The sequence below is a fragment of the Streptomyces olivaceoviridis genome (genome assembly GCF_014650115.1).
Lineage (GTDB): Bacteria > Actinomycetota > Actinomycetes > Streptomycetales > Streptomycetaceae > Streptomyces > Streptomyces olivaceoviridis.
Window position 1 is genome coordinate 1 of sequence record NZ_BMUI01000017.1, and the last position, 57,225, is coordinate 57,225.

The following is a 57,225-nucleotide window of genomic DNA, read 5'->3' on the forward strand; positions in this document are numbered from 1 at the left end:
GGGGGGGCGGGGTGCCGGACGGGGCCGGGTGCGGGTGGTGGACGGGCTCCGCGCCGGGCGGCTGCTGAGTGTCGCCGGGTGCCGAAAGCGTGCTGGGCGTCGGTCTCTGGTGGCTCGGGCCCCGCACCGGAGGGCTGCTGAGAGTCTCCGGGTGTCGGCGTGCTGAGCGTCGGCTTTGGTGGCCTGGGCTACGTACCGGGCGGTGGCTGAGTGCCCCCCGGGTGTCGGCGTGTTGAGCGGTGCCGGGCCGGGCTCGCGTCCCTCAGTGGAGCGCTCCGGACAGCAGGTGCAGCAGATCGCCGGTCGCGTCCGCGGCGAGCAGGGCCGGGAGGGTGCCGAGCGCGAGGACGGCAAGGGCGGCGGACCACAGACGCGGCGGCGGGTTCGTCTGGAGGGCCGCGATCCGGCGGGTGACGGCCCGGTCGGTGAACTGGAGGGCGCAGCCCACGCGTGCCCGGCCCGCGCTGAGCGCGGCCCGGGCCAGCGCCCGCGCGGTCACCCGCCGGTCCCCGACGACGGCCGCCGCCCGCTCGTCGGCCCACCGCTCCACGAGGAAGGCGACCGCCGCGCGCACCGGTTCCAGCAGCGGATCGGCCGCCGCCGCGAGCGTGACCGCCGACACCAACAGCCCGTGCCGGTGCGTGAGATGGGCCCGTTCGTGGGCGAGCAGCACCCTTCGCTCCGCGGGCCCCAGCGCGTTCAACATCGCGGAGGTGACCAGGATCCGGCCCGGCCGCCCCGGGATGGCGAACGCCCGCGGCACCTCCGAGGCGGCGACGATCAGCTCGGTGTCCGCCGGCTGTCCCGCGCCGAGCCGCCGTAGCGCGCGCCGCGTGCACCGCTCGGCGCGCACGGCCCGGTGGACGCGCACGGCGACGGCCGCCAGTGCCAGACAGGCGGCGAGCCCGATCACCGTGGGCACCGGGTCGGTCAGCGGGTGCCCGTCCTCGCGGGCCTCGCGGATCACCGGCGGCGCGTCCCCGAGCAGCGCGGTGGTCAGCAGGAGGAGCGACCAGGTGGTGGCCGCCGCCGTCAGCACCGCGGCCGAGGCCAGCACGCGCGCGGCGAGCGCCGGCGCGGCCCGTCGGGCGAGCACGGGAGCGACGGCCGACAGCAACAGGGACAGCGCCAGCGGGGCGTACACGTCGAACGTCATGCGCGGCACCTCATGAGTCCGGCCTCACGCGCCGTCTCCGGCGAGCAGCTCGCGCAGCGCCCGCTCTTCCTCGGCGCTGAGCCCGGTCACGAACTGCTGGAGCGCGGCGATCGGGTCCGGCCCCCGGTCCAGGGCCTCGTGCATCGCCTCGGCGGTCAGTTCGGCCGCGTTCTTGGCCGGCCGGTACGCGCCGCGCCGCCCGTCGGCGTCCCGGAGCACCAGCCCTTTGTCGTGCAGCCGTTTGAGGATCGTATGGACCGTGTTGTACGCGAGCCCGCCATCGATCTCGTGCTGGATCTCCGCCGGGGTCAGCGGTCGCTCGGTGGCCCAGAGGGCGGCCAGCACCTCGCTCTCCAGCTCCCCGGCGCTGCGCCGCTCCGCTCTGCCGCGGGACCTTGTGCCAGCCATGCCTCAACCTTACAGCGCGTAGGGCCGTCGGCCGGATGGCCCTGCCTGCGGGCACGGTCAGGCCATTCACGTTAGTTTGTCCGTGTTTTCCCCTACTCCCGTCTCCGGCCCTACGGGCCGTAGGGTGACCGTGGGCCCTACGGGCTGTAGGGGGCGGGGACGGAGGGGTGGTCATGGCCGGCAGTGCGCACGCGACAGTCGACGCGGCGAACCGCGAGCACGCGCGCCGCGCGTCCGCCGGCTCCGGGCACGCCGTCTGGCCGACGGCGGCCGTCGCCGCGGCCTTCAGCCTGGCCCAACTGGTCCTCGTGCGCCCCGGTCTGGGGCTCGGCTGGGACGAGACGGTGTACGTCAGCCAGGTCAGCGGACACGCCCCCGCCTCCTTCTTCAGCGCACCCCGCGCCCGGGGCGTCTCTCTGCTGGTCGCCCCCGTGGCGGCGTGGTCGTCGTCCACGGCCCTGCTGCGGATCTACCTCGCCCTCCTCTCCGGCCTCGCCCTGTTCCTGGCCCTGCGCGCCTGGCGGGGACTGTTCCCCGTCCGGGTCCTCGCCTTCGGCGGCGCCCTGTTCGCCTCCCTCTGGGTGACCCTGTTCTACGGCCCGCAGGCCATGCCCAACTACTGGGTCGCCGTCGCCGCCCTGGCCGCCGTCGCCTGTTTCCTGCGCGCCCCCACCGACCGGGGCGCCCTGTGGGGCCTGGCGGGGAGCGCGGCGGTCATGGCGTGGATGCGGCCGGTGGACGCGGTCTGGGCGACGGTGCCGCTGCTCGCCCTCGGCCTGACGCGCCGCCACCGGCGGGCCCTGCTCGTCCTGCTCGCCGGGCTCGCCGCCGGCGCCGCCGAGTGGGTGGTCGAGGCGTATGCGAGCTACGGCGGTCTGGCACGCCGGCTGTCCGACGGCTCGGCGATCCAGGGCGGCCTGGGCTGGCACTTCGCCGTCGTGGACCAACTGCGCGGTCTGGGCGGGCGCACGCTGTGCCGGCCGTGCACCGGCGCCCTGCCGCATCCGCTGGTCACGCTCTGGTGGTTCGCGCTGCCCGTGCTGGCCGCCCTCGCGCTGGTCGTCGCCTGGCGCGGACGGCGCCGGGCGGCCACGGTGCTGCCGCTCGCCTGCGCGGCGACCGCCGCGTTCCCCTACCTGTTCCTGATCGGCTACGCGGCACCCCGCTTCCTGCTCCCCGCCTACGCCCTCCTCGCGATCCCGGTCGCCGACGCACTGGCACACCTGATCGCGAGGTCGTACCGCCCGGCCCAGCACTCGCCTTCACACCTGCCGCCGCCTCCGGCCCGGCGCTTGCCGGGGCGCCCCGGCGGGCGTTCTGCCTCATGCCCGAGCACACACCCGGCCCACCGCTCGACCCCGCCCTCGGTCCCTGCCCCGGCCGACCGTCCGACCCTGGGCTCGCCTCCGGCCCCGGCCGACGGTCCGGCCCCGGCCGACGGTCCGGCCCCGGCCGACGGTCCGGCCCCGGGCTCGCCTCCGGCCCCGGCCGACGGTCCGACCGTGGACCCGGCCAGTGCCCCGGCCGACCTCCCGACCCTGCGCCCAGCCCCTCATCCGGCCCCCCGCCCGACCCCCGACCCCCGCTCGCGTCCGGCCCCGCACCGGTCCCCGTGTCCGAGCCCGCCCCCCGGCCGGCTCCCCCCATCCCACCCGACCCGGCGCCCGCTGGCCCTCGTGCTGGTCTGTGCCTGTCTCGCCGTCCATCTCGCCGTGCAACTCGTCGTCCTCCTGCACGTGGTCGGCTCGGCCACCGCCGCGCATGACGCCTGGGGGCGCACCGCGGCCGAGATGCGACGCCGCGGGGTACGGCCGCCCTGTCTGGTCACCGGGCACGAGGCCATCCCCGTCGGCTTCGCCGCCGGCTGCGCCTCCGCCGCGACCGCCGGGCCCAACGCCAACACCACCGAGGACGGCATCACCCGGACCGCGCGGCGGACGCCGGTCGCCACGCTCGTGCCGGCCGGGTCCGCGCCGCCCCGATACGCCCGCGACTGGCCGTCCGTACCCGTCGGCGCGGTCCGGCTCTACTACGTCGTACCGGGCGCCGCCTCATGACCTCCCCGGCCGGGCTCACCGCCTCCCTCGGCCGCCGGCGCGCCCGCTGGCAGGCCGGCGCCTGTCTCGCCGTACTGCTCGGCGCGCTGTACCTGGCCCACCGCCACTGGCCCGCGGTCGAGAGCGGCGCCGGGCGGCTGGCGGGCGCCGACCAGGGCTGGCTGCTGGTCGGGGCCGCCGCGGCCACGGGCACCTGGGCGGCCTCCGCGCTCGCCCAGCAGGGCGCCGTCGTAGCGCGGCTGCCCGGACCCCGCCTGGTCGCCGCACAGTTCGCCGCTTCCGCCGCCAACCACCTGCTGCCCGCGGGGCTCGGCGCGGGCGCGGTGAACCTGCGGTTCCTGACGCGCTGCGGGCTCCCGGCCGGCCGCTCGGCCGGCGCGCTCGCCGTCAAGGCCGGCGCGAGCGCCGCCGTCCGCCTGGCACTGATCGCGCTGCTCGCCCCGGCCTGCCCCGGGCTGCTGCGCCTCCCGCCCGTCTCTCCGACGGCGGTCGCCGTCGTCCTGGGTGTCGTCGCCCTCGCGGCGGCCCCGCTCGCCACCCCCTGGTGGCCGCGCTGCCGGCGGGCGCTCGCCGGCGTGGTGGCCGACATCCGCGCGCTGCACGCCTGCCCGGCCCGCGCCGCGGCCCTGTGGGGCGGCTCCCTGGCCTTCGCCGGGCTGCACGCGTTGGTCCTGATCGCCGTCACCCGGGCCGTCGGTCTGCCGCTCGCGCCGCTCCAGGTGGCCCTGCTGTACCTCGCGGCGAGCAGCGCCGCCGCCCTGCTGCCCTCCCCGGGCGGCCTCGGCTCGCTGGACGCCGCCCTCGCCCTCGCCCTCACCGCCGCCGGCACCCCGGGCGCCGCCGCCGCGTCCGCCGTCCTCGGCTACCGGCTGCTGACCGTGTGGCTGCCGCTGCTCCCCGGCCTGCTGGTGCTCGGGGTGCTGGTGCGCCGCAAGGCCCTGTGAGAACGGGGGAGTTTCCCGCGGGCCCGCTTCAGGTAGGAGTCGGGTACTGCCGTGTGACACAGGAGGGGGAGTCATGCCGGGCAACGACAGCGCGGGCCTGCCGAGCGAGGCCTTCTTCACACCGGGGACGTCGTCCTTCACCGAGTTCCTGACCGCGCACCGCCCCGGGCTGCTGCCCACCGCGCCCCCGTTCCCGCCCGGCGTCCGCGTGCCGGCGGACAGCTTCCCGCACGGCACCACCGTGCTCGCGCTCACCTACCGCGACGGCGTGCTGATAGCGGGGGACCGCCGGGCCACGATGGGCAACCTCATCGCCCAGCGCGACCTGGAGAAGGTGCACCCCGCCGACGACCACACGGCCGTCGCCTTCGCCGGCACCGTCGGCCTCGCCCTCGACCTGGTGCGGCTCTACCAGGTCGAGCTGACCCACTTCGAGAAGATCGAGGGCGTCCCGATGACGCTCGGCGCCAAGGCGACCCGCCTCGCGGCCATGATCCGGCAGAACCTCACCCAGGCCATGCAGGGACTCGTCGTCGTCCCGCTGCTCGTCGGCTACGACCTCACCGCGCCCGGGGGCGGACGCGGCCGGATCTTCAGCTTCGACGCGGCCGGCGGGCTCTACGAGAAGCGGCACTTCCACGCCGAGGGCAGCGGCTCCCCGTACGCCCGGGGCGCCCTGAAGAAGCTGTACCGGCCGGACCTGTCCCGCCGGGAGGCGGCCCTCGCCGCGCTCCAGGCGCTGTACGACGCGGCGGACGACGACTCGGCCACCGGCGGCCCGGACCTGCACCGCCGGATCTTCCCCGTCGTCTCGGTCATCACCGAGGACGGCTTCGAGCGGCTCCCGCAGGCGGAGACGGAGGACCTGAGCCGCGAGACGGTCCGGCAGCGCGCCGGCCGCCCGGACGGCCCGCACGCCTCACCCTGACGGGCACCGCCGGGCCCCCCGGCGCGGCGAGCCGCCTTTCCCTCCGCATGGGGAAGGGCTGCCGAGGGCTTTACTGCACGTTGCTTGCAGGTGCGGAGCGATGGCACAAGGCTGTAGGGCGTGCCGCACCCCGCGCCACCGGAGGGACACCACCTCCTGCGGCGGCTGCCCCTGATCCCGCTCCGCCCCTCCCCGCCCGGGCCGGGAGATCGCCCTCGGCCCGGCACCGCGTCCACGGCTCCATGACGCGGCGGGAGCGGATCAGGGGCGGCGGGACGGCCGGCCTCGTCCTCGCCCCGCACCTGTTCGGTCGGGGCGCGCCCGCCGGCGTCGCGGCACCCCGCCACCTCGGCCTCGGCGGCGAGTCCCGCGGCGTCGGATGTCCGCCGACCGATCTGTCCGGGCGCCGGCGGGGTTAATGATCCGGTCACGGGAAACGCGGACCAGGACCGCCCGCGAACCCGAAGGAGGCGACCATGAGCGACCAGCAGTCCGAGCAGACCCCCATGGCGGACGACGCCTACCAGCCCACGGGCAGCAACGAGGAACAGGAGGACGCCGGGCCCCTGGATCTGCAGGACGCGGTCGGCGAGCGCTCCTACGACGACATGCTCGACGAGGGCTACTCCCCGCCCGAGCGCCCCCTCGGCGTCACCAAGCACGGCACCACCGCCGCCGAGCAGCACGAGGGGGAGAGCCTGGACGAACGGCTCGGCCAGGAGGTCCCCGACGTGACCCCGCCGGCCGGCGACGAGATCGGCGACCTGCCCGGCGGCGAGGGCGAGCCGGTCGACCCCGAGGCCGGCGCGGCCCGCGCGGGCCGGCTGGTCGCGCCGGACGAGGGTGCCCACGCCGACACCACCAAGGAGGAGATCGCCGAGGACGTCGGCATCGACGCCGGGGCGGCCGGGGCGGAGGAGGCGGCGGTGCACGTCGTACCGGACGAGACCCGACTGCCCGAGTGAGCGGCAACCGGCGACACTCCGCGGTGGACCGGTCGCCCTCCGTGTGACACCCCGCGCACAGGGCACCGGCCGGACCCGACGTCCGGCCGGTCTCCCCGTTCGGGTCCCTACGCTCCCCGGATCGCCCTAGGGCAGCAGCTTCTCGACGGCCGCCATGCCCTCCGACTCCAGCTTGCGACGCGCCCAGTCAAGCGTCTTCGGTGTGACGTCCCGGCCCGCCGCCATCACCAGGTCCTCCGGGGTGACGTCCTGGGCGGGCGCGGAGTGGAGCAGGGCGTCCGGGGTGCAGACGTCGTCCGACGAACGGGACTCTTCGGGTGTGGATGTCGACATGATGCCTCCTCCTCGGTCCGGATGACCGCATCCGTGCCGGTGCCTCTCGAACGGGGCACACTCTCACCATTGCCCTCCCCGGCGCACCCTGCATCCGGAAGCGCCACGGGAGCGGGTGAGGACCGCCTGCCCACACCACGGCGAACCACTCGCCTAAGCTGGAAAACACTCGCATCAGGCACATACCGCCCGCACCGCCCCGCTCCCCGGGAGGCCTCCGATGGCCGATTCGCCGTTCCACGGGAACGGACCCCGTGACCACCGCTACCTGCCCATCGCCGAGCACGGACTCATCGGCGATCTGCGCACGGTGGCCCTGGTCGGCAGCAACGGCACCATCGACTGGTACTGCTGCCCGGCCTTCGACTCCCCGAGCGTCTTCGCGGCGATCCTCGACGCCGAGCGCGGCGGCCGGTTCGAGCTGGCCGCCGCCGTGCCGGCCCGCACCAAGCAGTTCTACTTCCCCGACACCAACGTGCTGATCACCCGGTTCTTCACCGAGGACGGGGTCGGCGAGGTGCAGGACTTCATGCCGATCGCCGGCGAGGGGCCCGGGGACGGGGGCCGGCACCGGCTGATCCGGCGCGTGGTGTGCGTCCGCGGCACCGTCCCCTTCCGGACGCTGGTCGCCCCCCGCTTCGACTACGGCGCCGCCGCGCACACCGTGCGCCCCCTGGACGGCATGGTGGTGTTCGAGTCGCCCGCCCAGTCGCTGTCGCTCACCTCGACCGTCGCCCTGGAGTGCGACGAGCGCGACGTGCGCGCCGACTTCAAGCTCGGCGAGGGCGAGTCCGCCGTGTTCGCCCTCGACCAGGTCGACGGCGAGGTGTCCCCGCGCGGCTGCGCCCACGCCGAGGCGGAGTACCAGTTCAACGCCACGGTCGCCTACTGGCGGCGCTGGCTGCACCAGTCCCGCTACCGGGGCCGCTGGCGCGAGATGGTGCACCGCTCCGCGCTCACCCTGAAGCTGCTCACCTACGCCCCCACCGGCGCCATCGTCGCCGCCCCCACCACCAGCCTGCCCGAGCAGCTCGGCGGCGAGCGCAACTGGGACTACCGGTACGTGTGGGTGCGCGACGCCGCCTTCGCCGTCTACGCGCTGCTGCGGCTCGGCTTCGCCGGCGAGGCCGAGGCGTTCATGCGGTTCCTGACCACGCACATCAGCCCCGGCTGCGGCGACGGCTCCGACCCGTTGCAGATCATGTACGGCATCGACGGCCGCACCGAACTGCCCGAACGCGAACTGCCGCACCTGGAGGGCCACCTCGGCTCCGCCCCGGTCCGGGTCGGCAACGCCGCCGTCGGCCAGCTCCAGCTCGACATCTACGGCGCCCTGATCGACTCCATCTACCTCTACGACAAGTGGGCCCAGCCCATCTCCAGCGGCCAGTGGGACGACGTGTGCCGCCTGGTCGACTGGGTGTGCGACCACTGGGACCAGCCCGACGAGGGCGTGTGGGAGACCCGCGGCGGGCGCAAGGACTTCACGTACTCGCGGCTGATGTGCTGGGTCGCCATCGAGCGGGCCATCCGCCTGGCCACCCACCGCGGGCTGCCCGCCGACCACCGCCGCTGGCGCCAGGCCCGGGACGACATCTACCGGTGGATCATGGGATGCGGCTGGTCGCGGCGCCGGAGCGCCTTCGTGCAGTACGAGGGCGGCGACGTCCTGGACGCGTCCCTGCTGATGATGCCGCTCGCCAAGTTCATCGCCCCCACCGACCCCAAGTGGCTGTCCACCCTGGATGCCCTCACCGAGGACCTCGTCTCCGACTCGCTCGTCTACCGCTACGACCCGCAGGCCAGCCCCGACGGACTCCGCGGCGACGAAGGCACCTTCTCCATCTGCTCGTTCTGGTACGTCGAGGCGCTGGTCCGGGCCGGCCGGCTCGACGAGGCCCGGCTGGCCTTCGAGAAGATGCTCACCTACGCCAACCACCTCGGCCTGTACGCCGAGGAGATCGGCCGCACCGGCGAGCAACAGGGCAACTTCCCGCAGGCGTTCACCCACCTGTCCCTCATCAGTGCCGCGTTCAACCTGGACCGCGCCCTCGGCTGAGGCCGCCCGCACGTCCCGGTCGGGCCACCTCTGTCACCGCCGTGTCACAGCGCGTCCGCGCACCACAACCACCCCCGCCCCCGCCGGGTCGAACCAAGCGCCGGCCCCGACCAGCCGGCCGACGGATCACCGATCACCCTCGGGGGTAAGGGACATGACCAGCAACACCCGACGCACCGCAGGCTCCGCCGCCGTCGCCGCGGCCTCCTTCCTGCTGCTGGCCTCGGCCGGCATCCTCGCCGCCCCGGCCGCGTTCGCGGGCGTGCCCGGCGGCACCACGGCCGCCGACCGCAACAGCGACTTCGACGGCGACGGCTACACCGACCTGCTCACCGGCGTCCCCGAAGGCACCGTCGACGGCAAGGAGGGCGCCGGCTACGTCACCGTGCAGTACGGCGCGCCGAACGGCATCGGCACCGACGCCACCGTCCCCAAGGGCCGGGTCCAGGTCATCAGCCAGTCCACCCGGGGCGTGCCCGGCACCTCCGAGGCCTGGGACGACTTCGGGCAGGCCGTCGCCACCGGCGACCTGAACGGCGACGGCTACGACGACGCGGTGATCGGCGCGCCCGGCGAGGACGAGGGCACCGTCGCCGACGCGGGCCGGGTGACCGTCCTGTACGGCTCCGCGAAGGGGCTCGGAGCGGAGCGGAACGCCTCCGTCACCGCCGCGAAGCCCGCCGCCGGCGCCCGCTTCGGACTGTCGGTGGCCGCCGCCCGGTTCACCGGCGACATCGACTCCGACCAGCTCGTGGTGGTCGACCAGAACGTCGGCCTCACCGTGTTCACCTGGCACGCCGGAGTCCTGCGCCAGGTCGGCGCCCCGCACTCCACCGGCCACCGGCTCCAGCCCGGCCACGTCACCACCGGCGACTACGACCGCAACGGCTTCGCCGACCTCGTCGTCTCCGGCTACAGCCCCGACGACGACTACACCAAGGGCTGGTCGGCGTACTACGCGGGCGGCCCCGACGGCCTCGCCTACCGGCGGGACCTGCACGGCGGCCTCGGCACGGCCTCCGGCGACATCAACCGCGACGGCTACGACGACCTCGTGGTCGGCCAGCTCAGCGCCGCCGACGAGGCCACCGGCGACGCCGACGCACCCGGCGGCCTGGTCGGGGTCTACTACGGCGGCGACGGCGGCCCGGCCGGCACCCAGGGCCCCGGCACCGCCCCGCAGTGGTGGTCCCAGAACTCCCCGGGCGTCCCCGGCACCGCAGAGGACGGCGACGCGTGGGGCGCCGACCTGTCCGTGGCCGACGTGAACGGCGACGGCTACGCCGATGCGGCGGTCGGCGCGCCCGGCGAGGACATCGGCACCGTCGCCGACGCCGGCGCGGTCTGGCTGCTGCCCGGCTCCCGCACCGGTCTCAGCGGCAGCCACACCCAGTCCTTCGACCAGAACACCCCGGGCGTCCCCGGCACCGCCGAGGCCGACGACGCCTGGGGCGCCCAGGTCCGGCTCGCCGACACCGACGGCGACGGCCGCGCCGAACTGGTGGCCGCCGCGCCCGGCGAGAACGCGGGCGACGGCGCGGTGTGGCTGCTGCCCGCGAGCGGCGGCGGGCTGCTCGCCGACGGCTCCTGGTCCTACGGTGCCGCCGCGCTCGGCGGCACCGCCCACGGAGCCCGCTTCGGCGCCGTGATCGACGAGTAGCAACGGCCCGATCGGCCGGTGTGCCCGCAGGTCGCACGGGTACCCGGGGCGACGTCCAGCGGAATCGGCACAGGGTCGACAGAAGGAGGAGACCCCGGATGACCAGCACCAGCGAGACCGGCGACGTCACCGGTACCCGCGACAAGGACTACAACCTGATCTGGTACGTCGAGGCGTGCCTGAGCAACGCCCTGCGTCTGGAGCAGTACATCCAGGACGCCGAGCGCGACAAGGACAACGAGGTCGTGGAGCTCTTCCGCAAGGCACAGTCCGACAGCCGCAAGGGCGCCGAGCTGGGCAAGCAGCTGCTGCGCTCGCGGCTCAACGGCGGCTGACCGCCGCTCGCTCAGGCGAACCGGGAACTCGGGACCGGCCCGGCGGACCGCACACGCGCCCGTTCACCGCGCAGCCACGTGCCCCTCACGGCCGTGGCGAACGCGGCGAACTCCGTGTCGCCGTCCGCCGGGCCGTCGCCGTCCCCGGACTCGGGCGACGGGTCCGCCGCGGTGATCCCGGCGGCGATCTCCGCCTCCGGCCGGTCGTCCGCCGGCCCCCGCTCGACCCCGCCGTCCGCTGACCCGCGCAGCTGCGGACCCCACGGCGCCACCACCGACTGGTGCAGCAGGGCGGCGCTGTCCGGGGTGACGGCGGGCGGGTCCGTCCAGCAGCACGCGTGCGCGTGCAGCACCTGCCCCGGGGCGCGTTCGACCAGCTCCCCGACCAGCTCCGGCCCGCCGTCGTGCACCGCGAGCCCGTCGAGGTCGTACGCCACGACCACCGTGTCCGCCCGGCCCGGCGCGAACGGCTCCGCCGGCAGGCCCAGCACCTCGGCCGCCGCCAGCCCGAGGACGCGCGAGTCCCGGTCCGGCAGCAGCGACACCGACCGGGGCCGCACCCCGGTGGCCGCCAGCAGGTCCCGCAGCCGCAGCAGGCCGCGCAGACACTGGTCCGGGGTGTCCTGCAACCAGGCGTAGCGGCCGTTCATGCCCGCGCCGTAGCCGTACGGGGACAGCGTGCCGAGGACCGTGCCGCCGAGCACGTACTGCCAGCCCCGCAGATCGGCCGCGTCGAGCCGGCCCGCCCGCCCGGCGTCGGCGGCCCGCGCCAGCATCCGGTCCTGCCGGTCCCGCGCCGGCCGCCACCGCTCGTCCTCCGGGTCGGGCAGCAGCGCGCGCTGACGCCGGGCCAGCTCCAGATCGCCCCCCAGCACGGCGTTGAACACCAGCAGATAGCGGTCCGGCCAGTTGGCCAGACGGTCCTCGTGGCGGGCGAGTTCGGCCACCGCCTCCCGGTGCCGGCCCTCGTCCTCGTACGCCGACACCAGCTCCCGCAGCACCGGCAGCGCCCCGCCGCTGAGGCGAAGTGCCGCACGCAGCGCGGGAATCGCCAGATCCGGCACCCCGCGTTCGACACACGCGTACCCGAAGTCGTAGAGCGCCCGGGGGTCCTCGGGGGCGGCGGCCAGCGCGGCCGACGCGTCGGCGAGATCGTCGAACCCGGCCGAGCCCGCCGCCCGCGCCACCACCAGGGCCACCTCATCGAGCGGCTGGTCCTCCCCGGCCGCCCGCACCTGCCGCAGCGCACCGGGTACGTCACCGGCGTCCAGGGCGTCCCAGGCGGTGCGGAGCGCGGGCGACGTGGGCCGGGCGGTGCGGCGATTCCTGCGCGAGAACATGCCGGAGATCATCGCCCGCGGGCCGGCGGGTCCTCAAACGATTTCCCCGCCCCGCACGCTCAGGGAAGCGGCTGCTCCGCCCAGATCACCTTGCCGTGCGGGGTGTACCGGGTGCCCCAGCGCTCGGCGAGCTGGGCGACCAGGAACAGGCCCCGGCCGCCCTCGTCGGTGCTCGCCGCGTACCGCAGATGCGGCGAGGTCGTGCTGCGGTCGGACACCTCGCAGATCAGGGTGCGGTCGCGCAGCAGCCGTACCCCGATCGGGCCGCGCCCGTAGCGGATGGCGTTGGTGACCAGCTCGCTCAGGATCAGCTCCGTCGTGAACGCCAGCTCGTCCAGGCCCCAGTCGGACAGCCGCCGGGTCACCGAGGCCCGCACCTCCGACACCGCCGCCGGGTCGGACGGCACCTGCCACTGCGCGACCCGGTCGTCGCCCAGCACCCGGGTGCGGGCGACGATCAGCGCCACGTCGTCGCTCGGCCGGGCCGGCAGCCGGTCCAGCACGGTACGGCAGGTGTCCTCGGGGGAGGCTCCCGGCGTCCGCAGCAGCGCGTCGCGCAGCAGGCCCAGCCCCTCGTCGATGTCCCGCTCCCGGTCCTCCACCAGACCGTCGGTGTACAACACCAGCCGGCTGTCCTGCGGCAGTTCCAGCTCGGCCGTCTCGAACGGCAGCCCGCCCAGGCCCAGCGGCGGCCCCGCGGGTACGTCCAGGAACTCCACGCCGCCGTCCGGCCGCACCAGCGCGGGCGGCGGATGGCCGGCCCGGGCCATCGTGCACAGCCGGGACACCGGATCGTAGATCGCGTACAGACAGGTCGCGCCCGTCACCACGGACGCGCCCGCCACCGGTGCCTCGTCCTGGTCGAGCCGGCCGACCAGCTCGTCCAGCAGGGTCAGGAGCTCGTCCGGCGGCAGGTCCAGCGAGGAGAAGTTGTGCACGGCCGTACGCAGCCGGCCCATCGTCGCCGCCGCGTGCAGCCCGTGCCCCACGACGTCCCCGACGACGAGGGCCACCCGGGCACCGGACAGCGGCAGCACGTCGAACCAGTCGCCGCCCACCCCCGCCTGGGCCGGCAGATAGCGGTAGGCGATGTCCAGGGCGCCCTGCTCGGGCAGGCTGCGCGGCAGCAGGCTGCGCTGGAGGGTGACCGCCATGCTGTGCTCACGGGTGTACCGGCGGGCGTTGTCGATCGACACCGCCGCCCTCGCCACCAGCTCCTCCGCGAGGGCCAGTTCCTCGGCGTCGAACGGCTGCGGCTTCTCCGCCCGCCAGAAGTTCGCCACGCCCAGCACCAGGCTGCCCGCCCGCAGCGGCACCGTGATCATCGAGTGGATGCCGAACGCCAGCACCTGGCCCGTGCGCTCCGGATCCTGCGCCCGCCAGCCGGGGTCGTCGCGCAGCCGCGGCACCACGACCGACTGCCCGGTCGTCAGGGCCCGCGCCTGCGGCGAGGTGGTCACGAACCGGATCCGCTCGCCGAGCGGATACAGCGGGGACTCCTTGCGGACGCCCGCGCAGGCCGCTCGGCGCAGCGCCGTCCCCGGCTGCGGCTCCTCCCCGCCCAGCACCGCGTCGAACAGGTCCACCGTCGCGAAGTCCGCGAACCGGGGCACCGCCAGCTCCGCCAGCTCCTCCGCGGTCCGGGTCACGTCCAGGCTGGTGCCGATGCCCACGCCCGCCTCGTACAGCATGTTCAGCCGCTCCCGCGCCACCTCCGCGCGGCCCGACAGGGCGCGCAGCTCGGTGGAGTCGCGCAGTGTGCTGACGCTGCCCGGCGGGCCGCCGCGCAGGTCCGTGGGCCGCTGGTTGATCGCCAGCAGCCGGTCCTTGACCAGGTGCACCTCGTCCGTGGCGACCCGTCCCGAGGCCAGCAGCCCCGCCGTCTCGTCGTCCAGGCCCAGCTCCAGCACATGCCGCCGCTCGGCGTCCGCCGGCAGATCCAGCAGGCGGTGGGCCTCGTCGTTGGCCAGCAGCAGCCTGCCGTCACCGCCGACGATCAGCACGCCTTCCCGGACCGCGTGCAGCACCGCGTCGTGGTGCTCGTACATCCTCGTCATCTCGTACGGCCCCAGGCCGTGCGTCTGGCGCAGCAGCCGTCTGCTGACCAGGGCCGTGCCCGCGGTCGCCAGCGCGAGCGCGGCGGCCGCCGCGGCGAGCAGCAGCGGTAGCTGCTGGTCGGCGGCCCCGCCCACGTGCGCGGTGGTGATCCCGGCCGCCACCAGGCCCACCACCTGGCCACCGGAGTCCTTCACCGGCACCACGACCTGCACGAGCGCCCCGATGGTGCCGTGGACGTGCTCGGTGACCGTGCCGCCGGCCACGGCCGGGGCGATGGTGCCGACGAACTTCTTGCCGATGCGGTCGGCCCTGGGGTGCGTGTAGCGGATGCCGTCGGTGTTCATCACGACGATGAAGTCCACGCCGGTCGCCTTGCGCGCCGCCTCCGCGCGCGGCTGGAGCACGGCCGTGGGGTCCGGGGAGCGCAGGGCGGCGGCCGTGCCGGGCGCGTTGGCGAACGTCTCGGCCACGGCGAGGGAACGATTGCTCGCCTCGGTGTCGATGTCGTGCCGCACCTGGAGCACCTGGGCCACCACCGCCGAGACGACCAGCAGCAGCACGATCACCACTTGCAGGACGAACACCTGCCCGGCCACGCTGCGCCCGGTCACCGCCGCCCGCAGCACCCCCGGCCGGCCCCCGCCCGTGCCGCGGTCCGCCGCCGGCGGGCTGTGCGGTGCGCGCGGGTACCCGAAAGAGCGGGGCGGCCGAGTCACGGGCCGGCCGGGCAGTCGCACCATGTGCCCATGTCTACACTGCCCGGCGCCCGCAGGCGAGACCATCACCCGAGGCGGCGACGGCCGAGCGCCGGGCAGGGGGCGGGCCCGGGTGGACGGGGTGGGCCGGTCACCGGCCGGGAGCGGGCGGGGGGCGGCGGGCGGCCAGCAGCAGGGCCACGTCGTCGGGGCGGTCGGTGGCGCGCCGGGCGGTGGCCGTCAGCCGGTCGGCGACCCCGGACAGGGACCGCCCGCCGCCCAGGCCGGTACCGACACCGGCCTGGGCGAGCGCCAGCCGCAGGGACGCGATGCCGTCGTCGATGTCGGCGCCGGGCCGCTCCACCAGACCGTCGGTGTACAGGGCGAGGATCGCGTCCGGCTCCAGCCGCAGCTCGGTCACCGGGTACCGGGCGTGCGGATCCACGCCGAGCACGACACCTCCGGAGATGTCCAGCAGCCGGGTCCGGCCGTCCGGGCAGCGCAGCAGCGGCGGCGGATGGCCCGCCCGGGCGACCCGGGCCCGGCCGGTGGCGGGGTCCAGACGCACGTAACAGCAGCTGGCGAACTGGCCGGGGTCCAGGTCGATCAGCAGGTGGTTGGTACCGCTCAGGACCTCGTCCGGCGGCCGGTCGCCCAGCGCGAACGCGCGCACGGCGCTGCGCAGCTGGCCCATCGTGGCCGCCGCCTGCACCCCGTGCCCCTGCACATCACCGATGACCAGCGCGAGCCCGTCCCCGGCCTCCACCACGTCGTACCAGTCACCGCCCACGTCCATGCCCTGCGTCCCCGGCAGATACCGCCCCACGGTCTCCACCCGAGGATGCGTCGACAGCCGACGGGGCAGCAGGGCCTGTTGCAGGCCGCGGGCGAGGGCCGCCTCGTCGTCGTAGCGCCGTGCCCGTTCCATCGCGTGCGCGATCAGCCCGGCGAGCGCGGTGAGGACCGTGCGTTCCTCCGTGCTGAAGGCGCGCTCGCGGTCGAAGCCGAGGATGCAGGAGCCCACCGGCCTGCCCGAGGCGATCAGCGGCAGGAAGGCACGCGAGCCCTCCCGCGCGTCGAGGGCGATCCCCGGATAGGCCGCCGCGATCTGCCGCATGTTCTCGAAGAACAGCGGCCGGCCGGTGGTCAGGGTCTCCACACCGGGCACGTGCGCGTCGAGGCCGATGCCCTCGAACGGCGCGAGGAAGCCCTGCGGGAACCCCGTCTCCCACGCCAGGTACAGATGCCGGTCCTGGAGCAGGTAGATGGCCAGCCGCCGGCCGCCGAACGCGGGCAGCAACTCCTGCATGACCACCGCCGACACCTGCCGGGCGGTCACCGCGTCCGTCAGCGCGATGGCCAGCGCGATCGGCCGGTACAGCGGCGTCATCGAGCGGGCGCCCGCCACGGAGTCCTCCGGGGCCTCGGCCGCGGGCGCCGGCCCGCTCGCGGCGTCCACCCGGCTGGCCGGGACGAGCACGCAGGTCAGCAGGTCCGTTCCGGGGTGCACCGAGACCGCCAGCCAGTCGCCCTCACCGGGTTCGTCCCGGTCGTCGGCCGGCCGCCGGGCGTGGAAGCGCACCGGCTCGGGGGAGAGCAGGGCGCCGCGCAGATGGTCGTCGTACGGCGGCCCGGTCAGCCAGGGCAGCGCTTCCCACAGCGCCTGCCCCAGCAGCCGCTCCCGCGCCCGGCCCGTGAGCCGGGCCGCCGCCGGGTTGGCGTACACGATCAGCCCCAGCCGGTCCAGGCAGAACACACCCTCCGGCAGCAGGTCGGCCGCGCCGTCGGCGGAGACGGCCGTACCGGGGTCGAACACCACCCCGTGGACCGCCGTCCCGGCGCGGTCCGCGCGGTCCGCGTCGGCCGGCCACAGGTCCAGCAGCCGCGGCGTGCCGTCGCGGGCGCGCAGGCTCAGCGGCGCGCTCGGCGGTTTCCCGGCGGCGGTGTCGCGCAGCGCGGCCAGGATCCGGTGCGCGTCGGCGGGGGCCACGGCGTCCGCGAGCGCCGTCATCGTCCCCGCGAACTCGCCGGGGCGCAGCCCGAGCAGGGCGTGCAGCCGGTCGTCCGCACGCACCACGGAAGTCGCCGGGTCCCAGCTGAAGCGTCCTACGGCGACCCGGGCGGGCCGGCTCGCGGGCGGCCGTACGCACAGCGGCTCGCCGTCCCAGACGATCGCGTCCTCGTCGCCGTCGGCCAGACCGAGCAGTTCGGTGCCCAGGCCCTCGGCCAGCCGGCCGAGCAGTTCCCGGTCGAGCAGGTCGTCCACGGTGTCCGTCACCGCCGGGTGCAGGACCGTGAGCACCCCCAGCGGTGCGGTCGCGCCCGGCACCGGCACGTGCACCGACCCGAACGGGAAGGGCAGACCGGCCGCGAACTGCGGATACCGGCGCATGGTCTCCGTGGCGTTCGGCAGGACCACCTGGACGCCGAGCCGGTAGGCGTCGGCGACCGGGAACGGCCGGCCGACGTGCAGCCGCCACCAGGACCTGAACAGCGGACCGGGCAGCCCCGTGAGGACCGCCAGGCGCAGCAGGCCCGGGGTGCGGGAGCGCAGGTACACGCCCGCCACCCGGCCGCCCGCCGCGGTGAGGACGCCGGTCGAGACGTCGGTCAGCAGCGCGGTCAGCCGGGCCCGCGTACGGACCGCCCGCTCGTCGCTCCCGGCCATCGGCCCCACCTCGTCCCGTGCGGCTCCGGGTGGATGACACAGCAAGAATGCGCCACGAGACGCGCGGAACGCACCTGGGCGGGGTGGAGAGGGGCGGGGCGGGCCCCGGTACCGGTCGGAGGGCACCGGGCCGGCTCACACCAGTGCCCCGCCCGAGTGGCGGGCTCCGGGGCCCGCTCCTAGTAATGGAGTCCGTGACGCGGCGACCGCAGACGCGGCGCGGGTGCGGTCGCACCCCTCTCCTGGAGACGAGATGACGACCTGCTCTTCATCCCCCCGTCCCGACGACTCGGTGATATCCACGGCACCGGCTGCCCCCACCTCGTCCCCGCACCTCCTCGCGCGGCCCGTACGGCCGCTCCCCCCGGAGGAACCCGCGCACGGCGACCCCCTGCGCAGCCTGGTCCACGCGGCCGTCGCCGACCGCCCGCTGGAGGACGTGGTCCGGCTCATCACGCTGCTGGAGAGCACGCCCGAACCGGCCCGGACGACAGCCGACGTGCTGCGCGCGGTCGCGGTCGACCGGTCGGTGGAGGACGTCACCCGCCTGGTCACGCTGCTGACCGAACCGCCCCGGGACAGCGACAGCGCCGACGAGGCGATCCGGGCCGCCGCTCAGCGCCGCCCCCTGGAGGACGTCTCCCGGTTGGTGCAGCTGCTGCACCGCGGCCCGGCGGAATCCCACTGCGCGGAAGCCGCTGTGCGGGCGGTGGCGGTGCACCGGCCCGTGGAGGAACTCGCCGAGCTGATCGGCCGGCTGGCGGCGGAACGGCGGACGAGTCAGACCGAGGAGCGCTCGGTGTCCGCCGCCGTGGCACCGGCGGTCGTATGGGAGGTGGGGTGGTCGGCCCCACAGGCGTCGGCGGAGGCGGGGCGGTCCGCCCCGGAAGAGCCGGCGACGGCGGGACGGCCGGCCGCCGCAGGGCCGGTGAAGACCCGGCGCATCGTTGTCGAAGGGCGGACGAGGACACCGCGGTCCGACGCGCAGGGGCGGACGGAAGGACGACGGGCGGGTGCGGACCGGGCCGGGGACGACCGGACGCCGACGGCCTGCCTGTGGGCTGCCCGGTGCGCCGCACTGCTGGTGTTCCTGTGCGGTACGGCGCATGCCCCGCGCTACTGGACCGGGCTGTCCCACGGCGCCCTCGGGGCCACCCTGCTCGCCTCGGCGCTGTGCGGCCTGCTGGCGCTCGCCCTCACCGCGCGGGCGGCGCCGGCCCGGCTCGTGGCGGCGACGGCCGCGGTCGGGGTCACGGCGGTGCTCGCCGCCGGGCACGTGCTCGGCGGACGGTTCAGCCTGCCGGACCCGGCCCGGGTGCGGGCGGCGACCCTGGCACCGTCGTGGCTGGCCGGTCCGACCGCCGCGGCAGCGGCACTCGGCGCACTGGCGGTCCTGCTCACGGCCCTGACCCTGGGCAAGGCCGAGCGGGAGGACGCCGGTTGAGGTCGTCCCGCCGGGTCGGGCCTGGTCCGCCGGGCTCGCTTCATGCCAAGGAGGCCGGGCGCCTGGGGGGTGCCCAGGGGCGCAGCACCAGGTGGCCGTCCTCCCGGGTGGCCGCCATGGCCGACGGGAACGTGTCCGTCTCCAGGCACACGGCCACGTCGTCGGGATCGACACCGGCCCACCCGCGCCGCGCACCGTCGGCCAGCCGTGCGGCGGCGGTGGAGCGCCGGGCCCGCGCCAGATAGGGGCCCGCGTCGGCGTCGTCCGTCCGCACGCGTTCCGCGATGTACTCCGCGCAGGCCCGATCCTCCTCGGCCCGTCCGCCGTCCCCGGTGACCACGAAGGTCACCGCCCGCGCCCGTACCCGCCGCAGCGCCCCGGCGGTCGCCCCGGCCACCGCGAAGCTCGCGCACAGCAGCAGCCCGGCGTCCGCCACGGCCAGCGCCCCGGCCGTCCCGGCGGTGGTCTTCTGGACGACCGTACGGCCCCGCAGGTCCGGCGCACGCAGCCGGGCGGGCGAGTTGACCAGGTCGAACCCCGGCGTCGGCGCCCCGTCCTGACAGGCGAGCCAGTCCGGATGACGGGCCTTCAGCGCGAGCGCCTCCCGCAGCGTGCGGGCGAAGACGATCCGCTCGGCGCCGCGCCGGAACACCCAGGCGGCCACGGTGAACGCGCGCATCACGTCGACGACCACGGCCACGCCGGGGGCCGCCGGGGGGCACCGGGTATGCCGGTGAACACACGGGTCGCATCGCCCCATGGTGCGGCACACCCCCGGTGCGGTACACCACGCCCGGCCGGTCAGGGCTCGGTCGTCCCGCCCGGCAGCGGCCGGGCGGTGCGCAGGCTGCGCAGGGCGAGGAGCAGGACGCCGATGTCGTCCAGGTAGACCGGGTCGGGCAGCAGATCGGTGGGCAGCACCAGATAGGCGACCGCGCCCCAGAACACCCACCGGGGCCCCGTCGGCAGCCCCGCCCGCCGCAGCGTCCGCCGCGCCCGCACCAGCCGCACCAGCAGCCGGACCGCGACGGCGAGCAGCACCGCCGCGACGACGGCGGCGATCACCAGCAGGGTCGTGGTCGTGTCCATAGCGGCTCCTTGCCGGAGTGGGGCGCTTACGAACGGTACGACCGTCCGTGTACCCCGACGGACTCCTACGATGAACGCTCGTCCGCATCGCCGCCGGCGCCCGCGGCCCCCGCGCCGTCGTCCGCCGGCGCCGTGCCGTCCGGTGGGGAATCCTCGGCAGACCCCTGCTGCTGCCGGCCCTTGGTCGTCAGCTTGAGCCGCTCGAACGTCCGCGTCAGCTGCTGCAACGCGCCCGGTGTCCGGGCGGCGGGCCGCTGCTGGGGGAGGGCGGGCACGGGCACGTCGCGGTACGCCGCCAGGGCCTCCAGCGCCTGCTCGGCGGCCTGCTTGTACAGGTCCCGGGACTTCGTCATCGCCTCCAGCGCCTCGGCGTACATGGCGACCAGCCGCCGCTCGCGCTCCAGTTGCTCCTGAAGGGTCATCAGGGTCCAGTTCTCGCGCAGGTCCGTCAGCGCCTCCTCGGCGTCTCCCGGCAGCGGCCGGGGCAGGGCGACGAAGTGCCGTAGCGCCGCGAGGAGTCCGGCCGGTTCCGAACCGTCCAGGAAGACGGTGCGTACGCTGTGCTCCCGGCCGTCGTAGCCCTCAGGCGCCGGATCCGGCGGCAGCAGCACCGCGCCGCCGCGCGGCACCTCGACACCGAGGTCCTTCAACGCCCAGTTGACGGCGCGCAGTTGCTGCGGTGCGGCCCGGTGCTCGATGACGCGGTGCCGCAGGCCGGGCGGCAGCAGCCGCGCCAGCGGCAGCCGGCCCCGCTCGTCGGGTGTCATCGCCTCGTGGACGACGACATGGACGCACCACGCCTCCCGGGCCGCGTCCCGCAGCAGGCGCCGCATGTCCTTGTCGTCCTCCGGCAGCGCGTTGACGTGCCGGAAGCGCAGGCCCGCGACCGTGGGGTGATGGTCCCAGGAGCCGTCGTCGTCCTCGCCCGAGCCGCCCTCGGGCCAGAAGAGCGTCGCTGGCGACGGCCAGGCGTCGTCCCACGGACGCTCCGCCTCCGCGACCAGCCGCCACTCGTGGCCCGGCAGCCGGCCCTCCTGCGGTACGAGGGTGAGCCGGGCCCGTACGGTCACCGTGCCGCCGGCTCGCCAGCGGGCCTCGAAGACCCGCCGCGCCGGGTCCCCGGCCGCGGGCGGCTCGGCGAAGTCGTCGATGTCACCGCTCTCCTTGTGCCGTCGCAGGGTGCGGCGGAGGACGTTCTCGGGGGCGGGACCGGTGTGGCGGCCCCGGGCCGCCCAGAGGGTCTGCGGGGTGGTGGCGCGGTCGCCGGCGGAGTTCGACATGAGCCAATCTGCTGATGGGGGCAGGTGTGCCTCCCAGTATCACCGTTCGGCGGGGCGATACGGCGGCGGGGGCCCGGCCCCGCGCGTCGCCCGGGAGTACGACCGGAGCGCGGGGTGTGCGCCGTACGCCCGGGGTGTGCGCGGTGCGCGTCAGGTGACCGCGGTTCACCCGTGCCCGGCCGGCGGTCGCGGCGCCCACAATGTCCGGCGAACGGGGCCCGCCCGTCCATCCGCCCAGGGGCGGACCCCGTTCACTCCTGCCGGCACCCACCGGAACGCCACGCACCCGCGCGCCCGCCGCGGCGCCCTCGGTCGGCTGCTGTGATCCGCCCGGCGCACGGACCCGTCGCCCTCGGGACCGCCCTGTCCCGGCCGCGCCCGGCCTGCGCACGCGTCGTGGTGCGAGCTGTTCGCGCGGGTGGCGCGGCACCGCACGGAACGGGGCGGGGGCCGGCGCATCGGCGCCGGCCCCCTGGGACCCGGAGGGAGGAGGGCGGTTACGCCCCGCTCTCCCGCAGCATGTCCTCACGCTCGACGATCTTCACGCGCTCGCGGTCCTGCGGCTCGCCCAGGGCACGCTCGGCGGCGTCCAGCTTGTACCAGCCCTCCCAAGTGGTGAAGCGGACGTTGCGCTCGGCGAGGAAGGCGTCCACGGCCTCCGGCTCGGGCGAGGCGGGGGTGTGCAGACGGCCGCCGGCGAAGTCGTCCAGCAGGTTGGCCACGGTCTCGTTGGCGTCGCCCTTGGTGTGGCCGATGAGACCGACGGGGCCGCGCCGGATCCAGCCGGTGACGTAGGTGGACCGCAGGTGGGTGCCGCCCTCCTCGATCACCCGGCCGCCCTCGTCCGGGACGGTTCCGGAGTCGATGTCCCAGGGGAGCTTGGGCAGCTTCTCGGAGAGGTAGCCGACCGCGCGGTAGACCGCCGTGACGTCCCAGTCCTTGAACTCGCCGGTGCCCTTGACGTTGCCGGTGCCGTCCAGGGCGGTGCGCTCGGTGCGCAGACCGACGACCTTGCCGTCCTCGCCGAGGATCTCGGCCGGCGACTCGAAGAAGTGGAGGAAGAGCTTGTGCGGGCGGTCGCCGACATCGCGGATCGCCCAGTTCTCCAGCGTCTTGGCGACCATGTCGGCCTGCTTGTTGCCGCGCCGGGTCTCGATCGAGCCCTCGTCGTAGTCGATGTCCTCGGGATCGACGATGACCTCGATGTTCGGGGAGTGGTCCAGCTCGCGCAGCTCCATCGGGCTGAACTTCGCCTGGGCCGGGCCACGGCGGCCGAAGACGTGGATCTCCAGGGCCTTGTTGGCCTTCAGACCGTCGTAGACGTTCGGCGGGATCTCGGTCGGCAGCAGCTCGTCGGCGGTCTTGGCGAGGATGCGGGCGACGTCCAGGGCGACGTTGCCGACACCGAGCACGGCGACCTTCTCGGCCTCCAGGGGCCAGGTGCGGGGCACGTCCGGGTGACCGTCGTACCAGGAGACGAAGTCAGCGGCGCCGTAGGAACCGTCCAGGTCGATGCCGGGTATGGACAGCTCGCGGTCGGCCATCGCGCCGGTCGAGAAGATCACCGCGTCGTAGAAGGCGCGCAGGTCGTCCAGGCTGATGTCCGTCGGGTAGTCGACGTTGCCGAACAGGCGGATCTGCGGCTTGTCGAGCACCTGGTGCAGGGCGGTGATGATGCCCTTGATGCGCGGGTGGTCGGGCGCGACGCCGTACCGGATCAGGCCGAACGGGGCGGGCATCCGCTCGAAGAGGTCGATGGAGACACCGGGGTCGGCGGCCACCTCGGACTTGAGCAGGGCGTCGGCGGCGTAGATCCCGGCGGGGCCGGCTCCGACAATGGCTACCCGCAGGGGGCGCGGCATGATCAGGTTCCCTTCGAGCGTGAATGGGCGACTTGATCACGAAGCCTAAACTAAGGCACACCTAAGTCGGTACGCGGGTCCGGTCTATGACCTCATAAGCTGATCTTATGCCTTACCTAGCGGTGCCTTATGGGCGGGGCGGTGCCGTCGGGGCCCCCGTCAGGCGGGCCGGATGATTCGGTGGATCGCTGCCTCGCCGGCGCCGTAGATCGACTCCTCGCGGATGGACGACCCCGGTCCGGGGGCGTGGACCATCATTCCCTCGCCGACGTACAGGCCCACGTGCCGCTCGTCCTGGAAGAAGAGAACGAGGTCGCCGGGTTCGAGCCCGGCCGTCGTGAGCGGCGTTCCGGCCAGCGCCTGCTCGTGCGCGGCGCGCGGCAGCGCGACACCGGCCGCCTTCCACGCGGCCTGGGTGAGGCTGGAGCAGTCGTAGGAGTCCGGCCCGGTCGCACCCCACACGCACGGCTTCCCAAGCTGCGCCCGAGCGAACGCGATGGCCTTGGCGGCACGGAGGGCGCGAGGCGACTCGACGGAGGCGGGCGCGGGCAGGGGTAGGGGGAGGGACGGGGGCAGGGAGCCGGTGTCGGTCACGGGAGCGGTGATGCCGACCGGCGGAGCGGCTGCCATCGGCGCCGCCGACGGATCGGGTTCCGCGCCCTGCCGCTGCCACGGGACGGCCGAGGGCATGGCGGGTTGCGCCGTCCGCTGCACCCCCGCCGACCAGTCGGGCGGTACCGGTACCGGGACCGGCTGAACGGCGGTGTCCGGCAGGCCGAGCCGGGCGGTGCGTCCGGACAGCACGTCACGCGCTGTGTCGAGCTTGCGCCGAGCCCCGGCCTTCGAGGCAGCGGGGGACAGGCGAACGAACCCGGCGGAGCCGGGGAGTGTCCGGGGCAGCTGAACCGCCGCCCGCTGAGCGGCGGGTCGCGCGGCGACCGGCAGGATGTCAGGACTCACCGTTTCCGTCGCGCCCCAGCCGACCGTCTCTGCCGTGCCCCAGCCGGCCGTGTCTGCCGTAACGCTGCTCAACCCCGGAGCCGTCTCCGGAAGTTCCATGCTGCTCGCGGTGTCGGCCGGCGTCGTCCGCCCGGTCTCCAGAGCCGGCAGGTGCCCGCCCGTCGGGTCCGTCGCCGAGCCCGTCGTCAGTTCGGACACTGCCTGGCCGGTGCTCAATTCCATTGCCGCAGGCGGCTGTTCGGGCAGGCCGCCCGTCCCGGGTGCCACGGACCGCTGTTGAGGCAGGCCGCCCGTCCCCAGCGCCCGCCGCTCACCGCCCGGAAGAGCGGGGCTCTCCCCGCCGCCGGCCGGGAGAGCGGGGAGGCCGAGGCCCTCGCTGCCGCCCCTCGGGAGACCGAGGGGCTCGCTGCCGCCGCCCGGCAGGGCGCGGGTCTCCCGCTCACCCCCCGCAAGCGGAAGCCCGTCCATCCGCTCCCGCGAGCGCGCCGGCGCGGGGGACCTGCCGGGCAGCCGGTCCGCGGGCAGTACGGCGGGCACGGTCGGGCCGACATCGGCGCGTACCGCGTCGAACCACTGTCGGGCGACCTCGTCCAGTGCCGGGTCCGGACGCCGGCCCGCCCGCTTGGCCAGCGGTACGCCACGCGAACGCGTCCGGGCGGCCATGGCCCGGGTCGCGTTGAAGTTACCGGTGTCGTTCTCCGCCCGGTCGTAGAGGGATGCGATCCGCTGGCGGACCTCGTCGCGGCTCTCCGGCGCCATGGAAGACGTGCTCCTTCCTTGCCCCGCAGGGCAGTTGGGCGGCTCGCCGGGGCAGAGCCGGGCGGCGGCCTCGCGTCAACCTAGCCAACGTGTGTACCTCCTGTGAAGGTTGAGGTGTGAAATGTCCGATACATATTCGTGATGTTCGCGACGGCGTTCGAGAGGGAAGGGGCGGCGGCCATGGATTCCTGTGAGGTTCTGGTGAATTCGCGATTCCGTTGAACGCGGTGGCTTCGCCCGCCGTATGAAGCCGGGGAACTCCATGCCCGACCGCCCGGCCCCACCCACGGGCGGTCAGACCACCGGCGATCACACAGGGGACGACCTTGGTACGCAACAGGCGCAGACGCCCGACCGGCGCACGACGCGCGACCCTCGCCGCGGTCGCCCTGATGCTCGGCGGAGCCGGGCTCGTCGGGGCGAACGTCTACGCCTCGGCCACCGAGGGCTGGGGCGGCGGATCCGGCACGGACGCCTCCGGACACGTCCTGTCCTCGGGCATGGCGACCATCGACTGCCCCGATGTCGGCGGCCGGCTGACGGCCGTGCCGGACGCGGCCCGTCCCGAGGTCGATCGCGAACTCGCCGCGCTGGACCAGCAGATCGCGGCGGCGTACCAGCAGGTGCGGCAGGCGGGGCGGGGCGGCGGGGAGGGCGCCGGTTTCGCCGGGGAAACCATCATGAAGCCGCTTCAGGAGAAGCGGTCGGAGTCCATCGGACGGATCGCCGACGCCATCGGCCGGGCGGGGGAACGCCCGCGGGGCCTGGACTATCTGGCCGCCTGCACCCTGCGCCCCGGCGACAACGGTCAGCCCACCGGTACGCCGGACGACGACGGCCGACAGGGCGGCAGCGGTCAGGGACAGGACGGTGCCGGTGCGGACCAAGGCGACAGCGCTCAAGGACAGGGCGGCAGCGGTCAGGGACAGAGCGGCAGTGGTCAAGCGCAGAACGGCGCCGGGCAGGGCGGCAACGGGCCCGTCGTGTCGGACTACGCGGACATCACCGCCGTACCGCCCGAGGCACCGGCCCCGCCGCCGCGGGCCGGCGCCTCGCGCGGCACGTTCACCTCCGACTGCGGTGTCAACGCGGGCGGCCTGTTCAACTCCGACAACGTCATCGTCGCGCCCGGCGTCTCCAACGGCGCCCACCACTTCCACGACTACATCGGCAACCAGGGCAACAACGCCTTCGCCAGCGACGAGGATCTGGCCAAGGCCGGTACGAGCTGTGCCGACCAGGGCGACAAGTCGTCGTACTACTGGCCGGTGCTGCGCCTCCAGAACGGCACCCGGGAGCGGGACGCCGGGGCCCCGGGCGGCGGTACGGAGGGCAACGCGGGCCGGATCGTGACACCCGAGCAGGTCACGCTGACCTTCGTCGGGAACCCGCGCGGCAAGGTCACCGCCATGCCGCGTCTGCTGCGCATCATCACGGGCGACGCCAAGGCCTTCGTCAACGGCCCCGGCAACGCCAACGCGTCCTGGAGCTGCACCGGTTACGAGAACCGGCAACTGAAGGACAAGTACCCGCTGTGCCCGCCGGGCAGCGACGTGGTGCGCACCTTCAGCTTCCAGAGCTGCTGGGACGGCCGCAACATCGACAGCGCCAACCACCGCACCCACGTGGCCTTCACGGCCGCCGACGGCTCCTGCCCGGCGGGCTTCGAGCCCATTCCGCAGCTGGTGCAGCGCATCGTCTACGACGTCGACGTGCCGAGCCTCGCGGACGGCGGCCGTACCGTACCGCTGTTCGCGGTGGACTCCTTCCCCGAGCAGCTGCACAAGCCCGTCACCGACCACGGCGACTTCATCAACGTCTTCGGCGAGGACCTGATGCGCGAGATGGTCGACTGCATCAACTCCGGTCGCGCCTGCGGTTCCTCCGCCGACGACGGCTCCGCCACGACGCCGACGCCCACGACGCCGACGCCCACGGCGACTTCGAGTGCCACGGCGGCGCCGGGTGACGGCTCCGGCGAGGAGAACGGCGGGAACGAGGAGAACAGCGGGGGCGTCACCTCCCCGCCCGCGCCGTCGGCCTCCCGGTCCGCTGAGACGCCACGGCACGACGCGACGACGTCGCCCGCTCGCACCACCAAGCACGACACGGACGACGAGGCGGCACCCGCCGTGTCCGCCGCACCCCGGTCCACGCCGGCGCGTTCGGCACCGGCCCCGTCCGCGCCGAGTCAGGCCGCCCCCGCCCCCGCCGCCGCGTACGCCCCGCCGCCGGCCGCGGGGACCGAACCCCAGGCGAGCCGGGGCGGTCTGGCGGAGACCGGCGCCCGTCTGTGGCCCGCGGCCATCGGCACGCTGCTCGCCCTGTCGGGTCTGTTCATGCTTCTCCGCGCCAGGCGCATGCGCTACTGACCGTGCGCGGACGGCGGCGGCCCCCCTCCGAGGCGGTCGCCGCCGTCCGCCGGCGACGCTTGGCAGGAGCGCTCAGGACCCCTTGTGGGAGCGCTCCCAAGGAGGTGATGATAAGGGCATGCCGTCTCTCCCTCCGCACCCGCTGATCCGGCCCTACCGTCCCGCCGACCGCGACGCCGTGGCCGACGTCTGCGTCCGCACCGCGCACAACGGGGGAGACTCCCGGGCCCTCTACCCCGACCAGCGCCTGATGCCGTCGCTCTTCGCCGAGCCGTACTGCCACTTCGACCCGGACCTGGCCTTCGTACTGGACGACGGCACGGGCCGGGCGGTGGGATACATCGTCGGTACGGCGGACACCGAGCGCTTCGTGAAGGACTTCCGGCGGAGCTGGATCCCCCGGCTGGCCGGCCGCTATCCGGAGCCCGCCGCGCCGCCCCGCACGCCCACCGAGGAGATGATCCGCCTCCTGTACCATCCGGGGCGGATGCTCGTCCCCGAACTCGCCGCCTACCCCGCCCATCTGCACATCGACCTGCTGCCGCCCTGGCAGGGGCAGGGCCACGGCCGCCGCTTGCTGCACACCTTCCTGGACGCCCTGCGCGGACAGGGCGTCCAGGCCGTCCACCTCGGCATGGTCACCGTCAACATCGCCGCCCGCGCCTTCTACGACCGGGTCGGCTTCCACGAGATCCCGGTCGCCGACGCGGGCCCTCTCACCTACCTGGGCCGGTCCACGGCACGTGGGTGAGCGGCGGTCCTCAGCCGAGCTTGAGCGTCTGCTTGGCGAGGTCGTAGGCGGGCCGCATCTCCTCGTGCTCCTGGGAGTCCATGCCTCCGAGGTGCAGGACGACGGGGCCGTCGGGCGTGCTGACGGCGAAGGCGCTCTCCTTCTTCGTCTCGTCCAGGAGCTTGCTCGTGTAGAGGTACTCCACCTCCACCGCCGAGACGCCGCCGCCGGTCTTGAAGGAGTGGTACCTGGCCTTGCTGACGTTGTCCTCGGCGGCGACGAACGCGCGCAGCACTCCGCCCGCGTCCGCGTCGCCGGCCTTGCCCGTCCACACGCGCAGGAAGCCGATGTTGCCGGCCGGCTTGGCGTCGATCTCGCAGGCGGCCGTGACCGGGCCCTGCCGCAGGAAGGCGTCGGCGAGCGCCCCGCTGAGATCGCCGTCCTCGCCCTGGGAGGACTTGGCCAACTCCTTGTCGGCGTCGATCGACTTGGCCTTCCAGTGCTGGGCGATGTCGAAGCTCACGGGCAGTTCGCAGGCCGAACCGGCCGCGCCGATCGTGCCGCCGCGGGCCGCCGCCGTCCCCTTCGCGCCCGTGCCCCCGGCCGTCGCGCCCTTGGTGCTCGCCGACGCGCTCGCGGACTTCTCCCCGTCGCCGTCCGCGGACTCGGCGCACCCGCCGAGCACCGCGGCGAGCGCCGCCGCCACGACGATGCGGCCTCCGGCGGTCCCCACCCCGACCTGCACTGTTGCCTCCCCTTCGGTTCAGAGCGGTCACTGTAACCGAGGGCACCGACAACGCCGACCGCGGTGCGGGTCACCGGCTGCGGCTCACCGGTCGCCTGTCATCCGGCCTCGCGCACACAGTGCAGGAAGAGCTGCGGCTCGGGGCCCGCCTCGGGGGCGCGCGGGGTGAACACGGTCTGCTCCTCGGCCAGGACCGTCAGGCCCGCGCCGGAGGCCAGTTCGGTGAACGCCTCCGCGGTGAAGCTCGTGATCCGGACCGGCTGCCCCATGAAGAGACCCTCGGTGTCCTCCAGGTCCAGCGGCACGGTGGCCAGCACGACGAAGCCGCCGGGTCGTACCGCGCGGACCAGCTTCGCCACGACGGCCGCCTGTTCGGCGCGGGACATCTGCACCAGCGAGAAGTACGCGCACACGGCGTCGAACGAGTCCTGCGGCAACGGCGTGTCCCGGATGTCGGCGAGCCGGAACTCGGCCCCGGGCACCTGCCGCACGGCCAGGTCGACCATGACCGGTGAGACGTCGATGCCCAGCACGCGGTGCCCGGCCTCGGTCAGTGTCCGCGCGGTCGGGCGGCCCGTCCCGCTGCCCACGTCCAGCACCCTGCTGCCCGGCGCCAGCCGTTCCACCAGCCAGCGCAGAGACGCCCGGTGCGGTACGGAGTCGGCGAACGCCTGCTCGTAGGCGAGCCCCAGCTTGTCGAACACCACGGCGGCCTGCGCCCTGCGGTCCTCGTCGACCACGACTGATCCTCCTGTCCCGGTCCGGCCGCGCGTCCCGCCCCCGGCGAGCCGGTCGCGTGGCCTTGAACCGCGCCTTGAACGGCGTCTCGAAGTGTGCCTGGGAATTCGCCTCGAAACCGCCGTTTGCGAGGGACGGTACGCGCACGGCAGGGTGCCGGGTGTGCCTACCCTGCTGATCATCCATCACACCCCTTCACCGAACTGCCAGGCCCTGTTCGAGGCGGTCGTGTCGGGAGCCACGACACCCGAGATCGAGGGCGTGCGCGTCGTACGCCGGGCGGCCCTGTCGGCCACCGCCTCCGACGTGCTGGAAGCCGACGGCTACCTGCTCGGCACGCCCGCCAACCTCGGCTACATGTCCGGCGCCCTCAAGCACTTCTTCGACCAGATCTACTACCCCTGCCTGGACGAGACCCGTGGCCGCCCCTTCGGCTTCTACGTCCACGGCGGCAACGACGTCACCGGTGCCGTCCGCGCCATCGAGACCGTCACCACCGGCCTCGGCTGGCGCCGGGCGGCCGAGCCGGTGACCGTCACCGGCGAACCGGGCAAGGCCGACATCCAGGCGTGCTGGGAGTTGGGGGCCACGGTGGCGGCGGGCCTGATGCCCGGCGCCTGAGCCGTCACGCCGCCACCGGAGTGGTCTTCGTACGGTCGTACCCCGCTGACCGGCGTGTGCCGAAGTCTGCGCGCGAAGGGCTCTGTTGCCCGGGAGCCGCCCGGGGCGCCGGCATCATCGACGAGTACGACGCCGTGCCCGCCTTCGACGGTCGGGGCGCCGGCGTCCCGGGGCCGGGCGCGCGTGGGCGGGCAGCCGGACGCCGCGCACCTCCAGGGTGAACGTCCTGGGCGCGGGCAGCACTTCCAGGGTGAACGTCCCGGGCGCAGGCAGCACCTCCAGAACGTCGGGGTGCCGGGTGGCGAACATGCCGACGGGCGTGCCGGACACCGGCCGGTGCGCACGCGACCCGGCGAAGAGGGCCGGGCCGCCCCGCCGGCCGCCCCGGGCGTGCGCGGCAGGGCCACCCGGTGCGGGACGCCGACCTCGGGGTTCGCGTCGCCCGCGGCGAGTAGGTCCATGGCCGCCATTCACCCACCGGCCGGTGGACACCGCACGTCAAACAGGCATTCGGGGCAGAATGGGCGTGCGCGGGAGCGCGGTGCCGGTGATGACCGGCGCGGGGGAGACGGCGGAGAGGAGAGCCCGATGCTGTCCGCATGGGCCGGGGCCCTGGTGCCCGTCTTCAGCGACACCGACGTGAGCGGCACCCGGCACCTGGTGCGGCCGTCCGGCACCGGATACGTCCTCGCCGCCAACCACACCTCGTTCTTCGATCCGGTCCTGCTCATCGGCACCCTGCACCGCCTCGGCCTGCGCCCCGCCGTACTGGCCACCGCCGGGCTGTGGCGGGTGCCCCTCCTGGGTCAGGTCCTCACCCGGGAGGGCCACGTGCCCGTCCACCGGGGCAGCCGCCGCGCCCCCGACGCCCTCCGGGCCGCCGCCGACGCCCTCACCGCCGGGCGCGGCGTGCTCATCTACCCCGAGGGCGGCCTGCCCCGCTACCGCGCCTCCCACGACCGCCCGCCCGGACGCCTGAAGTCCGGGGTGGTCCGCCTCGCGCTGTCCACCGGCGCCCCGGTGCTGCCGGTCGGCCACGCGGGCGCCCGCCGGGTCTCCTCCGGCCCCCTCGCCAAACAGCTCGCCGGCTGGGCAACCGCGCCCGTACGCCGGCCCCGCGTCCACGTGCACATCGGCCCCGCCCTCCGGCTGGACACGTCCGACCACCCACTGGACGACCTGGAAACCGCACTCGCCCAGGCGTGGTCGACCGCGGTCGGCGCCCTGGAGGACGGGCCGGGGGAGGAACGATCCGAGGGGGAGGGCCGGGCCGACGGGAAGCACGGCCCCTGAGGGGCGCGGCAGGCCGGCGGGGTGCCGGGCACTTGAGGGGCGCGGCGGGCCGGCGGGGGTGATGGGCCTGAGGGGCGCGGCGGGCCGGCGGGAGTGACGGACCGGCGAGGAAGGCGGACCCGGCGAGGAGGCGGAGCCCGTGAGCCGGGCGCCCCATGCGCGCCGGGCGCCGCTGACCCTCCGCCGGTCCAGGTGGGAGCAGGCACGCGGCGGGCCCCGGTCGCCGTCACCGGACGGGGACTGGTCACCCCGGCGGGCATCGGCAGGGACGCGGCCTGGGCGGGTCTGTGCGCCGGGCGCTCCACCGCCGCCGGCATGCGCACCGGCCGGCTCGACGCCGGCGCCCGGCTGATCCGCTGGTTCGAACGCCTCGGTGGCCTACGACGTACGGTGGCCGGATCCGGACCGGGTGACCGGGCGCCGTCGGGACGATTCCTGACGGTCGCCGCAGTGCGCCGGCGTCCCGGTGTCGTGCCGGTGCCAGACGGCGTCCACCACGCGGCCGTCGGGCAGGGTGTGGCGGCGCGGACCCTGGTCGGGGACGAGACCCGCGCGGGCCAGGGCACGCCGGCTCGCGGTGTTCCCGGTCTCGGCCCCGGCCCGGACGGTGGCCAGTCCGAGATGGGTGTGGGCCAGCTCCAGGCCCGCGCGGAACAGTTCCGCGCCCAGGCCCTGGCCACGGCAGCCCGGGGCCAGCCAGCCGCCCATCTCGCCCGCCAGGTGCTGGAGTTCGAGGGCACCGGCGTAACTGAGGTCGGACCGGCGCACACAGACCAGCAGGAGCGGGTCGTCCGGGCCGGGCGTGAACGGTTCCGCCAGCTCGCGGGGGATCCGCCGGCCGTCCTCCCCGGCGGGCCGCCAGGCCAGCAGCGCCCGGCGGACAGCGGGGTCGGGCAGTACCTCGTCCGCCTTGGTGCCGAGCCACCCTTGCGCCTGCGCGTCCGCGCTCGCGGCGATCGCGGCGGCCACGTCCAGGCGGGTGCGCGGGGTGAACAGCAACAGCCGTTCGGTGGCCAGCGCATGCCGCCCGGGCCCGCACCGCCCCGGCACCGGAAGCCCCGGCGCGATCCGGCTACGGCGGAACAGCGACCAGCCCATGGAACCCCCGGCACTACAGCACACACGGCGGACACGGCACCGGCCCACCGAGAGCGCGGACGCTCCGCACCGGCGGCGAATCTAGCGGGTCGCGGTCGGAGTCGCCGTACCGCTGCGGGGGCGCGGTCGGCTCAGCCGATCTGTTCCTGGGAGCCGGGCTTGGGGCGGGTGCGGGTCCAGGACGGGTCGGCGGCCGGGGTCGGGGTGGGGGTGTGGTGCATGGCTGTCCTTCGGACGAGTGGGGTGGTCCGGGGGCGGTGTGGTGCGCGGTGCGCGGGGTCCGGTGAGGCCTCTCCCTCGTCGACGGAGGAGTGACCTCCCCGCCCGTGGCGGTGTCCTTCAGCAGACGGCCGGGGCGGGACGTGTGGCCCCGGAGGCGAGGCGGTCGGGGCCGTGGGGCCCAGGGAGTCGACCGGGGTGCTCGCCTCCGGGTGGTACGGGGGCGCCGGTCGGGACCGGCAGCCGGTGCGCATCCGGCCTCTTGGGTGGGGGTGCGGGCGTCATGGGTCGGCCGGAGCGGCGAGTCCACTCTGGCACTCGTCAACCACGCTCCGCAACCGGCAGGTTGAAATTGGCAAGCCGTGAAGTGCATGCTGCATCTGCCAGAACGTGATCGAATGGCGACGCACACGGATCGCCTGCGAGGGTGTCCTGGGACCTGACGAGGGGGTGGGAGTGACCGCGGAGACCGACTGGGGCGGCGCCCCGTCCGTGCTGCGCATGATCCTCGGCAGACGGCTGGAGGAGCTGCGCACCCGGGCCGGCCTCAGCTACGCCGAGGCCGGTGCCGCCATCGGGGTCAGCCACTCCACGATCCGCCGCATGGAGGCCGCCAAGGTGGCCCGGCTGCGGCTCGCGGACGCCGAGAAACTCCTCCGGGTCTACGGCGTCACCGACCAGCAGGAGATCGACACCTTCCTGCACTCCGTGCGCGAGGCCAACAAGCGCGGCTGGTGGCACACGTACCGCGACGTCATGCCCGACTGGTTCTCCGCCTACCTCAGCCTGGAACAGGCGGCCCTGCACATCCGCGCGTACGAGAACCAGTTCGTGCACGCCCTGTTGCAGACCGAGGACTACGCCCGCGCCCTGCTCACCGCGGCCGGTCCGCACGTCTCCGCGGAGGCCACCGAGCGCCGCGTCGCCCTGCGCCTGCGCCGTCAGGAACTGCTGACCAGAGCCACGCCGCCACGGCTGTGGGTGGTGATGGACGAGACCGTGCTGCGCTGGCCGGTCGGCGGCCCCGAGGTGATGCGCGCGCAGATCGACCACCTCATCGAGGTCAACCGGCTGCCCCAGGTCACCGTGCAGCTCATGCCGTTCGCCAACGGCCCGCACCCCGCCCTGTCGGCCGGCGCCTTCCACCTCTTCCGGTTCCGGGCCCGCGAACTGCCCGACATCGCCTATCTCAGCGGCCTCCTCGGGGCCGTCTACCTCGACAAGGCCGACGAGGTGGTGGTCTACCGGGAGGCCCTGGACCGGCTGAGCGCCCAGGCCGCGTCCGCCAGGAAGACCGAGACCCTGCTCGCCGCGCTGCGCAAGGAATGGTGACCCGCCCCACCACCTGCCCGTCCCGCCCTCGTACCTGCTGATGCGAAGCCCCGAGCCCCACCTGACCGAATGGGAGACACGGCGTTGCCCGACAACGGATGGCCGGCCGACCGGATCGACACCGAGAACGCCCACTCCGCCCGCATCTACGACTACATACTCGGCGGCAAGGACTACTACCCCGCCGACAAGGAGGCGGGCGACGCCATGTCCCGGGAGTGGCCCGCGCTCCCGGTGCACATGCGGGCCAACCGCGACTTCATGAACCGTGCCGTGCGCTGGCTCGCCGAGGAGGCGGGCATGCGACAGTTCCTGGACATCGGCACCGGCGTCCCGACCTCGCCGAACCTGCACGAGATCGCCCAGGCCGTGGCCCCCGAGTCCCGGGTCGTCTACGTCGACAACGACCCGATCGTGCTCACCCTCTCCCAGGGCCTGCTGGCCAGCGCCCCCGAGGGCCGGACGGCGTACGTCGAGGCCGACTTCCGTGACCCGGCGGCCATCCTGGACGCCCCCGAGCTGCGCGAGACCCTGGACCTGAGCAGGCCCGTCGCCCTCACCGTCATCGCGATCGTCCACTTCATGCTGGACGCGGACGACGCGGTCGGCGTCGTACGGCGGCTGCTGGAGCCGCTGCCGTCCGGCAGTCACCTCGCGATGTCCATCGGCACCGCCGAGTTCGCGCCCGAGGAGGTGGGCCGGGTCGCCCGCGAGTACGCGGCCCGCGACATGCCGATGCGGCTGCGCACCCTGGACGAGGCCCACGCGTTCTTCACGGGCCTGGACCTGGTCGAGCCGGGCATCGTCCAGGTGCACAAGTGGCACCCCGACGGCAGCGGCGAACAGGGCATCCGGGACGAGGACATCGCGATGTACGGCGCGGTCGCCCGCAAGCCGTGACAGACCCGGGGCCGGGGTCCGACCCACCTCCCGGACCTCGGCCCCGCCTCCCGTCGTACCGACGGCCGGGGCGGTCGCCGGCCGCTACCGTGAGCCCATGTACACCACCCGCGTCACCCGGCACGTGGCGGCGCCCCCGCACGCCGTCTACCGGGCCCTGACCGACCCGGAGGCGGTCGCGGCCTGGCGGGTCCCGGCCGGCATGACCGCCCGCGTGCACGCCTTCGACGCCCGCGAGGGCGGGGCCTTCCGGATCTCCCTCACCTACGACGACCCGGCCGGCGCCGGGAAGTCCGGCGGACGCACGGACACCTACCGGGGGCACTTCGCCCGGCTCGTGCCCGGCACCCTGGTCGTCGAGGTCTTCGCCTTCGAGACCGGCGACGACGCCCTGCGCCCCACGATGACCATGACGACGACGCTCACCGCGGCCGACGGCGGCACGCACGTGGAAATCCGGCACGAGGGCGTCCCCGACGCGGTCGCGCCCGAGGACAACGAACGGGGCTCCCGCATGGCGCTGGACAACCTCGCCCGACTCGTCGAGGGGCGGGAGCCACCCGCACCGGAATGACCGAAAAGAGTGGAGTGGAAAGCGGAACCGTGGCGCGGGAAACACGGTCTTAGGGTCTGTCGACGGCCGGGATCGGACCGGTCGCGAAGAAACCGGGGGAATGGGACACATGTCCATGCGCAACCGTAAGACCCTCCTCACCGCCGCGGCGCTCACGGCCGGCCTCACCCTGGCCGCCGTCACGCCCGCCCTGGCGGGGGCCTCCGCGAGCGGCACCACCCGTGCCGCCGCCGTGTCGTCCGCGCAGGGCGACCCGCGGAACGTCACCCAGCACGTGGCCGACTTCTACGGCGCCTACATCGACGCCGTCTGGGCCACCGACGACCCCACCGCCGCGGCCAGTGCCAAGGCGCTGCGCGGCTTCTACCTCTCCGCCGCCGCGCAGAAGAAGGTCGCCGCCTTCGAGAAGAAGGAACACGCCGACGGCATCCTGTTCGCGCAGAACGTGCCGGTGAAGTGGAAGGTGGCCTACACCGGCTCCGGCGCCGGTCACGCCACCAGCCGGGTCACGCTCACCTGGGGGGACGGGCCGCACCCGCAGGTCAGCCGGATCGACGTCCAGTCCGACCTGAAGACCCTGAAGATCACCGGCCTGAAGCCGGCCGGCTGACCGGGGTACCGGACACGGACCCCGCTCCGCCCCATTCGGAGCGGGGTCCGTGCCCGGCCGGGGCCCTCCCTCGGGTCGAGGCGGGCGCGTGTGCCGGGGGTCAGGCGTTGGGGTCGAAGGGGATGCCCGACGGCATGGAGTGCGCCAGCGCGTACTGGAAGTCGCCGTCGTCGATCTTGATGGTGGCCGCCCCGAAGTCCGCGCTCAGCAGCTTCTCGCGGTAGCCCGCCGGATAGCCGTTCCAGCCGACGAGCCGCGGATAGAACCAGCCGCCCGTCACGTTCTCCGGCGGCTCGTCGTTGGTGTTGGCGAACCGGAAGCAGTGGGTCGAGATGCCGTCCTTGTGGTAGACGACCTTCGGGTGGGTGCCGTCGAAGCGCACCGAGGAGCGGGCCGCCACCTGGTAGCCGGAGTGCTGGGACACCGAGACGTACTGAACGGTGTTGTCCTTGATCCACACCACCACGTGCTCCCAGTCGTGGGTGTGCCCGATGGCGGCGGGTCCGAGGGTCGCCTGGTCCTTCTCGAAGTAGCTGGCGTACATCACCGCGCACCAGTCGTTGTTGCACTTCTCGCGCGAGTAGGTGTTGGCGTTGGCGAGCTGCGCGTAGTCGTGGCAGTGGCCGTTGACGTCGCCGCCCAGCTTCAGGCCGGGGTTGATGGTGCCGTCGCTGCCGATGGCGGCGGTGGCGTAACAGCCGTCCCCGTCGTAGTCGTAGGCGGGGGAGAAGGTCTGCTCCAGGCCGTCGGCGTTCTGCGGCAGCAGTTGCAGGACGTTGGCGTCGGCGGTGCCGGGCGAGGTGAGGACGAGGGCGAGCGCGCCGAGGGCGGCGGCGAGCGCGGAGGTCAACTGACGCACGTGGGCTCCCTGTTGTCGAGGCGCCGCAGATTCTCGCAACGCCTCGGCGGGAGGGGCTACCCTCTGAACTGAATTTTGCCGCAAGGCCAGTTGAACGCGGCGGCCGAAGCCGCCCGAGTGGGTGCTGTCGTACCGCTATCCGCCGGAAGTCAGGCGTTCCCCCTGGTTCCGGCGGTAAGAGGCGGTTCGGGCCGATGTCCGGGTCGTGCGTCGGCGGCGTCCGTGCCGGGCTCGCTCAGCCGTGGCGGGCCATCTCGCCGCGGCCGTGGTGGCGGCGCTCGACGGGGGTGCGGTGCACCGCGATGAGCGCGGCGTCGTCGCCGAGCCGGCCGCCGACGTGGGCGAGCAGATCGCGCCGCAGGTGGTGCATCAGCGCCTCGGGGCTGTCCCCGGTCCACCGCGCGACCCGGTCGGCCAGCGGATAGAACCGGCCGTGCTCGTCCCGGGCCTCCATGACCCCGTCCGTGTAGAGCAGCAGCGTGTCGCCCGGCTCGAAGGAGAACACGTCCAGGGTGTGCTCGGCACCCGCGTGCACCCCGAGCGGCGGCGACGGGTGCAGACTCGGGACGGTCACGACGTGACCGGGACTCAGCAGCAGCGGCGGTGGATGACCGCAACTGGTCATCCGGGTGACCGGGTCGCGGTCCGGGATGTCCACGAGCAGCGCCGTGGCGAACCGCTCGCCCTCTTCCTCCGGAGTCTCCAGATCGGCCGCGTAGCGGGTGACGCTCTGGTCCAGCCGGGTCGCCAGCTCGTCCAGCGGGATGTGCCGGTAGGCGCTCTCCCGGAACGAGCCGAGCAGCAGCGCGGCCTCGCCGATGGCGGGCAGCCCCTTGCCGCGGACATCGCCGATGAGGAGTCGGACCGAGCCGTCGCACACGGCCGCCGCGTAGAGATCGCCGCCGATCTGGGCCTCGTCCTCCGCGGCCAGGTACAGCGAGGCGATCCGCAGCGGGCCGATCTGCTCGGGCAACGGCCACATCAGGACGTGCTGCGCGGCTTCGGCGACCGTGCGGACCTTGGCGAGCTGGGTCTGCCGGCGCTCGCGCAGGACGCTGTAGACGACGGTGAGCACCACGAGGATCGCGAGGGTGATGATCTGCACGATGTGATTGGTGGTGGCGAGACCGCCGCGGTGGACGCCGATGAGCAACTGGGCGGTCAGCGCCAGTGCCCCGATGCCCGCCGTCGCCCGGGGGCCGGCGAAGGAGGGCGTGAGCGCGGGCGCGATCACCAGGGCCGGTCCGAGATGGATGTCCCAGGGCAGCCGCAGGTCCGCCACCGTGATCACCACGATGAGCAGGACCGGGAGCACCAGCAGCGCGTGGACCGACTGCCACCGCTGCCGGAGGCGGATGCGCGCGGCCCCGGGTGCCATGCCTACCAGCGTGCTCCCGGCCCGGTCGACCGGCCACTCGCTGAGTGCCGCCGCCTCACGGCGCCCGCCGTCGCGGCCCGGTCGGCCGTCGGCACCGGCACAGGCGGGCCGGGGCCCGGCCGACCCCGCTCCGGCCCCTGGGACCCCGGCGTTCGTCGTCGAATGAGTGAAGCCTTTCGGTGACACCGTGTCGCCGACGGCGCGCCGGGTACCCGTACGCACCCCGGGGCCGAACCGGCCGCCCCGGGACGCAGGGTGCCGAATGGAGAGGTCATGACGCACAACGGGGAGGACACCGCGCCCCTCCGGCGACCGGAGGTCACCGAACTCCGCCTCGCCCCGGACGGGGCCGGCCTGGAGTTCGCGTCCGCGCCGGAACCGGCGCAACTGCCGCACGACCGCAGCCAGGCGATCCTGGAGGCCGCCAAGGAGATCGGCTCGCTCCTCAAACGCGCGGGCCACCCCTTCGCGCTCGCCGGGAGCGTGGCCGTCTACGCCCACGGCGGCAGCCGCTACCTCCAGCACGACGCGGACTTCGCCGTCCTGCCCGACGACGCCGAGGCGGTGGCCGTCACGCTGAGCGAGGCCGGCCTGCCCGTGCGGACCCCTCCGGAGGACTGGCTGCTGAAGACCACCTGCCACGGGCAGAACATCGACATCATCTTCGCGCTGGCCCACCAGCCCGTCACCCGGGACATGCTCGACCGGGCCCATGTCCTGCCGGTCGACTCGGTGCTCATGCCGGTCCTGTCGCCGACCGACCTGATCCGCAGCCTGATCAGCGCCTTCTCCGAGCACTACTGCGACTTCGGGTCGGTGCTGCCGGTGGCCCGCGCCGTCCGCGAGAAGGTCGACTGGGACGAGGTCCGCGCGACCTGCGGCGGCCAGCCCATGCCGGCCGCCTTCCTCTTCCTCCTCGAACGGCTGAACGTGATCGATGCCCAGGAGGGGCAGCCATGACCGACACGAGCCCGCCGCCCCCGTCGGCGGCAGGGAGCCTCGACTACCGCGTCGCCCACCTCGCCGAGCACCTGGCCTCGGGAGACCTCGGGGAACTCGGCGTGCGGCTCGACCTGCGCGGCGACGCCGTCCTGCTCACCGGCACCGTGCCGTCCACCCAGTGCCGGGACGACATCCTGCGCATGGCCCGCGAGGAACTGGCGGGGCACCCGGTCCACAGCGACCTGCGCATCGCCGGGACCTCCTCGCCCGACCACGGAGAGGACCTGACATGATCCGCGTCGCGGCCGTGGGCGACATCCACATGGGCCCCGAGAGCCAGGGCACCCTGCGGCCCTCCTTCGAGACACTGCCCGCGTGCGCCGACGTCCTGCTGCTCGCAGGCGACCTCACCCGTCACGGCACACCGGAGGAGGCCGCGATCGTCGCCCGCGAGATCAAGGACCTCGGGGTGCCCGTCGTCGCCGTACTGGGCAACCACGACCACCACGACGAGCGGCCCGACGAGGTCACCGCGATCCTCCGGGACGCGGGCGCGCACGTCCTCGAAGGGCAGGCGGCCGTCGTCACCGCCGACGGCGCCCGGATCGGGGTCGCCGGGACCAAGGGCTTCGGCGGCGGCTTCGTCGGCCGCTGCGCGGGGGAGTTCGGCGAACCACTGATGAAGGAGTTCGTCCGTTACACCCGGCGGAGCGCCGACGGCCTGCACAGCGCCCTGAAGAACCTGGAGGAGTGGGACTGTGACGTGCGGATCGCGCTGACCCACTTCTCACCGGTGCCGGACACCCTGGCCGGGGAGCCGCTGGAGATCTACCCCTTCCTCGGCAGCTACCTGCTCGCGGAGGCCATCGACACCGGCGGCGCCGACCTCGCGGTGCACGGCCACGCCCACGCCGGCACCGAGCACGGCATGACCAGTGGGGGCGTCCGCGTACGCAACGTCGCCCAGCCGGTGATCGGCCAGGCGTTCCACGTCTACCACCTGCCAGGCCGGCACGGGTGACGGGGCGGGGCGCCGGGCGGTGCCGGGTGGGTGGTCAGGGGCGGGGCGGACCGGCCGGCGCCTGACGCAGCCGAGTCTTCGGTCCACGTGGGTGTCCGCCACCGAGCGCCGCGGCCTCGCGGCTGGTCGCGTCACTGTCCTTCGCGGGCGATGCGGTGGCATCGGCCGGCCACGACCGGCGCGGTTCACTCCCGGCGCCGCTGGGCCCGCGCGACGCCGTTCTTCGTGGGTGACCAGCGGCATGGGCCGGTCACGGTCGGCCCGGCCGGCCCCGCCCGGCTGGCGCGCCGCCGTGCTCGGGCGTCTCCCGGCTGGTGACGTCGCCGTTCCTCGTAGGTGACCAGCGGCATCGGTCAGCCGCGCGGATATCCCCGCCCGGGTGTCACGCCGCCGTGCTCAGTGCCTCGCGGCCCGTCACGTCGCCGTCCTTCGCGGGCAGTGCCAGCGGCACCGGTTCGCGGCGGCGGCGCAGCAGCAGGCCCGCGCCGATCGACCCGGCGATCAGCAGGCCGCCGGCCACCAGTGCGCCGCGGGCGCCGGCCCACTCCATGAGCAGGCCCAGCAGCGGCGGACCGCCGAGGCTCCACACCGTGCCGACGCTGCTCCACACGCCGAGCACCCGGCCCCGCAGATGCGGCGGCGGATCGGTCTGGAGCACGGCCGTGCCGGCGGTGTCGGAGACGGACTCCACGATCGCCATCGGCAGCACCAGCACCAGCAGCACGGCCAGCGACGGCGACAGGCCCGCCACCACCTGGAGCAGCGCGCCTCCCGCCGCCAGCAGACCCACGGTGCGCACGGACGGCCTGCGCAGCCGGGCGCCGAGGACGGCTCCCAGGATGCCGCCGACGGCGAGCACCGTGGACACCGTGCCGAACGCCCCGGCGCCGCCGGCCAGCGGTCCGGTGACGAGGACGGCGAGCGTCAGGCCGTAGTTGCGGCCGAAGACGGAGCTGAGCCCGGTGATGCCCGCGAGCGCGACCAGGCGGGGCCTGCGCGCGAAGAAGGACAGGCCCTCCCGCACGCTCATGCCCGCGCGCGCCGGAACCGCCCGCGCCCCGGCCGTCGGCTCCCCGGCGGCCCCGGGCACCGGCCGCAGGAACGGCACCACCGCGGCCACGAACAGGAACGACAGCCCGTTCGCGGCGTACGCGGCGGACGTGCCGAGGAACCCGACGGTGACCCCGGCCAGGGCCGTGCCGGCCAGCCGGCCCGCGCTGTGCACCAGCGCGCCCACCCCGATCGCGGACGGCACGTCCTCCACCGGCACCAGATCGTTGCCGAGCAGGGCACAGGCCGGTCCGTCGACGGTGGCGATGACGCCGGTCACACCGGCCAGCACCAGCAGCGCGGTCATGTCGATCCGGTCCAGCGCCACGAGCAGCGCCGTGGTGAAGGCGACCGCGCCGAGCAGGGCCTGGCTGACGGTGACCGTCAGCTTGCGGGGCCAGCGGTCCACGGCCGCGCCGCCGAGCAGACTCACGAACAGCGCGGGCGCGGCCTGGACGGACATGGACAGTCCGGTCGCCGCCGCCGAGCCCGTGATGTGCAGGACGAGCAGGTTCTGCACGGTGAGCTGCATCCACGTGCCGGCGTTGGAGACGAAGTTCGCGGCCGACCACCAGCGCATGCCCCGGTGCCGCAGGGAACGCCACGGCGAACGCGGGGCCGGGGCGGTGAGGGGTGCTGACGACGGCTGGGCAGGGTCAGAAGACACGACGGGGTACTCGACAACCGGGAAGGCGGGAGGACCGGCGAGCCCGTCGGACCGGCAGCGCTGCACGGCCGGGGCTGCCAGGTCAGGGCGCCGACCATGGTGGCAGACGGGACGGCACGGTCGACGCCACCGCGTCCACCGGCACCCGGTCACGTCCGCCAAACAGCCGCGGGCGTACGGTGGTTGGGGCGCGCGTGGGGTTCCTCACAGGCCGGGTGCCGGCCGGTCCGTCCCGGTACGAGGAGGAGGCCGGCGCACCGAACGGGGCACGTCATGCGCCCCACGCTCCGTGACGCTGTGCGGCACCGCACGGCGTCACAGCGAACGGGCCCTTGCGCCCCTCACGAGTACCGGGAGGCACCGCCGCGGCAACCGCGAAGAACCCGCGGTCACCGGGCGGAGTCCCCACCTGGCGCTCTAGCGGTTGACGGCCCTCATCCCGGCCTCGTCATACCGCTCACCCGCCACCGCGGGCAGCTCCGCGTCGATACGGGCCAGGTCGTCCTTGGTCAGCTCGATGTCCACCGCGGCGGCGTTCTGCTCCAGGTAGGTACGGCGCTTGGTGCCCGGGATCGGCACCAGGTCCTCGCCCTGGGCCAGCACCCACGCGATGGCCAGCTGGGCCGGGGTCACGTCCTTCTCGGCGGCGATCTCCTTCACCTTCTCCGCCAGCCGCAGGTTCGCCTCCAGATTGGCGTCCGTGAACCTCGGGTTCGTGCGCCGGAAGTCGTTCTCGTCCAGCTCGTCGGGCGAGGTGAAGCGGCCCGCGAGGAAACCCCGGCCGAGCGGCGAGTACGGCACGAAGCCGATGCCCAGTTCCCGGCAGGTGGGCAGCACCTCGGCCTCCACGTCCCGCGACCACAGCGAGTACTCGCTCTGCACCGCGGTGACCGGGTGCACGGCGTGCGCGCGCCGGATGGTCTCGGCGCTCGCCTCGCTCAGCCCGATGTACCGCACCTTGCCCTCGGCGACCAGCTCACCCAGCGCGCCGACCGTCTCCTCGATGGGCACGTTCGGGTCGACCCGGTGCTGGTAGTACAGGTCGATGTGGTCGGTGCCCAGTCGCTGGAGCGAGCCGTGCACCGAACTGCGCACATGCTCGGCGGAGCCGTCCTGCCGGCCGACCGTGCTCATGTCGCCGGGGACGGCGTCGTCCATCCGGTAGTTGAACTTCGTGGCGATGACGTACTCGTCGCGGTGGCCCCTGATCGCCTCACCGACGAGCGACTCGTTGGTGAGCGGCCCGTAGATCTGCGCGGTGTCGAGGAAGTCGATGCCGAGTTCGAGGGCGCGCCGGATGGTCGCGATGCCCTCCTCCTGGTCGGCGGAGCCGTAGAAGGCGGACATTCCCATGCATCCGAGCCCGATGGCCGATACCTGGAGGTCCCGTAGCCTGCGCTTCTGCATGTGGGGTCACAGCCTTTCGTGCACTCGTCGGTCGTTCTCCGGGCGCGAGGGCCTTCTTCCATCTAGCGACGGAATCCGGCACCCGGCATCCCGTGGGGGAGCCGGGTCCGGGCCGCGCGCACCGGTGTTCTGCGACGCTACGAGCTGGAGTGCTCTCGAAGTCAAGCCGTGCCGGGGCGGGACGGTGTTCCGCGGCGTTACGGATTCAGCCGTACCGGCAGTTCGAACAGGTCGTTCTGGGTGACCACCGGCTTGTTGCGCAGTTCGCTCGCGGGGACCGCCAGGTCCAGGCCGGGGAAACGGCCGTACAGCGCGGGCAGGGCGACGCTCGCCTCCAGGCGGGACAGGGCGGCGCCGGGGCACACGTGCGGGCCGTGGCCGAAGGAGATGTGCCGGTTCTTCGTGTCGCGGGTGATGTCGAACTCTCCGGCGGTCGGGCCGTGGGCACCCTCGTCCCGGCCGATCGCGCCGTACGACACGATCAGGGCGTCCCCGGCCGGGATCACCTTGTCGCCGACCGGTACGTCCTCGGTCGCGAAGCGGATCAGGACGTGCGAGGTGGGGGTGGAGTAGCGCAGCGTCTCCTCGACGACCGCGGACCAGTCGGCCCGGCCCGACAGCACCAGGGCACGCTGTTCGGGGTGGGTGGACAGGTTGACGACGGCGTTGACGATCAGCGAGATCGTGGTCTCGTGGCCCGCCGCCACCATGAGCTGGAGGGTGGAGACGATCTCCTCGTCCGTGAGGCGGTCGCCGTCCTGCGAGGCGAGGATCAGCGCGCTGGTCAGGTCGTCGCCCGGCGCGGACCGCTTGGCCGCCACCGTCTGCGCCATGATCTGCGCGAGCTCCGTGAGGGTGGCGACGACCTCCTCCGGCGCGGTCTGCGTGGAGAAGAACTTCTCGAACAGCACCTTCAGCCGGGGCAGCAGGCCCTCGTCGATGCCCATCAGGTCGGCGATGACGTACATCGGCAGCGGGTAGGCGAAGGCCGCCTTCAGATCGACGGTCCCGCCGTCCGCCGGCAGCGCGTCCAGCAGGTCCTGGGTGAGCTTCTCGATCCGCTCCCGCATCCGCTCCACCCGGCGCGGGGTGAGCGCCTGCGCGACCAGGGTGCGCAGCCGGCGGTGGTCGGCGCCGTCCACCGTGAGCATGGAGCGGCCCGGGTTGGCCAGGCCGATCAGCGGCCAGTCCGCGGGTATCTCACCGCGCCGCCAGGCGCCCCAGACGTTGATGTCCTTCACCAGCCGCGGGTCGGTGAGCAGCGCCTTGGCCTCGGCGTGACGGGTGACGGCCCACACCGGGACACCGCCCGGCAGTTCGACGGCGGCGAGCGGGCCGGCCGCGCGCAGCGCCGCGCTCTCGGCGTCCAGGTCGGTGACGAAGGGATCGAGGGCGATGCGGGGTGCTTCGGTACCGGTCGTCATCGTGACGTGCCTCCCAGGGCAGGGGTCGGGTGCGGCGGGTACGGCTCCGGTCCGGGGACGGCCCCGGGCGGGCGGCGGAACAACGGGTCGGCCGAGGCGAAGCGGGTCAGCGGGCGGGTACGGGGCTGAACCGGACGGGCAGCCCGGACAGTCCCCTCAGCCAGGGCGAGGGCCGGCGCGTGAGGGACTCGGCGGGCACGGCCAGGTCGATGTCCGGGAGCCGGTCCAGGACCACCTCGATACCGGTCCGCGCGATCACCTCGGCGATCTCCTGCGCGGGGAACGGGCAGCGGTGCTCGCCGTGGCCGAAGGAGAAGTGCGCGTTGTTGCCGCCGGTCAGTGCGGAGGCGTCGGTCCGCACCTGCGGGTCGGAGTTGGCCCCTTGCAGACCGAGCAGCAGCAGATCACCGGCCTTGACGCGCCGGCCGCCGAGGTGCGTGTCGCGGGCGGCCCAGCGGCCCGCCACGTTCTGCGTCGGCGTGTCCTCCCACAGCACCTCGTTCATCGCCTCGGCGACGCTGTTGCGCCCGCCGAACAGGGAGGCGGCGAACCGGTCGTCCGTCAGCATCAGCCGCAGCGAGTTCCCGATCCAGTCGGCGGTCGGCTGGTGCCCGGCCGCCATCATCACCATCAGGTCCTGCGCGATCTCCTCGTCGCTGAACCCGCTCTCGTCGGCCAGCATCCGGGAGACCACGTCGGCCGCCGGTTCCTTCCTCCGGTCGGTCAGCAACTGCGCCATGGACGCGGCCAGATGGGCCTGCCCGGCCAGCGCCCGCTCCCGCCCGTCGATCATGTCGTTCAGGGCGGTGACCAGTCCCGGACCGTCCTCGTCCGGGAAGCCGTACAGCCGGGCCAGGACCCGTACCGGAAGCAGCATCGCGTACTGGGCCACCAGATCGGCCTCGCCCGCCGAGCACAGCGCGTCGATCAGCTCGTCCGCGAACCGCTCGGCGTGCGCGCGCAGTTCGAACGCGTCCGCCTCCTCCAGCGCGTTGCTGATCATCGCCGCGCGCTGCCGGTGCCGTTCGCCGACGGTGTAGAGGATCGACGGCTGCTTGTGCCCGATCATGGGCAGCAGCGGCCAGTCCGCGGGGATGTTCTCCCACTGGTTCCACAGGTCCGAGTCCCGGCTGAACAGCACCGGGTCACCGGTCACCTGGTGCAGTTCCCGGTAGCCGAGCACCAGCCAGGCCGGGATGTCGCCGTCGAGCAGCACCGGCACGACGGCGCCGTGGTCGCGTCGCATCTCCCGGTACAGACGGGCGGGTTCGGTCTGGAACCGGGGCCCGCTCAGCGGGACGGCGTCGGGCGTGGTCACACGAACTCCTGTCGGGGCAGGACCGTCCGCGCGGACGGGTCGGCGTACCGGTTCTTCACGTGCTGCACCAGCGTGATCAGCACCTGCTTGCCCGACTCCCGGGAGCGGGCGTCGCAATCGACCAGCGGCACCTGCGGGTCCAGGTCGAGGGCCTCGCGGACGTCCGCGCCGGCGCGGACCGGACCGCCGAAGTCGTTGCAGGCCACGATGAACGGCGTGCCGTGGTGCTCCAGCCGGTCGATGGCGTACCAGGAGTCGTCGATGCGCCGGGTGTCCACCAGGACGACCGCCCCGAGCGTGCCGGAGAACAACCGGTCCCACAGGAACCAGAACCGCTCCTGGCCGGGCGCGCCGAACAGGTACAGCACGTTGCGGGCGTCCAGGCTGATCCGGCCGAAGTCGAAGGCGACGGTGGTGCCGGACTTGCCGCGCACCTGGCGGATGTCGTCCACCGTGGCGCCGGCCTGCGTCATCGTCTCCTCGGTGTTGAGGGGGCGGATCTCGCTGACCGAGCGGACCAGCGTGGTCTTGCCGACGCCGAAGCCGCCCACGACCACGATCTTGAAACCTTGGTCGGCGGTGGCACCCAGCGGGGTGCGCGCGGGAGTGCGCGCGTCAGAGATTGCGGAGTCCAACGAGCACCTGCTCCAGGATGTCGGGATCGGTAATGGCCGGTCTGCGCGGATGCCGGGCGCTGACCCGGCCCGCCGCGAGCAGATCGCACAGCAGCACCTTGGTGATGCCCACGGGCAGCCGCAGTTCGGCGGCGATCTCCGCCACCGAGGCGGGGAACCGGGTCAGTTCCAGGATCGCCACGTGCTCCGACTGCATGCCGGTCGCCGGCTCCGACTCGGCGACCACGAGGGTGACCAGGTCGAAGGGGTTGTCGGGACTGGTGCGGGTGCGTCCCTGGGTGATGGTGTACAGCCGGTCGGGGGCGTCGTCCCGGCCCGGGCGGTTCATGCCCGGACGGTCCCTGTCCGGTCGACTCATGACGTGCGGGGCGGAGCGGTGAGGTGCTCGCCGAGCTGCTCCACCAACTCGCTCATGTTGTGGCCGATGACGCCGGCGTCCGCGTCCTCCGTGGCGATCACGGCCAGATGGGCACCGGCACCCGCCTCCACGATGAACAGCACACCGCCGTAGAACTCCGTCATCGCCGAGCGCACACCTCCGCTGCCGTCGCCGAACTCCACGGACGCGCCGTGTGACAGCGACTGGATGCCGGCGGCGATCGCGGCCAGCTGGTCGGCCTGGTCGACGCTCAGCTCCGGCGTACGGCACAGCTTCAGCCCGTCCCGGGACAGCACGAGCGCGTGCCGGGCACCCGGGGTCCTCTCCAGCAGGCCCTCCAGGAGCCAGGTGAGCTTGTCGTCGGCGGTGGTCGGGCCGGTCATGAAGTGGTGTCGCCTTCCGGGTACGCGTGCGGGTGGGAGGGGGCGGGGGAGCCGTGTTCGTCGGTGCCGTACGAGGAGTCGCCGGCCGGCGCACCGTCCGGCGGCGGGGTGGCGGCTCGCTCGTCCGGCGCCGTGGTGTGCGAGGTGCCGGTGGGGTGGTTCTGGGACTGGTCTGTGGTGGGGTCGGTGCGGCGGGTGCCCGGCGCGGACGGGCGTACCGCCTCGCGGAAGCTGCTGAAGCGGGCGGCGCGGGTCCTGCCCGCGTCGGCGGCCGGGGCGGCGCGGGGGACGTCGGCGGCCGGTGCCGTGTGGTGCCGTGTGTCGTCCGGCGCGGTGTCGTGTTCGGCCGTGTCCGGCGCGGTGCGGCGCTCGGCGTCGCTCGGCGCGGTGCGGTGCCGTGTGCCGTCCGGCTCGGTGTCGTGCTCGGCGGGGGCCGCTGCGGTGCGGGGTGTGTCGGTGTTCGACGCGGTGCGGTGGTCCGCGGTACCCCGGGCCGTACGGTGCTCGGGCGTGTCCGGCGCCGTCCGGGTGCGTTCCGCTCGGGCGAGGGTGCGGCCCCGGCGACGCCTGGGCAGACCGGCCGGGCCCTCCTCCGGCGGCGCGGCGGGCTCGTGGACGACGGCCGTGTCCACGGCGGCCGGTGCCGGCGCGGACGGGCCGCTCTGCGGTCGCGGGGCCGCGGCGGACGGCTCGACGGGTGTGGAGGCGGGGCTGGTCAGGATCTCCTGCGGGATGAGCAGCAGCACGCCGGTGCCGCCGCGCGCCGACGGCCGGAACGACACCTTGAGCCCGTGCTTGCGGGCGAGGCGGCCGACCACGGCGAGCCCGAGCCGGGTGCCGGTCAGACCGCCCAGCTCGGCCACGTCACCGGAGACCGCCCGCTCGGCGCGGCGCAGCTGCACCTCGCCCATCACCAGCCCGCTGTCCTCCACGGACACGATGGCCCCGGCCGGCACCTCCTCCACGTAGACGTGGACCTCGGCGGTCGGCGGCGAGAAGTTGGCGGCGTTGTCGAGGAGTTCGGCGAGCGCGTGCATCACACCCTCGGCGGCGTGCCCGGCGACGGCGGCCTCGCTGACCGAGTGCACCCGCACCCGCCGGTACCCGGCGATCCGCCCCATCGCGCCGCGCAGGATCGACTCCATCCCGATCGGCCGTGCCCAGCGGCGGCCCGAACGCGCCCCGGTGAGCACGGCGATGGAGTCCGCGAGCCGGCCGGCCTGGGCGGTGCGGTGGTCGAGGTGGAGCAGGTCGGCCAGCACGTCCTCGTCGGTGTGCCGGTCCTCCATCGCCCGCAGGTCGGCGAGGGTCGCCGTGGCGAGGGCCTGCATCCGGGCGGCGACGTTGGAGGTCGCGGCGACCGCGGCAGCCCGCTCCCGCCGGGCCCGCTCCAACTCGCCCGACAGACGGGAGTTCTCCTTCACGAGCCGGTCCAGCTCCCGCGCGCCGTCCTCCTCCAGACGCGCGCGTTCGGCCGCGAACGACTCCGTGAACTCGGTGCGCTGCCGCGCGAGTTCGTCGATGAGCCGCTGCTGCTCCTGGCGGGCCTCCTCGGCCGTACGGGCCTGCTGCTGGAGCAGCCGTCCGACATCCTGGGTGACGCTCTCCAGCCTGCGCCGGGTGCCGCGCGCGGTCCGCAGGGCGTGCGTGGCGGTGGCCACCGCCACGCTGAGCACGACCGCCGCCGCGCCCGCGCCCGCGGCGAGCGGGGTGCGCACGGAGTCCGGCGCCACCGCAACGGCCGCGCAGACCACGAGCGCCGACAGCACACCGGTCACGGCGAGGGCGGAGACGAACGTACGGAGGGAAGGTCGGTCGCCGGGATGCGTGGGCGCGGTCATCGGTCCGGTCTGATCCTTGCGGCGGAGACGGCGGGCTGGGGCGGGGCTGGCAGGGACATCGGATGGCGAGGCGTAGCACCGGTGGTGAACTGGCGGTCACTATACGAGAGTTATTGATCGAAACAGCAAGGTTCCGCGCTACTTCCGGATCGCGGCCCCGGAAACGCCTGAATCCGAGGACGGTTCCGCGGGGGTGCCGGTTGCCTCGCGGCCCCTGGTTTCCGCGCCGTACGCCTGTGGGTCTTCCCACACCGGCGTGCCCTCGCGACGGATGTTGACGCCCGCCTCCCGGCTCGCTGGACTGCACGGAGGGCGGGTCGGACCGGAGCGATCCGTGCATCCGCACGATCGCGCCCGAAGTGGACGGATGACGGACGAAACGCCTCGCACGGTCGGACCGCCGGGAGCGAGGCGAAGGGGGCGATGCGTGTGGCGGGGGACCCGACGGCGACGGACTGCCGTGCCTCATGACCGCTGAAGGGCGCACCCTGAGAGTCCGCCCGCTGCTCGCGCGGCTCGCCCGGTTCACCGGGCGGACGCTGTGGGGCGAGTGGCACGCCATCGTCGTCGACCCGGTGCGGCGGCTCGCGCGGCGCGGACTGTCCGGGCTGCTGCTGGCCTTCGTCGCCGCCTGCGGCGTCATCTTCTTCCACGACATCGCCCAGCACCCCACGGGAGTGCTGTGGGTGGAGCGGCTCGGCGGGGTCCGGGCCGAGCTTCCCCTGTGGCTGTCCCTGCTGCGTACCCCCGTGTCGCTGTACGTCCCCGCGCTCGACCTGCCGGTATGGGCGGGCATCACCCAGCTGTTCCTCGCCTTCGCCCTCGCCGAACTGGCCCTGGGCCGGGCCCGGACCTTGGTGATCGCCTATGCCACCACCCTGGCCGGCACCCTCGCCGCCCGCCTGATGATCGTGCTGGGGCCCGGCTGGTGGGGGTTCGGGCTGCCGCCCGAGGCCGGGCAGGTCCTGGACACCGGGCCCTCTGCGGCCGTGGTCGGCCTGTTCACCTACCTCTCGGTGGTCCGGCGCGCGCCCGTGGTGTTCACGCTGACCGGCGGCTCGATGGTGTGGGAGTCCATCGCCGTACCCAACCTGGCCGGCCGCGAGCACCTGATCGCGGTGGCCGCGGCGATCGTCCTCGGTCTGCTGCACGGCCGGGGGGAGCGGCTGCGTGCCGCCGTACGGTCCCCGCGCCCCACGCGCCGACGGCCCTCGCGCACACCCCCGCCCGTCCCCGGCCCCACCCCGACGGCCGACCGCCCCGGACATACCCATGCCAAGGTCTCGGCGCATTCCCTCGAACGCTAGTCCGGCTCGACGGGACATCCCGCACCGCGCCGCCGCTTCCGGCCCGCCCGGCCCGGCGCGCCCGTGTGGCGCCGCCCACCCCGTCGGTGTGATGGTTTTCGCACATCGACCCGTGCGGGCGCCCCCTAAGGTGGCCGCGAGTACGGCAGGTGTGGCTGACACCAGGGTGTTCGTCGCCGGCAGGCAGCTGAAGGGAATCCAGGATGTTCCGCAAGGTGCTGGTCGCCAACCGTGGAGAGATCGCGATCCGCGCGTTCCGGGCGGGCTACGAACTCGGCGCGCGCACCGTCGCCGTGTTCCCGCACGAGGACCGCAACTCGCTGCACCGGCTGAAGGCCGACGAGGCGTACGAGATCGGGGAGCCGGGCCACCCGGTGCGGGCCTACCTCTCCGTCGAGGAGATCGTGGGTGCCGCCCGCAGGGCGGGCGCCGACGCCGTCTACCCGGGGTACGGCTTCCTGTCCGAGAACCCCGAACTGGCCCGTGCCTGCGAGGAAGCCGGCATCACCTTCGTCGGCCCCAGCGCGGCCACCCTGGAGCTGACCGGCAACAAGGCCCGCGCCGTCGCCGCCGCCCGCGCCGCGGGCGTGCCCGTTCTCGGCTCCTCCCAGCCCTCCACCGACGTGGACGAACTGGTGCGCGCCGCCGAGCGGATCGGCTTCCCCGTCTTCGTCAAGGCGGTCGCCGGCGGCGGCGGGCGCGGCATGCGCCGCGTGGAGGACCCGGCCCAGCTCCGCGAGTCCATCGAGGCCGCCTCCCGCGAGGCCGCCTCCGCGTTCGGCGACCCGACCGTCTTCCTGGAGAAGGCCGTCGTGGAGCCCCGCCACATCGAGGTGCAGATCCTCGCCGACGGCGAGGGCAACGTCATCCACCTCTTCGAGCGGGACTGCTCGCTCCAGCGCCGCCACCAGAAGGTCATCGAGCTGGCCCCCGCGCCCAACCTGGACCCACGGCTGCGCGACCGGATCTGCGCCGACGCCGTCCGCTTCGCCCGGGAGATCGGCTACCGCAACGCCGGCACCGTCGAGTTCCTGCTCGACCGCGACGGCAACCACGTGTTCATCGAGATGAACCCGCGCATCCAGGTCGAGCACACCGTCACCGAAGAGGTCACCGACGTCGACCTGGTCCAGGCCCAGATGCGGATCGCGTCCGGTGAGACCCTCGCCGGCCTCGGCCTCTCCCAGGACACGGTCACCCTGCGCGGCGCCGCCCTCCAGTGCCGCATCACCACCGAGGACCCCGCCAACGGCTTCCGCCCCGACACCGGCCGGATCAGCGCCTACCGCTCCCCGGGCGGCTCCGGCATCCGCCTCGACGGCGGCACCACCCACGCCGGTACGGAGATCAGCGCGCACTTCGACTCGATGCTGGTCAAGCTCACCTGCCGGGGCCGTGACTTCCAGGCCGCGATCGGCCGGGCCCGGCGCGCGGTCGCCGAGTTCCGCATCCGGGGCGTGGCCACCAACATCCCCTTCCTCCAGGCGGTCCTGGACGACCCCGACTTCCAGGCCGGCCGGGTCACCACCTCCTTCATCGAGCAGCGCCCGCACCTGCTCACCGCCCGCTCCTCCGCCGACCGCGGCACCAAGCTGCTCACCTACCTCGCCGACGTGACGGTCAACCAGCCGCACGGCCGACGGCCCGACCTGCTCGACCCGCTGACCAAGCTGCCGCCGCTGCCCGCCGGCGAGCCGCCCGCCGGCTCCCGCCGGCTCCTCGTGGACCTCGGCCCCGAGGGCTTCGCCCGGCACCTGCGGGAGTCGCCGACCATCGGCGTCACCGACACCACCTTCCGCGACGCCCACCAGTCCCTGCTCGCCACCCGGGTGCGCACCAAGGACCTCCTCGCCGTCGCCCCGGTCGTCGCCCGCACCCTCCCCCAACTGCTCTCCCTGGAGTGCTGGGGCGGCGCCACCTACGACGTCGCGCTGCGCTTCCTCGCCGAGGACCCCTGGGAGCGGCTGGCCGCCCTGCGCGAGGCCGTCCCCAACATCTGCCTCCAGATGCTGCTGCGCGGTCGCAACACCGTCGGCTACACCCCGTACCCGACCGAGGTGACCGACGCCTTCGTACAGGAGGCCGCCGCCACCGGCATCGACATCTTCCGTATCTTCGACGCCCTCAACGACGTCGGCCAGATGCGGCCCGCCATCGACGCCGTACGCGAGACGGGCAGCGCCATCGCCGAGGTCGCCCTCTGCTACACCGCGGACCTCAACGACCCGTCGGAGCGCCTCTACACCCTCGACTACTACCTGCGCCTCGCCGAGCAGATCGTCGAGGCCGGCGCCCACGTCCTCGCCATCAAGGACATGGCCGGGCTGCTGCGCGCCCCGGCCGCCGCCAAGCTCGTCTCGGCGCTGCGCCGCGAGTTCGACCTGCCCGTGCACCTGCACACGCACGACACCGCCGGCGGCCAGCTCGCCACGTACCTCGCCGCGATCCAGGCCGGCGCCGACGCGGTCGACGGCGCGGTGGCCTCCATGGCCGGTACGACCTCCCAGCCGTCGCTGTCCGCGATCGTCGCCGCCACCGACCACTCCGAGCGGCCCACCGGCCTGGACCTCCAGGCGGTCGGCGACCTGGAGCCGTACTGGGAGGGCGTCCGGAAGGTCTACGCCCCGTTCGAAGCCGGCCTCGCCTCCCCGACCGGACGCGTCTACCACCACGAGATCCCCGGCGGCCAGCTGTCCAACCTGCGCACCCAGGCCGTCGCCCTCGGTCTCGGCGACCGCTTCGAGGACATCGAGGCGATGTACGCCGCCGCCGACCGCATCCTCGGCCGGCTGGTGAAGGTCACCCCGTCCTCCAAGGTCGTCGGCGACCTGGCCCTGCACCTGGTGGGCGCCGGGGTCTCCCCGGACGCGTTCGAGTCGACCCCCGACAAGTTCGACATCCCGGACTCGGTGATCGGCTTCCTGCGCGGCGAGCTGGGCACCCCGCCCGGGGGCTGGCCGGAGCCGTTCCGCACCAAGGCGCTCCAGGGGCGGGCGGCGCCCAAGCCCGTGCCCGAGCTGTCCGCCGAGGACCGCGAGGGGCTGGCGAAGGACCGCCGGGCCACCCTCAACCGGCTGCTGTTCCCCGGCCCCGCCCGCGAGTTCGAGACGCACCGCCAGTCCTTCGGCGACACCAGCGTCCTCGACAGCAAGGCGTTCTTCTACGGCCTGCGCCCGGCCAAGGAGTACGCCGTCGACCTGGAGCCCGGCGTCCGGCTGCTGATCGAGCTCCAGGCGATCGGCGAGGCCGACGAGCGCGGTATGCGGACCGTGATGTCCACGCTCAACGGCCAGCTGCGGCCCATCCAGGTCCGTGACCGTGCGGCGGCCTCCGACATCCCGGTCACGGAGAAGGCCGACCGCTCCGACCCCGGCCATGTCGCGGCACCCTTCGCCGGTGTGGTGACCCTGGCCGTCGCCGAGGGCGACGAGGTGGCGGCGGGTGCCACGATCGCCACCATCGAGGCCATGAAGATGGAAGCCACGATCACGGCCCCCAAGGCGGGCCGCGTCTCACGCCTCGCCATCAACCGCATCCAGCAGGTGGAGGGCGGCGACCTCCTGGCGGAACTGACCTGACGCCGCCGGGGCCGGACGCCGTGAGGTGGGTGAGTCGGCGGGAACCGCGGTCGGTTGCCGGGAGGGCGTCGAGGCGGTCGTGGCGGGTGGGCGGGGCCGCCCGGCCGTCCGGAGGGTGGTGAGCCGGCCGGTGCCGCCGATCGCCTGGCGGCGCGCTGTGGCCCGCCGGCCCCGTCGGCTCTGGCCCGGCGCCCGCCCCGGGGAGCCGGGCCAGAGCCGTCCCGGGGAACCGAGCCCCGGGCTGCCGGCCGGCGGGCCGGAGGTCCGACCTGTGCCGCCGTGAGCGGAACCCGGAGCGGTCCACGGTGAGCGGGGCCGGCGCCGTACACGCCTTCGTCACCCGCGGCCGATGAGGTGGCGCAGGCGGGCCAGGAGGAGGTTCGGGTCGTGGCGGGTGGTGGACGCGGCGCTCGGGACGTACACGGTTCGGCCGCGGACCGCCACGGAGGTCGGGTTGGACAGGCCGTCCCGCGCGGCCAGCACGGTCGTGACGGTGCCGTCCGCGTGGACCAGGACGACCCTGTTGCCGGTGTTCAGCGCGGCGAGCACGCTCCTCCCGTGGCCGGGAAACGCGAAGTCGTCGATGCCGGCGAGTCCGTCGGCCCGGGTCTCGACGGGTCCGGCGGCCCCGTCCGGGCGGACGGGGATGCGCAGCAGCGTGCCCCGGTCGGTGTTGGACACCCACACGGAATCCCGGCGGACCTTGACGCCGTTGGCGCCGAGGCCGCGCGCCGGGGCCGCCGGGAGCGGAGCGAGCGCCGCGCCCTTCGCCCATGCCGTGGCCGTGCCGCCCGCCTGCGGGACGCGCCAGACGGTGCCGCGCGCCGAGTCGGCGACGTAGAGCACGCCCCGCCGCTCGTCGAGGGCCAGCCCGTTGGGCAGCCCGTCGGCCGGCAGCGCGGCGATCTGCTCCGGCGCGTCGCCGGGGGAGAGGCGCCAGACGCCGGTCGCGCTGGTGCCGGTGGCGTAGTCGACGTACAGGGTGCCGTCGTGGGCGCGGGCGATGCCGGTGACCACGGCGCTGCGCAGCAGGGGCGTGGCGGCGTGCGCGACGGCGGGCAGGGTGGCGCGGGTCCGGACGCGGCCGTCGTCGGTGACATGGGCGATCTGCCGGGCGAAGGCGAAGGTCACGTCGGCGGAGCCGTCGAGGTCCAGCGCGATGTTCTCGGGCGTCTGCCCGGCGGCCAGGTCGAGGTGGGCGAGCACGCGCGCGTCGGTGACGAGGGGCTCATGCGCGGTGGCGGGCGCGGCGGCGACGAGGCCGAGCGCGAGCGTGGCCGCGGCGGCTCCGGCCGGACGGGGGAGCAGGGGCATGTGACCTCTTCTCGGTCGGCGCGCGGCGGCGCCGGCGTGCGGGGTCACACCAACATGACGGGGAGGGGGTCGCCGGTGGCGGGAACCGGGGCCGCGGGATCGCCCGCGCGGACCACCGGCACGGCCGTACGAGGCACGGCCGGGCGACGTACCGCCCGGCCGCGTGGTCCGCGCGGGTCCCCTCAGTCCCAGAGCGGATATGTCATGACCTGCTTGTAGCCCTCCGGACGGCCTTCCTGGTAGGTGAGGCTGATCCGGCTGTAGCGCTGCACGTCAGGGTGCTTCTTCCAGGGCTGGGGGCCGTCGAGCCGGACGGTCACCGGGTACGCGCGGAAGGAACCGGCCGCGCAGTACGGCTTGCAGTCGTTGACCATGTTCGTGCCGACGGCGGTCGCCCCCTCCGGACCCCACTTGGTCCAGTGGAGTCCGGAGAGGCGGCTGTTTCCGTCGCCGCAGGCCAGGATGAAGTCGCCGGGGCGGACGGTGCGGTTCCACAGGCAGTCGACCAGGACCGGCTGCGATGGACCGGCGTGGGACGGCGACGTGCCGGCGCGGGGCTGCGCCGTGGCGGTGACCGGCGGACTGGCCGTCGCCGTGGTCATGGCCGCTGTCAGCAGGGCTCCCGCCGCGAGGACGATCGCCGTTCCCGTCACTGGTCCGCGCATGGCCGCTCCCACCCGTCGTGCTGTGTCCGACCGCGTGCACCCGACGCTACGACCGTCCCGCCGTTCGCACCAGTCGCGCAGGTCGGGCCGCGTGTCAGCCGTGCGAGACGGTCAGCCCGTAGAAGGCCACGCGGGCACCGTTGGTGGTGCTGTCCGAAGAGGACTGGTTGTAGGAGCCGGCCTTGAAGTACTGCTTGTACGGCTTGAAGGAGGACGGGATGGCGTAGTGCGTGGTCGTGCCGTTCACGGTCAGGTCGACGGTGTTCCCGCCGGAGACGGCGATGGTGTAGCTCCAGGTCTTGCCGAGGGACACGTGCCCGACGGGGTGCGGGGTCTGGCCGCCGTCCGGCGAGTCCTCGGTGCCGAGGACGATGTCCCCGTTGGCGCGGTAGTACAGCTCCACCAGCGGCTTGGTGGAGGAACCGCCCGAGCCGAGGTGGATCTGGCCGACGCAGACGTTCTTGGTCACGGACACCACGCGCAGGGTCGCGCTCATCCGGTGGCTGCCGCCGAGCGCCCAGTCGGCGGCGGAGCCGTCGCGGTTCATCTCGCGCAGTTCGGAGCGGGCGTACTTGGAGTTCGGCGTGGTGACGCCCTTCTCGGGCGCCCAGAACGTCATGGCGCCGTCGCGGGTGTCGGTGTAGAAGTACGCGTCCTGGTAGCCGTTCGCGCCCTGGAGCCGGGACGACGGGATGGTGGTGGGCTTGCCGGGGGAGCCGACGGGCTCCTGGAGCTGCCACACGGACAGGTCGAAGTTGCCGCCGGGTGCGACACGCGGGTCGGCCGCGTCCGCGCCGCCGGCGGCGAGGGCGGTGAGGGCGAGGG

General features: G+C 74.3%; 47 protein-coding genes and 1 pseudogene (1 of these 48 only partly in view). 21 read left to right on the plus strand and 27 right to left on the minus strand.

Annotation, left to right across the window (positions count from 1 at the left end; all coding sequences use genetic code 11):
• Positions 1–262: 262 nt before the first annotated feature.
• Complete coding sequence (locus IE273_RS27710) at positions 263–1,156, minus strand: M56 family metallopeptidase (RefSeq protein ID WP_189817902.1); 894 nt, start codon at positions 1,154–1,156, stop codon at positions 263–265.
• Between the two features lie 24 nt (positions 1,157–1,180).
• A complete protein-coding gene (locus tag IE273_RS27715) occupies positions 1,181–1,564 on the minus strand; it encodes a BlaI/MecI/CopY family transcriptional regulator (RefSeq protein ID WP_189817903.1) in 384 nt (127 codons plus the stop codon).
• A gap of 173 nt (positions 1,565–1,737) precedes the next feature.
• On the opposite strand from IE273_RS27715, the pseudogene IE273_RS45265 reads away from it, so the two are divergent.
• The 4 genes and pseudogenes from IE273_RS45265 to IE273_RS27735 all read left to right on the plus strand — a co-directional run.
• Positions 1,738–2,799, plus strand: a pseudogene (locus IE273_RS45265) (hypothetical protein); the annotation flags it as partial.
• A gap of 818 nt (positions 2,800–3,617) precedes the next feature.
• Positions 3,618–4,565 (plus strand): lysylphosphatidylglycerol synthase domain-containing protein, encoded by a 948-nt coding sequence (locus tag IE273_RS27725; protein ID WP_189817905.1) that lies wholly within the window; start codon positions 3,618–3,620, stop codon positions 4,563–4,565.
• 73 nt (positions 4,566–4,638) lie between these two features.
• Positions 4,639–5,493: a proteasome subunit beta gene (gene prcB, locus IE273_RS27730; protein ID WP_189817906.1), complete on the plus strand. Its 855-nt coding sequence runs from the start codon at positions 4,639–4,641 to the stop codon at positions 5,491–5,493.
• Positions 5,494–5,969: 476 nt separating this feature from the next.
• Entirely contained in the window at positions 5,970–6,458 is a 489-nt protein-coding gene (locus IE273_RS27735; RefSeq protein WP_189817907.1) for a DUF5709 domain-containing protein, read from the plus strand.
• A 126-nt stretch (positions 6,459–6,584) separates the two neighbouring features.
• On the opposite strand, the gene IE273_RS27740 is transcribed toward IE273_RS27735, so the two are convergent.
• Positions 6,585–6,791 carry a hypothetical protein gene (locus IE273_RS27740; protein ID WP_189817908.1) on the minus strand — a complete coding sequence of 69 codons (207 nt, stop codon included), beginning with the start codon at positions 6,789–6,791 and terminating at the stop codon, positions 6,585–6,587.
• A gap of 220 nt (positions 6,792–7,011) precedes the next feature.
• Between IE273_RS27740 and IE273_RS27745 the strand changes: the two genes are divergently transcribed.
• The 3 genes from IE273_RS27745 (at position 7,012) to IE273_RS27755 (ending at position 10,845) form a co-directional block, all read left to right on the plus strand.
• Positions 7,012–8,850 carry a glycoside hydrolase family 15 protein gene (locus IE273_RS27745; RefSeq protein WP_189817909.1) on the plus strand — a complete coding sequence of 613 codons (1,839 nt, stop codon included), beginning with the start codon at positions 7,012–7,014 and terminating at the stop codon, positions 8,848–8,850.
• Between the two features lie 154 nt (positions 8,851–9,004).
• The gene (locus IE273_RS27750) at positions 9,005–10,510 is read left to right on the plus strand and encodes an FG-GAP repeat protein (protein WP_189817910.1); all 1,506 of its coding nucleotides are present in this window, start codon (positions 9,005–9,007) and stop codon (positions 10,508–10,510) included.
• A 98-nt stretch (positions 10,511–10,608) separates the two neighbouring features.
• Positions 10,609–10,845, plus strand: a complete 237-nt coding sequence (locus tag IE273_RS27755) for a hypothetical protein (RefSeq protein ID WP_030640804.1) — start codon at positions 10,609–10,611, stop codon at positions 10,843–10,845.
• Between the two features lie 11 nt (positions 10,846–10,856).
• On the opposite strand, the gene IE273_RS27760 is transcribed toward IE273_RS27755, so the two are convergent.
• The 3 genes from IE273_RS27760 to IE273_RS27770 all read right to left on the minus strand — a co-directional run bounded on the left by IE273_RS27760 (position 10,857) and on the right by IE273_RS27770 (position 17,606).
• Positions 10,857–12,185, minus strand: coding sequence for a hypothetical protein (locus IE273_RS27760; protein ID WP_189817911.1), 1,329 nt, complete (start codon positions 12,183–12,185; stop codon positions 10,857–10,859).
• Between the two features lie 59 nt (positions 12,186–12,244).
• A complete protein-coding gene (locus IE273_RS27765; protein WP_229887621.1) occupies positions 12,245–14,983 on the minus strand; it encodes a SpoIIE family protein phosphatase in 2,739 nt (912 codons plus the stop codon).
• Between the two features lie 106 nt (positions 14,984–15,089).
• Positions 15,090–17,606, minus strand: coding sequence for a SpoIIE family protein phosphatase (locus tag IE273_RS27770; RefSeq protein WP_189817912.1), 2,517 nt, complete (start codon positions 17,604–17,606; stop codon positions 15,090–15,092).
• 253 nt (positions 17,607–17,859) lie between these two features.
• On the opposite strand from IE273_RS27770, the gene IE273_RS27775 reads away from it, so the two are divergent.
• Entirely contained in the window at positions 17,860–19,050 is a 1,191-nt protein-coding gene (locus IE273_RS27775; RefSeq protein WP_229887646.1) for a hypothetical protein, read from the plus strand.
• Between the two features lie 40 nt (positions 19,051–19,090).
• On the opposite strand, the gene IE273_RS27780 is transcribed toward IE273_RS27775, so the two are convergent.
• The 5 genes from IE273_RS27780 to IE273_RS27800 all read right to left on the minus strand — a co-directional run bounded on the left by IE273_RS27780 (position 19,091) and on the right by IE273_RS27800 (position 25,000).
• A complete protein-coding gene (locus IE273_RS27780) occupies positions 19,091–19,810 on the minus strand; it encodes a 2-phosphosulfolactate phosphatase (protein WP_189817913.1) in 720 nt (239 codons plus the stop codon).
• Positions 19,811–19,851: 41 nt separating this feature from the next.
• Positions 19,852–20,139 carry a YkvA family protein gene (locus IE273_RS27785; RefSeq protein ID WP_189817914.1) on the minus strand — a complete coding sequence of 96 codons (288 nt, stop codon included), beginning with the start codon at positions 20,137–20,139 and terminating at the stop codon, positions 19,852–19,854.
• A 65-nt stretch (positions 20,140–20,204) separates the two neighbouring features.
• Positions 20,205–21,419, minus strand: coding sequence for a hypothetical protein (locus IE273_RS27790; protein WP_189817915.1), 1,215 nt, complete (start codon positions 21,417–21,419; stop codon positions 20,205–20,207).
• Between the two features lie 497 nt (positions 21,420–21,916).
• Positions 21,917–23,281 carry an FAD-dependent oxidoreductase gene (locus IE273_RS27795; RefSeq protein ID WP_189817916.1) on the minus strand — a complete coding sequence of 455 codons (1,365 nt, stop codon included), beginning with the start codon at positions 23,279–23,281 and terminating at the stop codon, positions 21,917–21,919.
• A 159-nt stretch (positions 23,282–23,440) separates the two neighbouring features.
• Positions 23,441–25,000, minus strand: coding sequence for a C40 family peptidase (locus IE273_RS27800; protein ID WP_229887622.1), 1,560 nt, complete (start codon positions 24,998–25,000; stop codon positions 23,441–23,443).
• 392 nt (positions 25,001–25,392) lie between these two features.
• Here IE273_RS27800 and IE273_RS27805 point away from each other — a divergent pair, with 392 nt between their 5' ends.
• Both IE273_RS27805 and IE273_RS27810 read left to right on the plus strand, forming a co-directional pair.
• Positions 25,393–27,372, plus strand: coding sequence for a DUF1996 domain-containing protein (locus tag IE273_RS27805; protein ID WP_189818062.1), 1,980 nt, complete (start codon positions 25,393–25,395; stop codon positions 27,370–27,372).
• A 118-nt stretch (positions 27,373–27,490) separates the two neighbouring features.
• The gene (locus tag IE273_RS27810) at positions 27,491–28,123 is read left to right on the plus strand and encodes a GNAT family N-acetyltransferase (protein ID WP_189817917.1); all 633 of its coding nucleotides are present in this window, start codon (positions 27,491–27,493) and stop codon (positions 28,121–28,123) included.
• Positions 28,124–28,133: 10 nt separating this feature from the next.
• On the opposite strand, the gene IE273_RS27815 is transcribed toward IE273_RS27810, so the two are convergent.
• Together IE273_RS27815 and IE273_RS27820 are read right to left on the minus strand one after the other, a co-directional pair.
• Positions 28,134–28,847, minus strand: a complete 714-nt coding sequence (locus tag IE273_RS27815) for a lipoprotein (protein WP_189817918.1) — start codon at positions 28,845–28,847, stop codon at positions 28,134–28,136.
• A 98-nt stretch (positions 28,848–28,945) separates the two neighbouring features.
• On the minus strand, positions 28,946–29,587 hold the full coding sequence (locus IE273_RS27820) for a class I SAM-dependent methyltransferase (RefSeq protein WP_229887623.1): 642 nt from the start codon (positions 29,585–29,587) through the stop codon (positions 28,946–28,948).
• 160 nt (positions 29,588–29,747) lie between these two features.
• On the opposite strand from IE273_RS27820, the gene IE273_RS27825 reads away from it, so the two are divergent.
• Positions 29,748–30,206, plus strand: a complete 459-nt coding sequence (locus tag IE273_RS27825) for a flavodoxin family protein (RefSeq protein ID WP_189817920.1) — start codon at positions 29,748–29,750, stop codon at positions 30,204–30,206.
• 588 nt (positions 30,207–30,794) lie between these two features.
• On the plus strand, positions 30,795–31,499 hold the full coding sequence (locus tag IE273_RS27830; protein WP_189817921.1) for a lysophospholipid acyltransferase family protein: 705 nt from the start codon (positions 30,795–30,797) through the stop codon (positions 31,497–31,499).
• Between the two features lie 378 nt (positions 31,500–31,877).
• On the opposite strand, the gene IE273_RS27835 is transcribed toward IE273_RS27830, so the two are convergent.
• A complete protein-coding gene (locus tag IE273_RS27835; RefSeq protein ID WP_189817922.1) occupies positions 31,878–32,597 on the minus strand; it encodes a GNAT family N-acetyltransferase in 720 nt (239 codons plus the stop codon).
• Positions 32,598–33,272: 675 nt separating this feature from the next.
• Here IE273_RS27835 and IE273_RS27840 point away from each other — a divergent pair.
• From IE273_RS27840 to IE273_RS27855, 4 genes are all read left to right on the plus strand, one after another.
• On the plus strand, positions 33,273–34,148 hold the full coding sequence (locus IE273_RS27840) for a Sco1979 family transcriptional regulator (protein WP_189817923.1): 876 nt from the start codon (positions 33,273–33,275) through the stop codon (positions 34,146–34,148).
• 84 nt (positions 34,149–34,232) lie between these two features.
• On the plus strand, positions 34,233–35,048 hold the full coding sequence (locus IE273_RS27845; RefSeq protein WP_189817924.1) for an SAM-dependent methyltransferase: 816 nt from the start codon (positions 34,233–34,235) through the stop codon (positions 35,046–35,048).
• Between the two features lie 97 nt (positions 35,049–35,145).
• Positions 35,146–35,622 carry an SRPBCC domain-containing protein gene (locus IE273_RS27850; RefSeq protein WP_189817925.1) on the plus strand — a complete coding sequence of 159 codons (477 nt, stop codon included), beginning with the start codon at positions 35,146–35,148 and terminating at the stop codon, positions 35,620–35,622.
• A gap of 109 nt (positions 35,623–35,731) precedes the next feature.
• The gene (locus IE273_RS27855; protein ID WP_189817926.1) at positions 35,732–36,232 is read left to right on the plus strand and encodes a hypothetical protein; all 501 of its coding nucleotides are present in this window, start codon (positions 35,732–35,734) and stop codon (positions 36,230–36,232) included.
• 100 nt (positions 36,233–36,332) lie between these two features.
• Here IE273_RS27855 and IE273_RS27860 read toward each other — a convergent pair whose 3' ends face one another.
• Both IE273_RS27860 and IE273_RS27865 read right to left on the minus strand, forming a co-directional pair.
• Positions 36,333–37,091, minus strand: coding sequence for an NPP1 family protein (locus IE273_RS27860; protein WP_189817927.1), 759 nt, complete (start codon positions 37,089–37,091; stop codon positions 36,333–36,335).
• Between the two features lie 235 nt (positions 37,092–37,326).
• A complete protein-coding gene (locus IE273_RS27865) occupies positions 37,327–38,469 on the minus strand; it encodes a PP2C family protein-serine/threonine phosphatase (protein ID WP_189817928.1) in 1,143 nt (380 codons plus the stop codon).
• Positions 38,470–38,742: 273 nt separating this feature from the next.
• Between IE273_RS27865 and IE273_RS27870 the strand changes: the two genes are divergently transcribed.
• From IE273_RS27870 to IE273_RS27880, 3 genes are read left to right on the plus strand one after another with little or no spacing between them, the layout of a single operon-like run.
• Positions 38,743–39,429, plus strand: a complete 687-nt coding sequence (locus IE273_RS27870) for a hypothetical protein (RefSeq protein WP_189817929.1) — start codon at positions 38,743–38,745, stop codon at positions 39,427–39,429.
• The gene (locus tag IE273_RS27875) at positions 39,426–39,704 is read left to right on the plus strand and encodes a BON domain-containing protein (protein ID WP_189817930.1); all 279 of its coding nucleotides are present in this window, start codon (positions 39,426–39,428) and stop codon (positions 39,702–39,704) included. The genes IE273_RS27870 and IE273_RS27875 overlap by 4 nt, the downstream gene beginning before the upstream one ends.
• Positions 39,701–40,432 (plus strand): metallophosphoesterase family protein, encoded by a 732-nt coding sequence (locus IE273_RS27880; RefSeq protein ID WP_189817931.1) that lies wholly within the window; start codon positions 39,701–39,703, stop codon positions 40,430–40,432. Before IE273_RS27875 ends, IE273_RS27880 begins: the two co-directional genes overlap by 4 nt.
• Positions 40,433–40,814: 382 nt before the next feature.
• Here IE273_RS27880 and IE273_RS27885 read toward each other — a convergent pair whose 3' ends face one another.
• The 8 genes from IE273_RS27885 to IE273_RS27920 form a co-directional block, all read right to left on the minus strand.
• Positions 40,815–42,149, minus strand: coding sequence for an MFS transporter (locus IE273_RS27885; RefSeq protein WP_189817932.1), 1,335 nt, complete (start codon positions 42,147–42,149; stop codon positions 40,815–40,817).
• A 417-nt stretch (positions 42,150–42,566) separates the two neighbouring features.
• The gene (locus IE273_RS27890; protein ID WP_189817933.1) at positions 42,567–43,556 is read right to left on the minus strand and encodes an aldo/keto reductase; all 990 of its coding nucleotides are present in this window, start codon (positions 43,554–43,556) and stop codon (positions 42,567–42,569) included.
• A 197-nt stretch (positions 43,557–43,753) separates the two neighbouring features.
• Complete coding sequence (locus IE273_RS27895) at positions 43,754–44,980, minus strand: cytochrome P450 family protein (RefSeq protein WP_189817934.1); 1,227 nt, start codon at positions 44,978–44,980, stop codon at positions 43,754–43,756.
• 106 nt (positions 44,981–45,086) lie between these two features.
• Positions 45,087–46,298, minus strand: coding sequence for a cytochrome P450 (locus tag IE273_RS27900; RefSeq protein ID WP_189817935.1), 1,212 nt, complete (start codon positions 46,296–46,298; stop codon positions 45,087–45,089).
• On the minus strand, positions 46,295–46,933 hold the full coding sequence (locus IE273_RS27905; RefSeq protein WP_229887625.1) for a GTP-binding protein: 639 nt from the start codon (positions 46,931–46,933) through the stop codon (positions 46,295–46,297). The genes IE273_RS27900 and IE273_RS27905 overlap by 4 nt, the downstream gene beginning before the upstream one ends.
• Positions 46,914–47,261 carry a DUF742 domain-containing protein gene (locus tag IE273_RS27910; RefSeq protein WP_189817936.1) on the minus strand — a complete coding sequence of 116 codons (348 nt, stop codon included), beginning with the start codon at positions 47,259–47,261 and terminating at the stop codon, positions 46,914–46,916. Before IE273_RS27910 ends, IE273_RS27905 begins: the two co-directional genes overlap by 20 nt.
• Positions 47,262–47,287: 26 nt before the next feature.
• Positions 47,288–47,695: a roadblock/LC7 domain-containing protein gene (locus tag IE273_RS27915; RefSeq protein ID WP_014676781.1), complete on the minus strand. Its 408-nt coding sequence runs from the start codon at positions 47,693–47,695 to the stop codon at positions 47,288–47,290.
• Entirely contained in the window at positions 47,692–49,536 is a 1,845-nt protein-coding gene (locus IE273_RS27920; protein WP_189817937.1) for a sensor histidine kinase, read from the minus strand. The genes IE273_RS27915 and IE273_RS27920 overlap by 4 nt, the downstream gene beginning before the upstream one ends.
• 467 nt (positions 49,537–50,003) lie before the next feature.
• Here IE273_RS27920 and IE273_RS27925 point away from each other — a divergent pair, with 467 nt between their 5' ends.
• Both IE273_RS27925 and IE273_RS27930 read left to right on the plus strand, forming a co-directional pair.
• Positions 50,004–50,843, plus strand: a complete 840-nt coding sequence (locus tag IE273_RS27925; protein WP_189817938.1) for a hypothetical protein — start codon at positions 50,004–50,006, stop codon at positions 50,841–50,843.
• 203 nt (positions 50,844–51,046) lie between these two features.
• Positions 51,047–54,421 (plus strand): pyruvate carboxylase, encoded by a 3,375-nt coding sequence (locus IE273_RS27930; protein WP_189817939.1) that lies wholly within the window; start codon positions 51,047–51,049, stop codon positions 54,419–54,421.
• A 336-nt stretch (positions 54,422–54,757) separates the two neighbouring features.
• Here IE273_RS27930 and IE273_RS27935 read toward each other — a convergent pair whose 3' ends face one another.
• The 3 genes from IE273_RS27935 to IE273_RS27945 all read right to left on the minus strand — a co-directional run.
• Positions 54,758–55,735: an SMP-30/gluconolactonase/LRE family protein gene (locus IE273_RS27935; RefSeq protein WP_189817940.1), complete on the minus strand. Its 978-nt coding sequence runs from the start codon at positions 55,733–55,735 to the stop codon at positions 54,758–54,760.
• Between the two features lie 182 nt (positions 55,736–55,917).
• Positions 55,918–56,400, minus strand: a complete 483-nt coding sequence (locus IE273_RS27940; protein WP_189817941.1) for a hypothetical protein — start codon at positions 56,398–56,400, stop codon at positions 55,918–55,920.
• 94 nt (positions 56,401–56,494) lie between these two features.
• A protein-coding gene (locus tag IE273_RS27945; RefSeq protein WP_189817942.1) for a polysaccharide lyase family 7 protein crosses the window boundary here: on the minus strand, positions 56,495–57,225 show its 3' portion. The gene runs 46 nt beyond the window's last position; the window shows 731 of its 777 coding nt (coding positions 47–777); its start codon lies beyond the right edge, outside the window; its stop codon occupies positions 56,495–56,497.

Bases quoted from the DNA above. Each gene is read 5' to 3' on its own strand.
- IE273_RS27715 (WP_189817903.1), bottom strand. From the start codon at position 1,564: ATGGCTGGCACAAGGTCCCGCGGCAGAGCGGAGCGGCGCAGCGCCGGG.
- IE273_RS27935 (WP_189817940.1), bottom strand. From the start codon at position 55,735: ATGCCCCTGCTCCCCCGTCCGGCCGGAGCCGCCGCGGCCACGCTCGCG.
- IE273_RS27880 (WP_189817931.1), top strand. From the start codon at position 39,701: ATGATCCGCGTCGCGGCCGTGGGCGACATCCACATGGGCCCCGAGAGC.
- IE273_RS27865 (WP_189817928.1), bottom strand. From the start codon at position 38,469: ATGGCACCCGGGGCCGCGCGCATCCGCCTCCGGCAGCGGTGGCAGTCG.
- IE273_RS27915 (WP_014676781.1), bottom strand. From the start codon at position 47,695: ATGACCGGCCCGACCACCGCCGACGACAAGCTCACCTGGCTCCTGGAG.
- IE273_RS27810 (WP_189817917.1), top strand. From the start codon at position 27,491: ATGCCGTCTCTCCCTCCGCACCCGCTGATCCGGCCCTACCGTCCCGCC.
- prcB (WP_189817906.1), top strand. From the start codon at position 4,639: ATGCCGGGCAACGACAGCGCGGGCCTGCCGAGCGAGGCCTTCTTCACA.
- IE273_RS27760 (WP_189817911.1), bottom strand. From the start codon at position 12,185: ATGTTCTCGCGCAGGAATCGCCGCACCGCCCGGCCCACGTCGCCCGCG.
- IE273_RS27895 (WP_189817934.1), bottom strand. From the start codon at position 44,980: ATGACGACCGGTACCGAAGCACCCCGCATCGCCCTCGATCCCTTCGTC.
- IE273_RS27925 (WP_189817938.1), top strand. From the start codon at position 50,004: ATGACCGCTGAAGGGCGCACCCTGAGAGTCCGCCCGCTGCTCGCGCGG.
- IE273_RS27755 (WP_030640804.1), top strand. From the start codon at position 10,609: ATGACCAGCACCAGCGAGACCGGCGACGTCACCGGTACCCGCGACAAG.
- IE273_RS27770 (WP_189817912.1), bottom strand. From the start codon at position 17,606: ATGGCCGGGAGCGACGAGCGGGCGGTCCGTACGCGGGCCCGGCTGACC.
- IE273_RS27735 (WP_189817907.1), top strand. From the start codon at position 5,970: ATGAGCGACCAGCAGTCCGAGCAGACCCCCATGGCGGACGACGCCTAC.
- IE273_RS27805 (WP_189818062.1), top strand. From the start codon at position 25,393: ATGCTCGGCGGAGCCGGGCTCGTCGGGGCGAACGTCTACGCCTCGGCC.
- IE273_RS27835 (WP_189817922.1), bottom strand. From the start codon at position 32,597: ATGGGCTGGTCGCTGTTCCGCCGTAGCCGGATCGCGCCGGGGCTTCCG.
- IE273_RS27765 (WP_229887621.1), bottom strand. From the start codon at position 14,983: ATGGTGCGACTGCCCGGCCGGCCCGTGACTCGGCCGCCCCGCTCTTTC.
- IE273_RS27870 (WP_189817929.1), top strand. From the start codon at position 38,743: ATGACGCACAACGGGGAGGACACCGCGCCCCTCCGGCGACCGGAGGTC.
- IE273_RS27725 (WP_189817905.1), top strand. From the start codon at position 3,618: ATGACCTCCCCGGCCGGGCTCACCGCCTCCCTCGGCCGCCGGCGCGCC.
- IE273_RS27775 (WP_229887646.1), top strand. From the start codon at position 17,860: ATGACGACCTGCTCTTCATCCCCCCGTCCCGACGACTCGGTGATATCC.
- IE273_RS27780 (WP_189817913.1), bottom strand. From the start codon at position 19,810: ATGGGGCGATGCGACCCGTGTGTTCACCGGCATACCCGGTGCCCCCCG.
- IE273_RS27850 (WP_189817925.1), top strand. From the start codon at position 35,146: ATGTACACCACCCGCGTCACCCGGCACGTGGCGGCGCCCCCGCACGCC.
- IE273_RS27745 (WP_189817909.1), top strand. From the start codon at position 7,012: ATGGCCGATTCGCCGTTCCACGGGAACGGACCCCGTGACCACCGCTAC.
- IE273_RS27800 (WP_229887622.1), bottom strand. From the start codon at position 25,000: ATGGCGCCGGAGAGCCGCGACGAGGTCCGCCAGCGGATCGCATCCCTC.
- IE273_RS27795 (WP_189817916.1), bottom strand. From the start codon at position 23,281: ATGCCGCGCCCCCTGCGGGTAGCCATTGTCGGAGCCGGCCCCGCCGGG.
- IE273_RS27750 (WP_189817910.1), top strand. From the start codon at position 9,005: ATGACCAGCAACACCCGACGCACCGCAGGCTCCGCCGCCGTCGCCGCG.
- IE273_RS27920 (WP_189817937.1), bottom strand. From the start codon at position 49,536: ATGACCGCGCCCACGCATCCCGGCGACCGACCTTCCCTCCGTACGTTC.
- IE273_RS27855 (WP_189817926.1), top strand. From the start codon at position 35,732: ATGTCCATGCGCAACCGTAAGACCCTCCTCACCGCCGCGGCGCTCACG.
- IE273_RS27930 (WP_189817939.1), top strand. From the start codon at position 51,047: ATGTTCCGCAAGGTGCTGGTCGCCAACCGTGGAGAGATCGCGATCCGC.
- IE273_RS27740 (WP_189817908.1), bottom strand. From the start codon at position 6,791: ATGTCGACATCCACACCCGAAGAGTCCCGTTCGTCGGACGACGTCTGC.
- IE273_RS27910 (WP_189817936.1), bottom strand. From the start codon at position 47,261: ATGAACCGCCCGGGCCGGGACGACGCCCCCGACCGGCTGTACACCATC.
- IE273_RS27940 (WP_189817941.1), bottom strand. From the start codon at position 56,400: ATGCGCGGACCAGTGACGGGAACGGCGATCGTCCTCGCGGCGGGAGCC.
- IE273_RS27830 (WP_189817921.1), top strand. From the start codon at position 30,795: ATGCTGTCCGCATGGGCCGGGGCCCTGGTGCCCGTCTTCAGCGACACC.
- IE273_RS27890 (WP_189817933.1), bottom strand. From the start codon at position 43,556: ATGCAGAAGCGCAGGCTACGGGACCTCCAGGTATCGGCCATCGGGCTC.
- IE273_RS27785 (WP_189817914.1), bottom strand. From the start codon at position 20,139: ATGGACACGACCACGACCCTGCTGGTGATCGCCGCCGTCGTCGCGGCG.
- IE273_RS27710 (WP_189817902.1), bottom strand. From the start codon at position 1,156: ATGACGTTCGACGTGTACGCCCCGCTGGCGCTGTCCCTGTTGCTGTCG.
- IE273_RS27790 (WP_189817915.1), bottom strand. From the start codon at position 21,419: ATGTCGAACTCCGCCGGCGACCGCGCCACCACCCCGCAGACCCTCTGG.
- IE273_RS27875 (WP_189817930.1), top strand. From the start codon at position 39,426: ATGACCGACACGAGCCCGCCGCCCCCGTCGGCGGCAGGGAGCCTCGAC.